Origin of the sequence: Thermosynechococcus sp. HY213 (assembly GCF_031460975.1) — a bacterium.
Taxonomy (GTDB): domain Bacteria; phylum Cyanobacteriota; class Cyanobacteriia; order Thermosynechococcales; family Thermosynechococcaceae; genus Thermosynechococcus.
Genome location: NZ_JAVKVB010000004.1, coordinates 57672 through 113424 on the forward strand (window position 1 = coordinate 57672; position 55753 = coordinate 113424).

The following is a 55753-nucleotide window of genomic DNA, read 5'->3' on the forward strand; positions in this document are numbered from 1 at the left end:
GCCGTGGGCACCGGCACCATGAAGATTAACAAAGATCGCATTCGGGAGTTGCAAGCGGGAATCCGCGCCCGTGCTGCTGCCAAACTGGAAGGGGGGCAAATTATTAAAGTGGAAGCTCACCCCATTCCTGAGCATCCGCGGCCGCGGCGGGTGGTCGGTCGCGTGGCTCTGGTGGGAGATGCAGCCGGTACGGTCACCAAGTCTTCTGGGGAAGGCATTTACTTTGCCGCCAAGTCAGCCCGCATGTGCGCTGAAACCATTGTCGAGACCTCCAACAGCGGTCGCCGTATCCCCACCGAAGCAGATCTCAAGCTCTACCTGAAGCGCTGGGACAAAGCCTACGGCATGACGTACCTAGTGTTAGATCTGCTGCAACGGGTCTTTTATCGCTCCGATGCCACCCGTGAGGCTTTTGTGGAGATGTGTAGCGATATTGATGTACAGAAGCTCACCTTCGATAGCTACCTCTACAAGACGGTGGTGCCGGCTAATCCCTTAGTGCAGTTGAAAATTACGGCAAAAACGATTGGTAGCCTGATGCGGGGCAATGCCCTTGCGCCCTAAGTGAGTTGCGGATCCGCCCTCGCCCTTAGAGGGCTTGGATCCACTCATGAATGCTGTACTCTATCCACACCTGATGCTGCCAGTAGGGGTCGTTTTCAATCAATTGGCGCACGGTCTCTTCGCTATCCGCCGCGTAAATGGCAAAAAAGTAGCGCAGGTCTTTCGTAGGACCAATGGTGATGAGCACCCCTTGGGCTTTTTGAGCCGCAAGGCCGTCGAGGTGTGCTTGGCGATGGGGGGCACGCCGTTCGAGGACATCCTCACAGTAGCGTCCCCAAGCCACAAATTTGGTCATTTGATCCTCCTAGGCTTGTTCGGCAGCCAGTTGTGCCAGTTGTTCCTGCTGATCACGGCTGATGCAGGCTTGAATAATGGGTTCTAGATCTCCTTCTAGGACACTGCTGAGGCTAAAGTTCTGTCCCAAACGGTGGTCGGTGACGCGATCGTCTTTGTAGTTGTAGGTGCGAATTTTTTCGGAGCGATCGCCCGTACCCACTTGGGAGCGACGCATTGAGGTAATGGCTTCCTGCTGTTCCCGCAGCTTCATTTCGTAGAGTTTTGCCCGTAGGATTTGGAACGCGCGCTCCTTGTTTTTCAGTTGGCTACGCTCTTCGGTGCAGAAGATGCGAATACCCGTCGGCTTGTGGAAGAGGTCAACGGCTGTTTCTACTTTGTTGACGTTTTGGCCACCGGCACCTCCGGATCGCGCTGTGGTGAGTTCAATATCCTTGGGATCAATTTCTACTTCCACTTCATCCACTTCGGGCATTACCGCCACGGTGGCCGTAGAGGTGTGAACTCGCCCCCCCGCTTCGGTGACAGGCACCCGCTGCACGCGATGGACACCGGATTCAAACTTCAGCTTGCTATAGACGCGATCGCCCTTGATTTCGAGGATGGCTTCCTTGAAGCCCCCCATTTCTGCAAGGGATTCACTGACTAAGCTCACCTGCCAGCCTTGGCTTTTGGCGTAGCGGGAGTACATTCGCACTAAATCCCCTGCCCAAATTCCCGCTTCATCGCCCCCAGCACCCGCTCGAATTTCGAGCATGATGTTTTTATCATCATTGGGGTCACGGGGCAGCAGCAGAATTTTTAGGCGTTCCTCCAGTTCGGTAATGCGGCGGCTGAGATCCGCGACTTCTTCTTCAGCCATCTGGCGTAGCTCGGGTTCATTGACTGCTTCTTTAAGCAGTTGGCGGGCATCCACCAGTTGCTGATTGAGGGACTGCCATTCGTGATAGGCGTTCACCGTCTCCTCTAGGGCAGCACGGGAGCGAGCCACCTTCTGAAATTCGGTTGGGTTGACCGCCACATCGGGATCCGCCAAGCGACGGGTAAGTTCTGTAAAGGTTTGCTCGACAGTGCGGAGTTTTTCCAGAAGATAGGCTTCTGCCATAGGAAGGGCGGCGATACTCTAGACTTTGCGGGAGTAGTACTCAACCACGAGGAGTTCATTGACTTGGAGAGCAACCCATTGCCGTTCGACAATACCAGTGACTCTGCCGGTGAGGGTGCTTTTATCCAGTTCCAAGTGGCTGGGAAGATTGGCAAGACCGGGATTTTGAAGGTTGGTTTCCACCAAGCGGCGCGATCGCTCATTATCGCGGACGGTAATCACGTCCCCCGGACGGCACTGATAGCTGGGAATAGACACACTGCGGCCATTGACCAGAATATGGCCATGATTCACCAGTTGGCGGGCTGCTGGAATCGTTGGTGCCATCCCAAGGCGGAAAACAGTGTTATCCAGCCGCATTTCCAACAACTGTAGAAGGGTTTGCCCCGTGGAACCACTGACCCGACGGGCTTTGCGCACATAGCGTACAAGTTGCCGCTCCGAGACCCCGTAGTTGAAGCGCAGTTTTTGCTTTTCGTCAAGGCGCAGGGCATATTCCGAACGCTTTTTGCGGGCTTGGCCGTGTTGACCGGGGGGATAGCTCCGCTTGGGGGCTTTGCGGGTGAGACCAGCCAGTTCACCCAGACGACGGACAATTCTCAAACGAGGGCCACGATATCGAGCCATGCAACTATACCCAACCTACAGTGATGATGGTGTCCAACCAAAAATGTGCAAAAAATACACTGATTTGCCGAGGGCAACTTAATCAGCTTGCCTAGTATATCAAGGGGATGGGCGCGATCGCAACCCTAGGACGAGGATTTCTAGGGCAAACGCATAGTAGAAAAGTAAGCCAATCGTTTGTGGGAATGCCACCATGCCAACCCTCTGCCCGTCTGCTCGACCACGTCAAAACCCTAGAAGACCCCCGCGCAGAACACTTGCTAGAGCATCAACTCCTTGACATCATTGGTCTGACCATCTGTGCCGTCCTCTGTGGTGCAGAGGTGTGGGTGGCGATTGAGGATTACATGACTGGACTGTAGTGTACGATAAAGACTTAATCTCGTCCCCATCGTAGCTGGCTTTCGCGTCGCGGTGGCGAATCGATAAGTGCGGGGAGTCCATGTAGCTCACCTTTTAGGTAGAGCGCGGGACTGATAGCTCCCTGAACCCCTCATTAAGTTAGAGCAACAGGTGTAACCCAATCTCTTCGATGGAACTGATCCAAGCTGCCCTGCCGGCCTTTTTGCGGGGAGCACTAAATACACTCATTTACTATTGTCAGTGTGATTGCCGGCGTGGACTTAACCTCAGTGATGCGGGTGTGGGTGATTCGCAACAGTAGCCAGCCATTTCCTCTGTATGCGCTGGCCTTAATTCTCTACCTGCTAATGAGTTTGCCGATCGCGTGGTGGGGACGGCGTTTGGAGCAGCGGCTAAAGGCTAAAATATCTTAAGGTCTGCACATTCTGGAGCCGCTTTCCCTGTGAGCGATCGCCTGCACCTGACCCACTTACCCAGTCTCGCCACAGAACGGGACGGCCAAGATGTTATCCGAGGTCTGACTCAGCAACCCAAGTCTCTTCCCTCCTACTACTTCTACGATGCTGCGGGATCACGCCTCTTTGAGCAAATCTGTGAGCTGCCGGAATACTACCCCACCCGTACAGAATTGGGCATTTTAGAGACCGCCGCCGGGGCGATCGCCCAACTCACGGGCGCCTGTGAACTGGTGGAACTGGGCAGTGGCAGCGATCGCAAGATTCGCCTTCTCCTATCGGCCTATGCCCACATACAACCTCGGCTGTACTATCGTCCCATTGATGTCAGTGGCTCGATCCTCAAAACCAGTGCCATGGCTCTTCTTGCCGACTATCCGCAGCTCAGTATTCATGGTCTTGTCGGTACCTATCAAGTGGGATTAGAGCACCTACCGCCCCCCTTGGCACCTCGGCGCTTGCTCTGCTTTCTCGGTAGCACCATTGGCAACCTCTCCCCCAGCGAATGCCAGACCCTTTTTCAACAGATTCATCGGGTTCTTAGGGACGGGGACTATTTCCTGCTGGGCGTGGATCTGATCAAAGACACGAGTATTTTGCTCCCTGCTTACAACGATGCCCAAGGGGTGACGGCTGCCTTTAACCGCAATCTCCTCCATCACCTCAACTGGCGCTTTCAAGGAAATTTTCAGCCCGCAGCCTTTGCCCATCGCGCCATCTATAACCCGATTGCCCAGCAAATTGAAATGTATCTCGATTCACAGCAGCGGCAAACCGTTACCTTGGCTGCCCTTGATTTTCAGTGCACTTTTACTGTGGGTGAACCGATTCTCACCGAAATTTCCCGCAAGTTTGATCTTGCTGCCCTCAAGGCGGCATTAACGGCTGCTGGATTTCGATGGATCAAGGCCTTTACCGACCCTCAGCAGTGGTTTGCCCTCTGCCTCTGCCAAGTTTAGAGCGAAGGCCTTTGGAATAGGTTAGAATCAGGGAGAAAAGCCGCCTTCATGGCTCAGGTTGCGGCATTGATAGCTCAGCGTGGAAGGATTCTATGCCCATCGGAGTACCCAAAGTCCCCTACCGGATGCCCGGTGAACCCTACACCCAGTGGATTGACATCTACAACCGTCTCTATCGCGAGCGGATTATTTTCCTTGGTAAAGAAGTCGATGATGAGATTGCCAACCAAATTGTGGCGGTGATGCTCTACCTTGACTCCGAAGATCCGGGCAAAGACATCATGCTCTACATCAACTCCCCCGGTGGCTCCGTCACCGCTGGCATGGCAATCTATGACACGATGCAACATATTAAATCCGATGTCGTCACCATTTGTGTGGGTCTGGCTGCCTCGATGGGGTCTTTCCTCCTTGCAGCCGGTACCAAAGGCAAACGGTTGGCATTACCCCACTCCCGCATCATGATTCACCAGCCCTCTGGTGGTACCCGTGGCCAAGCAACGGATATTGAGATCGAAGCTCGCGAAATTTTACGGGTACGGCGACAACTCAATGAGCTATACGCCCACCATACCGGCCAGCCCCTCGAAAAAATTGAGCGGGATATGGATCGTGACTTCTTCATGTCCGCCGAAGAGGCAAAAAACTACGGCTTGATTGATCGGGTGATTGAGGAGCGTCACAGCTAGTTTGCTGGCACATTGGCTGAGAGTTCAAATGAACATGAGGTTGAACATGTTGCAATTGCTCAAGTCGGCTATCGGCATTCCCCTTGTGATAGGTGGCATCCTTGTCCTAGGAGTAGGTCAACCAGCGCGTGCCCAAGGCGCCAGCCCGTTGCCTCCGGAAATGATGAAGACCATGGTTGAGCAGCTGAGTGATTCCTTGGCAAAATATGTGTCACGGGCAAGTTGTACAGATATCGCCCAGTTGCTCAAAATGCTACCCACCAATGGTACTAACCCAGCTCCCGATTCCGGTTCCATCATCGGTGCTGCTATCCTGTCAGTCAGAAATAATCCGGAGCTGCAAGGGATCATTGTCTCGCGAGTGGGGCCACCGCTGGTCAGTAAAGTTGTGGAATGCAACATGATTTCGGCGGATCTACTGCTGAAGGCCATGAGTCAATCCCCCTCCAACCCCTAAAAGGAGCAACCCATGACTTGGCGTGCCACAACCACTGCGTTAGATCGTATCTTTGCCAGCTTAGCGTATCTGCTGCCGCTCTTCTACGTCATGCCCTTTGGTGGCTTTTTGTTTGATTTGTTTCCACCACTGCAAGCACTGGTGTTAGTGGTTTTACCGGTAGCCTTGATCTACTCCATTCCCTTTGCTGGCCTAATCGTTTTTATGCTGTTGTACCTGCTGGTGGTGCGCAACAGTCGTATCAGCCTTTTTATTCGCTATAACACGATGCAGGCACTGTTGATGGGGATTGTGCTGTTTATTGTCCAACTACTGGTACAACTGCTGATCCGCGTTGCTAGTTTTGACCTGCTGATTAAAGTGCTCTTCAACTTTGTCTTTATTGCCACGGTGATTGGCGTCGTCTATGCGGTGGTGCAGTCTGTACGCGGCATCTATGCCGAAATTCCCACGCTGTCGGATGCCACAAAAAGCCAAGTGTTTTAGGGGATGCGAGGGAGTCCCTCATCCCGTATGATCAGAAGGTGACGCTACGAAAAACGACAACATCATGGAAACACTCAAAATTACCGTTTATATCGTTGTGACCTTCTTTGTCCTGCTCTTTGTTTTCGGGTTCCTTTCGGGTGACCCAGCTCGTAACCCCAAGCGTAAGGATCTCGAGTAATCCTCGCCAAAGGGGGTGGGCATCGGGTAACGTAACTAGGCAGTGGTCGTGAGGAAGTTTGGCCGTTGTTGTTTTTACCCCTTTTTGCTAGTCTGCCCCCCCCTGCACAACCCGCAGAAATGACTGAGGTCAGCGGCGCATCACCAGCGGAGCTACTTGGAACAACGGTAGCTCCTGATCTTAGCAGTACAACGCCGATCAGCCCTAGGCCAACACCGAATTTTACAGCCCCCCTCCGTCTTGGGGAGGCCAATGCTGAAACGCCCGTTGTCCGTGATCAACCCTTAGAGGTGACGGCCGATCGCCAAGAGTTCGATCTGATGCGGCGCTTGTTTAATGCCATTGGCAATGTTTTCCTCCGCTTCAAGGAAGCTGAACTCACCGCTGATCGCATTCAAACCGATATTGACGCCCAAATTCTGGTGGCGGAAGGTAATGTGACGATTACGCGCGGCGATCAAGTCTTGCAGGGCGATCGCTTGGAATATAACCTCAGACTCGATCAAGGCTCTCTCACCAATGCTCGCGGCGTCGTCAATACCGCTAGGGTGGATCAAGACCTGAGCCTGACCCGCTCTCCTAGCCCCCCACCCCTTAGCCCTCTCCCCGGTCTTGACGAACAGGGCACAGATCTCCAAGCAGAAGTGACAGAAACCTTTGATCGGTTGCGCTTTGAGGCCGATCGCCTAGAGTTTGATGGCCGCCGCTGGTTGGCGACAAACCTGCGAATCACGAATGATCCCTTTAGTCCGCCAGAGCTGGAGGCACGGGCTCAGGAAGCCACCGCCGAACCCCTCAGTGCCGATGAAACCCTGCTCAAGGTACGACGGGGTCGTGTGGTCTTTGATCAGCGGGTGGCCTTACCCATTGTGCTGCGGCGGTTTGTTGTAGGTCGTCCCTACGAAATTCTCCCCTTTGAGTTTGGCTATGATGAACAAGATCGCGGCGGCGTATTTCTCGCCTATCGGTACAGAGCAATCAATACCCCCAATACCCAAATCACCTTCCTGCCATCCATCTATTTAGAACGGATCATCAACAATGACTTTGATGTTTTTGATGCTAAAAGCTACGGGGCGGCGATCGAGCTAGGCCATCGGTTCACGCCGCAGACTCGTGTGCGCGGTTACGGCTTCTTGAATACGCTCAACCCTAACGACTGGCCGAGTACGTCACGCGCAGGGGTAGACTTGTTCCACAATTTTGATGCCCGCAATCTCCTAACGGTTTCTGCCCTTTATCGCCAACGGGTTTTTAATCGTTCCCTTGGGGAGCAGGAAATTACCAGTAGCTTTGGCGGCACGTTCAGTGGTACAGGTATTCCCTTAACTCAGGGCCTAGCACTCAGTTATCTTCTGGGAGGTCAATACGTCACGGCAGCCAGTGATGATCCCTCCTTACCCCCTAAGCCAAGCCTAGGTCGTCTTCAAGCTGCCGCAAGTCTTAACTGGGTGATGCCCATTTGGCGGGGCACTCCCTTACCGCCGACGCGAACCCAAGGCCTGCGCTATAGCCCCCGTCCTGTACAACCCTTCTTGCAGTTCTATAGTCAGGTAGGCGGTGTAGCGAACTACTATACCAATGGCAGTACCCAACCCGCGTTAGTTGCAGGGGCAGGGTTTCGGGGTCAAGTGGGTCATTTTTCTCGTCATTGGTTTGACTACACCAGTTTTGATGTGGGATTTACACAGACATTGAGTGAGCCATCCTCGCCCTTTCTCTTTGATCGGATTACTGACTTTAGTGTGCTCAACGTGGGATTGTTGCAGCAGATTTACGGTCCGCTGCGAGCGGGTACCCAAATGCAAATTAATGTGGACACAGGGAGAGTTTTTGATACAAACATTATTGTTGAATATAGCCGTCGCACCTATGGGGTGGTGTTTCGCTATAACCTCGATCGCCAGTTGGCGACGATTCTTTTGCGCATTAATGGGTTTAACTGGCGCGGCAATGCTGATCCCTTTTCCAGTCCCGGACTGGGTACGGCGACCGATGGTGTGATTCGCTCCAATTAGGATGATGCTTCTATGCCAACACCCAATGTACGTGTTTTTCCAGATTTGGCTGCCCTGACGGCGGCGGCAAAGCAGTTTGTTCTTGAGCAGGCCACTGGGGCGATCGCCCAACGGGGGCAATTTATGCTTGCCCTTGCCGGCGGCAACACGCCTAAACCGTTGTATGAAAGCCTTGTCTGTGCGGATACTCCTTGGTCACGGTGGCACATTTTCTGGGGTGATGAACGCTATGTTCCCCTCGATCATCCCGACAGCAATGCGGGGATGGCCTTTCAGGCGTGGCTCAATCATGTACCGATTCCCAAAAATCAGATTCACCCAATGCCAACGGCGGATGCGGATCCGCAGACCGCTGCCGATCGCTATGAGCAAATCCTGCGCCAAACCTTTGGTATCCGTGAAGGAGAAGTTCCCAGCTTTGATCTGATTTTGCTCGGTATGGGATCCGATGGCCATACGGCCTCCCTGTTTCCCCACACAGCAGCCCTGACGGTGGGCGATCGCCTGATTACCGTGGGCAACAAGGATGGCCAGCCCCGCCTCACCTTCACGGTGCCCCTGATTAACCATGCCCGTCAAATTCTCTTTCTTGTGACGGGTGCCAATAAACAAACTGCTCTACGTCATATTTTCTCTGGGACGACTGATCCCCATCTCTATCCGGCACGGCTGATTACTGGCAATGCCCTTTGGTTTTTGGATGCGGCGGCGGCTGAGGGTGTCGTTGCAAACACCTAGGCTGTGGGTCTGCCCCGTTCGTGAATGGCCTGAATAATTGCAGTATTGGCTTTCGGAAAGGGAAACTGCTCCAATTCCTCAGGGGTCACCCAACGGATGGCATCGCACCCCAAGGGCTGAGGACTTCCTGAAAGATGCTGGCAGTAATAGACATGGAGCGTCACCCGAAAATGGGTGTAGGCATGATCAATGTCAATCAAATGCTCACCAACACTAATCTCAATGCCCAATTCCTCACGAATTTCCCGCTGAATACACTCCTGAACCGTCTCATTGGGTTCAATTTTGCCCCCCGGAAACTCCCATAGTCCCCCCAATAGACCTGTTGGTGGCCGCCGATCAATGAGAATCTGACCTGCCGCATTCCAAATCACCGCGACACCAATCTTTTTATGGGGTAAGGGGGAACGGTTCATTTTGCGAGGAATCTCATGGGTTAACTGCTGTTGGTAAGCGACGCAATGGTGTTGCCAAGGACAAGCATGACACAGGGGTTGGTGGGGTGTACAGATCGTTGCCCCCAGATCCATCAGGGCTTGATTAAAATCGCGGGGGGCTTGGGGACACAGCAGTTGCGCCGACCACTGCCAGAGTTGGGCTTCCGCTTGCTTGGGGGGGATCGTGAGTCCATAGAGACGGGCAAGCACCCGTTTGACATTGCCATCGAGAATCGGCTGGGGCTGATTAAAGGCAGCACTGAGGATCGCACCTGCGGTACTGCGACCAATTCCCGGTAATGCCACCACGGCCTCGTAGGTGCAGGGAAATTGCCCCCCATGATCGGCCATGATCTGTTGAGCCGCGCGGTGCAAATGGCGTGCCCGTGCATAGTAGCCCAATCCCTGCCACAGTTTCAAGACGGTTTCCAAATCGGCAATCGCTAAGTCGGCGATCGCGGGAAAGGTGGCTAGCCAACGCTGATAGTAGGGAATCACCGCGGCCACTTGGGTTTGCTGGAGCATGATTTCTGAGACCCAGATGGCATAGGGATCGCGCGTGTGCCGCCAAGGTAAATCCCGCCCCTGCTGCTGATACCACTGTAAAAGTGCAAAACGAAGGGCAGGTAGTGTGTACCCGCCCCCACTGTCCTGTACCGTTGGCATGGGTTATTTGCTGTCTTCCGCTTGGGCAGCCGCTTGGAGCGATCGCTCGAATTCAAGACGTTGCTCGGCACCGCGCAAGAAGTAACCGCTCATCATTGCCGAAGCCAAGAGACGCCCAAGGTGCTCCCGATTCGTGGTAATGGAAACCTCAAACCCCTCCGGTGGCAAGTAGCCCAGCAGGTTACCAATGTGGCGTTCCATCACAATGGCCATTTCTGGCGACGCGGGACGGGACAGGCGAGCCACCACTTCTGCATCCAAACTTTGCAGATAGTTCCAGAGGGAATCAGCACTTTCTTGAAGATTGCGAGGGTTCATGGTTGGCTCCATAGAGTGTCCTCCCAAAAAGGTAGTCTGGCCAACAGGTCAGCGTGCCTGTGATGGCCTAGTTTTAATCTAGCAAGGGTGAATTTTAGGTGGGGGGTGGGAGAACCGATCTCCCAAGGTCTCATTTTCCGTCCCCGTTTTTATTATTATTTAGTTAATAAAAATAGGGTTGTTCTGGGTGAATTCCTATGACGGAACGTGATTTGTTTGACCTTGCGCCCTACATTGATCATACCCAGCTTGACCCCTTGGCAACCACAGCAGAGATTGAACGATGCTGTGCTGAAGCAGAACAATGGAAATTTACCGCCGTCTGTGTCATGCCCGTCTGGGTGAAGACGGCAGTTCAGTTGCTCCATCGCACACCCGTGAAAGTGTGTACCGTCATTGGCTTTCCCAGTGGTGCCCACACCAGTGCCACGAAACTCTATGAGGCGCAGGAGGCGGTTGACAGTGGTGCGACAGAGTTGGATGTGGTGCTCAACTTGGGTTGGCTCAAGGAGGGCAACACCGAGGCCGTCTATCGCGATATTGCCCAAATCTGCGCGGAAACGGGGGTGACCGTCAAGGCAATTTTGGAAACCACGGTGCTGACAGAGGAAGAAAAACAACTGGCAGTGGATATTTGCTTGGATGCGGGGGTGGCTTTCCTGAAAACCAGCACGGGCTGGCGCGGTGGTGCCACGATTGCAGATGTGCGTCTGCTCAAGCGCCTGAGTCGCGATCGCGTGGGCATTAAGGCCTCTGGCGGCATTCGTACGCGGGAGCAAGCCCTTGAACTGATTAATGCGGGTGCCACTCGCTTAGGTACATCCCGCAGCCTCGACTTGATGCAGGTTTAGCTATTCCCCTGTAATCGCAAGGGGACTCACCCACACTGGCGGACAACAACCATAGGGGGTGACTTCAACTTCAGTGCCCAGATGGAGAATACCTTTCAGCAGGCTGCGAATATCGCCGGCCACGGTGGCCGCTTCAATGCTGATGGCTTCGCCGTTGCGCAACAGCCAACCGTCAAAGGGGAGGGAAAATGAGCCTTGAAGGGCTTTCACGCCCGCGTGGAGGGCATGGAGTTCGTCAATCCAGACAAGACCATCGGCGCGATCGCCCCCTTCACCCGCTGGGACATCGTAGAAGTGACCACTCACTGTCACCTTTGCCCCTAAGTTGGCATGCCCCGTGGGCTGGGTTTGAAAGCGACGCGCCGTACCGGCACTGTGGTAGAGACCCGTGAGAATGCCCTGCTCAATCAGAGGGGTGCGGCGGGTGGGGGTACCTTCGCCATCAAAGAGGGGCTGACCCACATTCTGGGGATGGCGGGCGTCGTCGTACACGCTCAAAAGGGAGCTGGCGATCGCCTGATGGAGGGATTCTGGCGTCGAAAGGCTCTGGCGATCCAAAATGTTTTGGGCATTAAAGAGATTGCTAAAGGCACTGAGCAGGCTGAGGAATGCCGAGGGTGAAAAAAGAACGGGGTACTGACCCGAAACAATGGGTTCATAGGCCAAGTGGCGAATGGTTTTGTCGGCCACTTCATCAATGCAGCCCGCAATGTCTAAGTGCTCAAGATCGGGACTGATGCGAATGGCACCCGCACTGCGGGGTTTGCGACCCGCCTCATCGGTTTTGCTGTAGAGATAGAGCGTGGTTGTGGTGCTGGTTTGCTGGCGATTGGCACCCTCGCTGTTGAGATAAAACCGTTCTATGCGCCGCTGGCTGAGACCATTGTAGGGCACACTGGCGATCGCTGGATGTCGCCCCAACAGCTCCCGTTCGGCGGCAATCAGTTGATCTAGGAGGGTTTTTGCCGAGGCAAGGGGCAGATCCGCCGTTGTAAGTGTTGTGTCACCAAGGGGGGCGGTGGCCAAGGGACTAAAGTCGGGAATATCCTCTGTAACACCAAAAGCACTGGCTTCTTTGGCCATTTCTAGAGCCGTCTCTAAACCGCGATCGTCCAATTGGGTAGTGCTGGCGACCCCTAGGCGACCCGTTGAGTTCCACACCCGCACGGTAATCCCCGATCGCTGCGAGGCCTTCACCTGTTTGGGTTCCCCCTGCTGCACTTGGACACTCACCTCATCCACATGGGAGCCACCAAGGTCAAATTTCTCAATGCCAAGGCGGCGGGCGATCATCGCGACCTGCTCGTGGAGAGTGGATGCAGGGGTCAAGGTTACCGTCATGGTGTTCGGTTCAATGTAATTAACAAATCTTAAAACCATTCTAGCCCTATCCTCGGCGTGGTGGGCGATCGCCTAGGTAGGTTAAAAATCACATCATTTCTCGCTAAGATTTTTGGAGCAATGTTGATCGCGAGAAGAAAGCCATGGTGCAACCATCCTTGGGGCTTGATGGTAACGGCGAGTGGTTGGGGGGAAAATCACCCCAGTGGTCTGAGCGCCGCGCCCGCCTTGAAGAACTAATTGCGACCCTGCGAATTGCCGATGAACTGGCGGCTGGGAAGTATTTGATTACCAGTGGCGAACTAGCAGAGTTAATGGATGTCCATACCAGTGCAGTTACTAGCCGCGGTGAAGAATGGATATGGCGTAACTGGCAAATTTCCCGCGTGCGCCGCGAAAGCAATCAAATTCTCTGGCAGTTAGAACGCATTGATATCGCCAAAGAGCAGCCCTCAGAATTGCCCTCGAGCTAGATTGTGAGCCAGTCATGGATCTCGATTTTCCTTTGGAGTGTTTTGACCACGATTTAAGTGCGACGGCCTTGGCCCACTTTCTCAATGCGGATCAGTTGGCCGTAGATACCGAAACCATGGGCTTGAATATTCCCCGCGATCGCCTATGTTTGGTGCAGGTGTGCGACCCAGAGGGACAAGTAGCAGTGATCAAGATTGCCCGTGGCCAGAAAGAGGCTCCCCACCTGCAGCAACTCTTGGAGCACCCCCGCATTACCAAAATTTTCCACTATGCCCGCTTTGATTTGGCCACGTTGCGCTACCACTTGGGGATTCGGGTTCACCCTGTCTTCTGCACCAAAATTGCCAGCAAGATTGCCCGTACCTATTCCCCCCGCCACGGCCTCAAGGACTTGGTCTTGGATTTGTTGGGCATAGAAATTGATAAATCCGCCCAAAGTTCCGACTGGGGGAATGCCATGGCCCTGCGGGAAGATCAAATCCGTTATGCCGCTAATGATGTGCGCTATTTGATTCCCCTGCGGCAGCAGCTCACAGCCATGCTGAAACGGGAAGAACGCTTTGAGTTATTCCAAACCGCCCTGAGTTGCCTACCCGCGATTGTGGATCTGGATTTAGCGGGGTACACCCAAGTCTTTGAGCACGGCTAGAAACGGCTCCATGGTCGAGACAGTGCTTGGCTGGCCACGCTGGCACCGTTCACAAAAGGGGCACTCATAGCAGTATTTCCGAATCTGGGCTGGGGGCACTTGGGGCAGCTCCTGTCCTTGCTCATAGGTTTGTAACCATTGGCGCAGTTGGTTAAGGCAGTGCTCTAGGGTGTGGTGGATTTGCTCGTGGATGGCCTCACTGTAGGGAAAGGTGTAGAAATTTGCTCCCTTCTCTCCTTGGGCAAACCAATAGGTCATGGAAATTTGGCTGGGGGGGTAGGGACTAGTGGCTGCCAGGAGATAACAGTAAAGGCGAGTCTGCCAATGACGGGCTAAGGTGTCTGGGGCGGGTGGGTGGGCATAGGTTTTCCAATCGAGAATCTGCGCTTGCCCTTGGCCAAAAATCACGTAGTCATACACGCCCACAAGGGTGAATTCCTGCCAGCCCAGACTGCGGACATGCTCTGCTTCCCCTTGACCCTCAATCATGGGGGGTGGCATGGTTTGAAAGGCCGCAAACCACGGTTGTAATTCGGGCTGCGCCTCAAGAATTGGGCGGATATCGAGTCCTTGAAAGTGCTGTTGCATCAGGCGGTGGAAGTCGCGACCCTGCTTTTGGGCAGTGGTTTCCGTTAATTGTGTGGCCTCTGGCAGCATCAAGCTGTCAAGATAGCGGTACTGATATTGCCGTGCACAGGTTTGCAGGGTGCGCAGATGGGCTTGGGAAAGTTGCATCGTCTAGATCCAACCCAATAGTGTCATGATGCCGTAGAGAATCCACAGCGTGGCAATGGCGATCGCCCAATAGGGGGCAGCCCAAGATTGCTTTTGCTGTAAATCTGGGGAGTGCCACTCACTCACCTCAACAAAGGGAACTGTCCCACGTCGAAACCAGCAACCTACCACTAGCGATCGCCCCGCCAAGGTTTTCAGATAGGCTGGCTCAAGGATTGGCCAAATCGGCCCCCAAGCTCGATGGCAGCGCAGGGGAAACAAGCCCTGATCCGTCTGCAGCCACAGGTGCTGTCCTAGACCATTGCGCAAGCCTGTCACTGCCCGTAAATGCCCCTTTAGTTCGACAACGGGACTATCAAGGGGCAAAAGACGATGAAGAAGCTGACCCAAGGTGTAGGTTTGGGGTGGCCGAGGCGGGTAGTAGGCATTCAGGCGTAAAAAGAGACCTAACCCAAGGCCAATGGGAATGAAACCCCGTGCCAAGGTAGACCAATCCGCCAACCACCACAGAGGAAAGGCGATCGTCCCCGCCCGCAGTGCAAATTGACCAACGCCCGTGAGGATAATCGTCGTGATGACTCCTGCGATCGCCCCCCAGAAGGGAGCCAGTTGTTGCCCAGCCCGTTGACAGCGAAGGGAGGAAGTCGAGGGCAGGGAAAGCAGGGATTCCAGTCGCCATTGCCGCGCATAGGTCATCAGGGCTTGCAGGCGTAGTCCAAGGGGACGATGGGAGGAGGTCAAGCGAAACCAATACCGCAGGGGATGGGCGGTATCCCAGCGGAGCAGCATTGGCCAATCGAGGGGTTGATTGCCCCACAGGGCAGCTTGGGTTGGATTTAGGGGTAGAAGCAGGCGCAAGGATTCTAGGGGGATACCAATTTCCCCTTGGGCACACACCGTCGTTGCTGTGGCTGCCATGAGGCGAAACCAAGCCATCACAAGGGTATTGGGATTACCGATCAAGGCTGCCCCTTGGCGATCGCTATAATACTGCCGCAACTGATTGCTCCAGAAGCAGAGCATCTCCAGCCCACGAAAGAGAAGATAATTCCCCTGACCCACCATGGCACAGAGGAGATAGAGGGTACCCCTGATGATCCGCCGTTTCCAGTGCTTGCCATAGGGAGGGGCAAAGCGATCGCCCCAACGGCTGCACCAACAGTACAGGTCATAGGGCAGTTGCAATAGCAGTACAAGGGGGGTCACTAGGGTATTTAGCCCCAGCCGTAGTTGGGCAATTTCACTGGCCATTAAAGCCAGCAGTTCCTCGCCAGAGAGCGATCGCAATAGACCTTCGCTGACAATAATGCGGCGCTGCCAGCGCCCATAGCTAAAAATGATCGGTGCTGCCGTCATCAAGCAGCCTATTTGGGGACGGGGTTGCCACCACGACCACGACAAACGCCCCAAGAGCATCACCGTTTCGGGACTATACTCCTCAAGTTCGCCAAGACTCAGAGGACGCAAACCATAGCCAGCTCGCAATCGCCATGACCACAGCCAACTGCCACCACTGAGTAACCCCAATCCCAAGCAGCCCAGCAAAAACCACGCCATCACCCCTTCCCAGCCCCGCAGGAGTGTCAGTGGATCATTGGCGTAGTTAAGGAGGCCTGCAATCAAAACCTGTAGCGGTTTTTGGAGTAGCCACGCGATCAGCAGCAGTGTTGCCCCCTGACTTAGCCAGAGATAAATGCGAGGCACCGGTCGCAGTTGCATAGGCGGCCTTGAACTCGGCGCTGAAACACACTCAAGGTAGGAGGAAGTGGGTTCCTCATCCAAATAGCGTTCCAATTCTGGCAGATGTTTTTGCGCCCAAGCCCGAATGGAGGGGAGGGGCGATCGCGCTAGAAGTTGACAGAGATCAATGGCCTCTTGCCACTGGCGGGTGTGGGCATAGGCTTTAATCAGGTGCAGATGAGCCTTGAGACCTTCGCGGCGTTGACCGTGGCTGGCAATGACGGCTTTGAAGGCGGCGATCGCCAGTTGATAATCTCCGCGATTAAAGGCCGCTAAACCCGCAATATAGCGAGGATCTAAGCGAAAATCGGATTCTGGATCGGGCATACTTGAGTATTCCCCAGATCACGGTTGCTGGTTACCACCAAGGGCGTGGGCTTTCAAATCCTCTAGGGAGACATACTCAAGGGCACTGACATGGGTTGCTTCCAGAATTACTGGGGGAGCTACGTCAGCCTCTAGGGCTTCCCGCCAACGGGAGGCACACAGACACCAGCGATCGCCCGGTTTCAGCCCCGGAAATTGATAGGCGGGCACTGGCGTCGAAAGATCATTGCCCCGCGAACGGGTAAAGGTGAGAAATTCAGCGGTCATTTCCGCACAGACCACATGGGCACCGACATCTCCTGCCCCCGTCCGACAAAAACCATCGCGATAGAATCCTGTGAGTGGATTTTGACAGCAGCACACCAAGGGTGTTCCCAACACATTCATTGCCGTCATTATTGATGCCCCCAAGTTTTTCACCCTAAGTCTAGCTATAGCATAAGCCTGTGCCCAAGAGGCCTATTGCAGCCAGTCCTTGGCCAATGCGCTAAACTAAAACTCAGAAATAGTATTGTTGTTGTTTTGTTTGGCCTATGCCTAGCGTTGTTCCCCAAGAGCGGCAACAGGTTATTCGCAAGCACTACCCCAACTACAAAGTCATTGTCCTCAACGATGACTTCAATACCTTTCAGCACGTTGCTAACTGTTTAATGAAATATATTCCCAACATGACCAGCGATCGCGCGTGGGAATTAACGAATCAAGTTCATTACGAAGGCCAAGCCATTGTTTGGGTGGGGCCCCAAGAACAGGCGGAACTGTACCATGAGCAACTTTTGCGGGCGGGGCTGACAATGGCACCCCTTGAACCCGCATAGGCATTGCCCTTTGTAAAGCCTGTTATCACCGCTATTAAAAACTTTGAATCCTGTTACCTTTCTTCATGTGTCACTATAAAAGGTAGTTTCATAAGGTTGAGGAACTGCCAATGGCCGTCACGACTGCCAAGCGTCCGCCGCGCTTAACCCTGCAGGTGTTGGAGATCGCCGCTGATACGACGGCAATTCGCTGCCTAGATTGGGATCGCGATCGCTTTGATATTGAGTTTGCCCTTGAAAATGGCACCACCTACAATTCCTTTCTGATCAAAGGGGAACAGATTGCCCTCGTAGATACGTCCCATGCCAAGTTTGGCGATCGCTACCTCGAGCAACTTTGGCAACGGGTGAACCCCAGTGACTTGAACTATCTCATCGTCAGCCATACCGAACCTGACCACAGTGGCCTCGTCAAGGACGTATTGGCAAAAGCCCCCCATGTAACCGTGGTGGCCTCAAAGGTGGCGTTACAGTTTCTGGCGGATCTGATCCATCAGCCCTTTAGTCAGCGACAGGTGAAAAATGGCGATCGCCTTGACTTGGGGAAAGGGCATGTCCTTGAGTTTGTGATGGCTCCCAATCTCCACTGGCCCGACACCATCCTCACCTATGATCACGGCACCCAGACCCTCTTTACCTGTGATGTTTTTGGTGCCCACTTCTGCAATGATGATCCCTTTGACACAGAACCTGAACTGCTAGCGCCAGATTTCAAGTTTTACTACGACTGCCTCATGGGACCCAATGCCCGCTCCGTCCTCTCCGCCTTCAAGCGCTTGGAACCCCTGCCTCCCGTGCAACTAGTTGCCACAGGTCATGGCCCACTGCTGCGCCATCATCTCCCGCAGTGGCTAGATTCCTACCGCAACTGGAGTCAAGAGCAGGCCAAAGCAGCAACAACGGTGGCCATTTTCTATGCTGCTAACTATGGTTATGCCAATGCTCTGGCAGAGGCGATCGAACGGGGAGCCGCCAAAACTGGGGTTGTTGTTGAAAAAATGGATCTGCTCACCGCTGAACCCCAAGATATTCGCGAACTCACCGAGATTGCCGCTGGGATCATTATCGGTACACCGCCCACCACTGCCGTTGCTAAAACTGCCCTGAGTACGATTCGTGCGGCTGCCCATGCCAAACAGGCCATTGGGGTCTTTGAAAGTGGTGTGGCCGATGCTGAACCCGCCTATCCGCTGCTGAATCAGTTTCGGGATGCGGGACTGACGCCCTCGTTTCCTGTGATTCGGGTCACAGCAGCGCCCACTGAGGCACTGTTCCAAGAGGCGGAAGAAGCGGGTACTGACATGGGTCAATGGCTGTTGCGCGATCGCACCGTCAAGCAGATGAAAGCCTTGGATACTGACCTCGATAAAGCCTTGGGTCGCCTGAGCGGTGGGCTATACATTATCACCGCCCAAAAAGGTGCCATTAACAGTGCCATGTTGGCCTCTTGGGTGGCCCAGGCCAGTACCGAACCTCTTGGGGTTTCCATTGCGGTGGCCAAGGATCGGGCCATTGAGTCCTTTCTACACGTGGGGGATACCTTTGTCCTCAATGTTCTTGAAGAAGGGAACTACCAGCCCCTGATGCGCCATTTCCTGAAGCGATTCCCACCGGGCGCCGATCGCTTTGCCCATGTGAAAACCTATCCAGCCAGTAATGGCAGTCCCATTTTGGCCGATGCCCTTGCCTATATGGAATGTACCGTTGTCAGCCGTCTGGATGCCCACGATCACTGGATTGTCTATAGTACTGTGGATAATGGTCGCGTCTCAAAGCCCGATGGCATGACTGCTGTGCACCATCGCAAAGTGGGGAACCATTACTAAACTTGGGCACTCCCTACCCAAAGTGCGCTAAACTAAGTTTGCTGCGGACGTGGCGGAATTGGCAGACGCGCTAGATTTAGGTTCTAGTACCGCAAGGTGTGTGGGTTCAAGTCCCTCCGTCCGCATTCAAAAGCTTAGCAATTGAGGGCACAGTTTGCAGTTCGCAGCCAAGAAAGCATTGGCAAAAACCTTTCCCTAGATCTTTTTGGGGACTTGACTGGGATGTTTTTCTTTGAAGTGAAGATTTTAGGAGGATGGACACAACTGGACTCGAACCAGTGACCCCCACGATGTCAACGTGGTGCTCTAACCAACTGAGCTATGCGTCCTCGGAATTCCTAATATAGCATACACAAGGCTAACCTTTAAGTAGTTTGACCGTCACATTTGTATCGGTGCGATCGCTCAACGAACGAGTGGCCACCCCTAAAACGACTGGCTCAGTCACCCCCGGTTCAGGATGTTCGATGGTTCGTGCAATCACGGTCAGGCGATCGCTCCCTCGGCCGAGCCGTCCCAAGGAAAATAAATCATTCGCTGCCTGTACCAGCGTTGCCTCAAGGGTACTGCTCTCAATGTCCGGGGGCACTGTGATCACAACTTGCGTTGCCCCGTTGTCATAGACGAGGGTGTATTTGCCAGCACCGGGCACTGGGGAGTGCACAATCGGTACAATACTCAGGGCAAAGAGTCCCACTGTCACAACACCGAGAAACCCCGTAATACCAACAAAGCGAAAGCGCACACCCCAGCGAAAAACAAATGTGAGTGCGGTTAGGCCAGCCATGACAAGGGTGGCAATGCCAGCCCAGCGGCTATAGGTGGCAAAATCGGCGGGGGTCAGCACTACTCTTCCTCCTCATTACTGACAAAACCATTCACAGGGGTTTGATCCTGCTGCAACGCTGCCCGGAGGGTATGCCATGTCAATGTCGCACACTTAATCCGCACCGGGAACTGAGCCACCCCCTGCATGACATTGAGCTTGCGAAACTCCCGAGGGAACTCAAACTGCCCCTTCATCATCGCTTGGAACTGCTCCACCATTTGTAGGGCATGACTCACGGGTTGCCCCCGCAGGGCATCGGCCATCAAATCCGCTGAGGCCATGGCGATCGCGCAGCCTTCCCCCTCAAACTGAATATCCTGAATGATTGTCTCCCCCTGCTCATTGGTGCCTAGGGCAACGGTTAAATCAATGGTGTCGCCACAGGAGGGGTTATGTCCCCGCTGCTGACGATCCACAGGCTGCGTGCGGCCACGGTGGCGAGGTTTCTTGTAGTGCTCTAGGATGACTTGCTGGTAAAGCGTGCGGAGATGATCAAGAGACATTTAGAATACTCTATGCTCAGTGCATTTCCTCAAGGATTTTATAAACTATATTAACGGCTAAGGGCGGTGAGACTTTGCCAAAAAAGCGTCAAGGTGGCTGCTGTGCCGACACCAAACATGAGGGAGCGACCAAGGGGAAAGTTGGCAATATAGCAGATGCTGTACAAAAAGCGAGCCGCGACAAAACTCAGGCTGGCGATCGCCACCGTTGCATTATCCACCCCGGCAAAAAGGGTCAGCAACACTGCTGCTGCAAAGGGCATAAAGGTTTCAAAGCTATTTTCGTGTGCCCACACTGCCCGCTGCGCAAAGGGGGGCAGTTTCTCAAAGAGGGCACGGGGAGCCGCCATATCAAAGCCCGCCTGCCAGCGCCCCACCACAACAAAAATGTAGGGGAAATAGATCAGCAGCGTTGCTGTCAGTAAACTGGCGGCTAGTAGCCAAGGGATATTGCTCAACATCACCTAGACTCGCTCCAACACTGGCAGCGCACCACTGAGCACCCCATCGCGAGGGGGCAATTCCTCACAGAGAATTTCGCAAGAGTTATTGGGACTTTCAATCAACTTCACCTTATGCAGCGTCGCCCCCAACTGGCGAATCGGTTCCTGTAACAACTGGGCAATGTAAATGGCGATGTTCTCTGCTGTGGGCACCACCGTCGCAAAATAGGGAATATCTTTATTCAAAAACGTGTGATCCAAAGGTTCAATCACCTGTTCCTTGAGCACCTCCTCGAGCTTGACCAAATCAACAATCATGCCCGTCCGCGGATGGATTGCCCCCTTGACCGTAATCTCCACGTGGTAGTTGTGGCCATGGCCGTGGGGGCGAGCACACTTGCCATAGATGCGGCAGTTTTCTTCGTAGCTGAGATCCTCAAGGGCTAGACGATGCGCCGCACTAAAGTGAGCACCAACAGAAAGATAGGCTTCCATAGGGTCTCCCGTGTAGTCCGCCCAAAGGCGGGGGTGTTCAAACAGTTGAATGCGCACAAGGGGTAAATGGGGAGAGAGTCGATCCCAAATCACCCGTGCAATATGTTCAGTCGTGGGTAATGTGGCTTGAAACTCTGGCCACACCTCATTGAGATAGGAAAAATTCAGGGGTTCAATGACTTCACGGCGAATGATGTGCTTGACATCCGATAGGTTCAACACCATGCCAAAGTCATCAACAACGCCGCCCATTGAAACAAACAACTCATAGTTATGACCGTGGCCGGGAAAGCGACTATTGGCACCAAACCGAGCCAAATTCTCTGCTTCAGACCATTCTGGCAACCAGTAGCGATGACTGGCGGCAAACTCAGCACGGCGGTGAATAATACAATTCATGTCAAGTTATGAAGATTTGCAACAATTCAGCAATCTCCCCCTATCCTAACGAATTCTGGTTCCCCCAACCATTGGCTTTTTTGGCACATTTCCCTAAAGTCCGCCAAGGATGAAAGGCTTTTGCCGTACTTGGCCAATCAGCCAGCGCAGACTGTGGTTACTGAGAATCGATAAAGGCCCCATGACCATCAGGGATTTCACCTCTGCACGGCTAATTTTAACTACCCCTCCCGGTTGCAGCATCGCCGTCGAGTGAGTGAGTTCCCGCAGGGTGGCATAGGCAAAGAGCAGCGGCAGCACGCAAAAGAGGCGAATCGGAATTGCCGCCTTGGGCACGGATAGCAAGTAGGCTTGAGCTTCATCGAGATCATGCCAAGCAAGGGCAATCAATTCCTTAATGGCGGCATGATTTTGCTCAAGATGTTCAGCACTGAGGATGGACTGGTGGCTACTGCCTTGGAGCAGCAGAGATTCATTGGGGATATAGATCGAGTTTTCGTGCTCCGCATCCCAAGCAATATCCTTGAGAATGTTCACCGTTTGCAGCGCTTCACCAAAGGCAGCGCAGCGCTTGAGGAGTACTTGGTATTCATCGGCACCAATGCTGGGGGAATGCTCGTACCACAAATCCGTCAGGAGATAGCCAACGGTACCCGCGACGTAATAACAGTACTCTTTATATTCATCGAGGGTTTGAATGCGAATGCCATTGGGATAGAGGTTAATAAACTTTTTCATCCCATGCACCATTTCGCTCACCCAGCGTTGGACGTGCTGTTGGGACGTGAGGGGCAAAGAACGGTAGAGGGCAAAGACGAGTCCCGTATTTTTCACCAGTTGCACATGGGCTGGCTCCCCCTGAACCCCCCGTGCGGTTTCACCATAGCTATTGGCTAGATCGGCACTGTCAAAACACTCCAGCAGATGATCCAAGAGAGCGGTTTTTGCGGGGATACTGGCAACCGGATCATCCTCAACGGTATCGGCAATGCGACAGATGAGATAGGCCACCAGAACCGCCCGACCCAAATTTCCGGGGAGGAAGCGAATACTGAGGGCAAATGTGCGCGAGACTTGGGGGAGTATCTCTTGGCAAAAGCGCTCAGCATCCTTGACGGAAACTGGGTTCTCCAGCACCATTTGAATCATATGGGGGTTCACTCCTACACGCATTGATCGATAGTTGAGTCAATCCTCGACCGTTCCTCAGGCCAACACTCTAGGGCAGTCAATTCACGATTCTCCAAAAGGGTCTCGCGATCGCAACCCAGCAGGGGACGACTTCCACAAACAAGGATTGAGCAAAATCTATAGCTATCATACTCATTTTTGTTTGTCTAGGTGGCCTGTGACAGTTGCCGAGATTGCCTGAGGTACAATGGTGGATAGCTCACAATTTGCCAGAACAATAACATAGCTTCAACAATTAACAACAATTAACAACGGTATCAGATTTGGCGGAAAATGCCTCTCGTCCACCATAGCGGACGCTTGAGTGTGACACTCTTTCCATTGGTCAGTTTCTAAATTGCCCGCGATCGGTCTATCCAAAAGTTAAGACGGTAATCAGCTCGAAAATGTGTACTCCCAGCGTAGCGGTTGTGTCAACAGGCCAGCACAGCAAAGTTCATTAACAATGACTCCATGCCTCGTCCTTGTGCCCCAAGGGGCAGAATATCAAGCGGTACAACGAGGGCTACAGGCGTCCAATGTGGTGATTATTCCGATCCGAGCAGGGGCAGCCACAGTGACCACACCGGCATTGATCAGTGCCCTTGAGGAATCGCCTGCCATGGTTCTCATTTTGGGGGTTTGTGGGGGCTTGCATCCCGATGATCGGGTGGGTGAAGTGGTTGTCTATACTACTTGTCAGGATGAAGCAGGGCAAATGTATTCTTTAGACCAGACGTTATCGGCAAAATTGGCGCCTGCGTGGCGACGGGTGAAAGGCATCACAACGGCGAAAACCGTTTCTAAGGCCCAAGAAAAACAAACCCTTGCGGCTCGCGGGGGGGTGGAGGTGGTGGATATGGAAGGGGTGCCACTCCTCAAGGCTTTAGCGGGAATGCCGGTGGTGATGGTGCGGGTGATCAGTGATGGTGGCGATCGCGACCTCCCCGATTTGAGTCAAGCCTTTGATGCTCAAGGCAATTTGCGGCCGGGGCCACTGGCTATCGCAATGCTGCGCAACCCCCGTGCGGCGGCACACTTGATTCAAGGTAGCCTCAAAGCCCTCAAGGTGCTCACAAGAATTGCCCCAGAGATTGTGCAGCAACTCAATGGCTAAGATAGGGGTAGCCAGCTTGGAGAACGCTGTGGCGCAGCTTATTGGTCAAATTTTGGGCGATCGCTATGAACTCCTGCGCGAACTGGGGTCTCATCCGGGGCGGCGCACCTATCTGGCGTTGGATCGGCGGCGCTATGAACAGGTGGTGCTGAAGCTGCTGCTTTTTGGTGGCGGCATGACATGGGACGACTTTAAGCTCTTTGAACGGGAAGCGGCTGTGCTGCAACCCTTGGATCATCCGGCCATTCCCCGCTATCTCGACTACTTTGAAATCAATACCCCTGATCTCAAGGGCTTTGCTTTGGTGCAAACCTACATTGAGGCAAAATCCCTCGCCACATGGCAAGCAGAAGGGAGAGTGTTTAGTGAAGAGGATTTGCGGTTACTGGCCGATCGCCTGCTGGATATTTTGATCTATCTCCATGGCCGTCAACCGCCGGTGATTCACCGCGATATTAAGCCGACAAATATTCTTTTGGGCGATCGCTCCGGTCATGATCTTGGCAAGGTCTATCTTGTGGACTTTGGGGCGGTACAAACGGCGATCGCAGGCAGCACCCGAACCGTGGTGGGTACCTATGGCTATATGCCCCCGGAACAATTCGGCGGTAAAACCCTACCCGCCAGTGATCTCTACGCCTTGGGCATGACCCTCATCTACTTAGCAACCGGCACTCCCCCTGATGAGCTGCCGCAAAAGGAACTGCGGGTTCAATTTCAACCCTTGGTCTCCTTGAGTCCCCCTTTTATCCGCTGGCTCGAAAAAATGGTCGCGCCCGCCCTTGAGGAGCGATTTGACTCTGCGACTGCGGCTCGCCAAGCCCTAAAGCAACTGGACACATCACCCCACGAGGCCTCACTCATAACAAAAACGCCGCCCTACGGTTCCCGCCTACAGGTGAGAGAAACACCCCAAGGGCTACTGGTGCAAATTCCCCCCGTTGGATTTAATGTCAGTCTCTTCTTCCTGATTCCCTTTGCAGTGGCTTGGAATGGGTTCTTGGTCGTCTGGTACAGTCTAGCGATTAGTTCTGGCTTTTGGCTGATGGCTGTTTTTGCTACTGGTCATCTTGCTGTCGGTTTAGGCCTCATTGGCGGCATTCTTTACATGCTATTGGGATGGCAGGTGTTGATGGTCACCCGTAAGGATCTGCGCTTCTATGAACATATCCTTGGTTTCCGCTGGCGTCGTCCTAAAGTCCTGCCGCTTGAAGTGATTGAACAGATTGAATTTCAGCCCCACAGCACGTACCGCGATCGCGAGGGCGATCGCCAAGAGCTATCGAGCAAACTGGTGATTCGTGCCGGTAGCCAAGCGATCGAACTGACTGAAAATGCCCTTAGCGTGACCTCAAGGGATCTGGAATGGTTGGCCTACACCCTTGGCCGCTATCTGGGGCGACGGGTCACACAGGCTTGTCAGGATGTCCGAAGTGCTTGAGAACATCACCACTGAGGCGGCAGATACGCCAGTCAGGTAGCACAGTCGCACCCATGCGCTCATAGAATTGAATCGCAGGAGTATTCCAGTCCAAGACGCTCCACTCGATACGGCCATAGTCGCGATCGCTGGCTAGCCGGGCTAATGCCTTCAGCAGAGCAGTGCCCACCCCTTGACGCCGATAGGCAGGAAGGACAAACAAATCCTCTAGCCAAAGGCCGGGGCGGGTGAGGAATGTGGAGTAGGTGGTGAAAAACAGGGCGTAGCCAATAACGTCTGTGGGGGTATGGGCAAGAAGTACCTCGGCGTAGGGGCGATCGCCAAACAAATGCTGCCGTAGCGCCTCCTCTGTGCCCGTTACTGCGTGGCTGAGCTTTTCATAGGCCGCAAGCGCTTGGATCAGTTGGAAGATGATTGGAACATCCGCCGGGGTCGCTGCACGAATCGCAAAGGAGAAAGACACGCTAACCCAAACTAAATTGAGCGCAGCCAACCGGCACTCAGAGCAACGGTAAGCGCCATAAACAACACTGTCAAAGTCCACGTGGCACGGTTTAAGGTCGCTTCTGCACTTTTGGTGCTGGTAAAGAGCTGGGCTTGACCGCCAATACCACCGAGGCCATCCCCCTTGGGACTGTGGAGCAAGACCAATACAATCAGGCCAACTGCTGAAAATGCCCACAGACCAATGGCAATTTTTTCAATCATCCTCAACCTCGCTGGCGATGCGAATCTATACAACTTGACCTCTCCCTCATCTTACCGCAAGCCTAGGAGCCAATGGCACAATACAAGATAGGCGTTTTGAACGTGCCCCATGAACCAGCAAAATCTGCTTCAGCAATTGCTTTTAATTGGTGTTGGCACCACCTCCCTTGTGGCCGAGAAGTTGCGTCAAGTGAGCGACCAATGGGTGAAAGAGGGACGCCTCAATGCCGATCAGGCCAAGGCAATGGTGGATGAAGTCCTTGCTCACCTCAAAGAAGATGCCGCCTCCCTCGATGAAGCGGTGCAACGACAAACGCGCCAGTTTCTAGAGAGCTTGGGTGTGCCACAACAGTCAGAAATTGATGAACTGCGGGGACGCATTGATCGCCTAGAACGGGATGTTAGGGAGTTAAAAAATCGCTCATGGTAAGACAACGGGTGCATCGAGCCTACGGCTGGCTCCTCTGTGGTATTGTCCTAGTAGTGGTATGGTTGGTGGCCGCTCCGATTGCGATCGCCAGTGTGCCGCTAGAGGCGTCAACGGAGGCTGCGGGACTTATGGGGAATCCAAAGGTGGTGACCACTCCTTCAGGTTTGCAATACGAAGATATGGTTGTTGGCTCAGGGGCGCAGCCTCAAGTGGGCGATCGCGTGACGGTACACTATACGGGCATGCTCACCGATGGCCGCATTTTTGATAGCTCCCGCGATCGCGGTCAGCCCTTCCAATTTCAAATTGGTGTCGGTCAAGTCATCAAAGGCTGGGATGAAGGGGTTGGCTCAATGCACGTCGGGGGGCAGCGGCGGCTGATTATTCCGCCGAACCTAGGCTATGGTGCACGCGGTGCGGGTGGGGTCATTCCCCCCAATGCGACGCTGATTTTTGACGTTGAACTTTTGGGTGTGCAATAGGATTGAACTCGGCAAGGGATGCCCAAGGCCAAGGTACTGTACATCTGCCGCGAGTGTGGTGCCGAGTCTGTGCAATACTTTGGTCGCTGTCCCAACTGTGGTCAGTGGAATACCCTTGATGAGCAGGTGGTTAGCCCTGTAGAGACCGCTGCTCGACGCACAACCCCCCGAAAATCGACCACTCCCCACCCCCGCAGTGCCAAGGCCCTAGGAGAGATTAGCGAACAGACACAGAGCCGTTCTGCCTCCGGATTTGCCGAGTTGGATCGGGTTTTGGGAGGGGGGATTGTGGTTGGCTCCCTCGTGTTGGTGGCTGGCGAACCGGGAATTGGCAAGTCCACGCTTTTGTTGCAGATGGCAGCCACCTTAGGGCAACAGCAGCGGGTGCTCTATGTCTGTGCTGAGGAATCGGCGCAGCAGGTGAAATTGCGATCGCAACGACTGGGCATTGCCGCCTCTCCCTCGCTCTATCTTTTGGCGGAGACGAATTTGGAGGTGATCCTGCAGGAGCTGACCCATCTGCAACCCCATCTGGCGATTATTGATAGCATCCAAGCGGTGTATCTGCCCCAATTGACGGCTGCCCCCGGCTCGGTGTCTCAGGTTCGTGAGGGCACAGCCGCCTTGATGCGCTTAGCCAAGCGGGAGCAGATGAGTCTCTTTATTGTGGGGCATGTTACAAAGGAGGGGGCGATCGCCGGTCCGAAGGTGCTGGAACATTTGGTGGATACCGTGCTCTACTTTGAGGGCGATCGCTTTGCCAGTCACCGCCTCGTACGCGCTGTCAAAAACCGCTTTGGTGCTAGTCAAGAAATTGGCGTTTTTGAAATGGGCGCGCAGGGCTTAGCCGAGGTCACAAATCCTTCGGCGCTGTTTTTGGGCGATCGCGAGCCAACCCCCGGTACCGCCACCATTGTGGCCTGTGAAGGCACCCGTCCGCTTGTGGTTGAGTTGCAAAGTTTAGTTAGCCCCACCAGTTATCCCTCTCCACGCCGCACGGCCACGGGCATTGAGTACAATCGCTTTTTGCAAATTCTGGCCGTCCTAGAAAAACGCCTAGGGGTGCCCCTCTCGAAGCTAGATGCCTATGTGGCGTCCGCTGCCGGGCTGAATGTGGCGGAACCCGCTGCTGATCTGGGGGTGGCAGTGGCTGTTGTGGCTAGTTTTCGCGATCGCTGGGTGCACCCCCAAACGGTGATCATTGGCGAAGTGGGCTTAGGGGGGCAAGTGCGAGCCGTCTCCCAGTTAGAATTACGGCTGCGGGAGGCGCTGAAGTTGGGATTTCGCCGTGCCATTATTCCCGAAAACCAAGCCTGTGCGATCGCGGGGCTAGAGATTTATCCTGTACGTCGTGTCACCGATGCCATTGTGGCTGCCCTTGCCCCCATGACCACTGAGGAATCCCCCTGAGGGCTATCCTTGCGAGTCCAATTTATCCCTAAGATGTCTGAGACAGATACCCCATTGGTGGAGCGGCAGTGCAAAGCCAGTTGTGACAAGATACACTTCCGCCATCAACGGACTCAATTGCTGACACAGTTCGCCAAGGCGATCGCGAAAACAGCGACCACTGGCATAGGCAGGAACAACTCCCCAGCCCACCTCTTCAGCAACAAAAATGAGTTGAGCGCCACAGGCTTGCACACTGGCTAGGAATTCAGTAACGGTTGCTTGCCATTGATCTTGAGATTGATTTAGGCAGTTGGCCACCCATGTTCCCAAGGAATCCACAAGGGCGCAATGATCAGGCGGCAGGTCACGCAGCAGGGCAGCTAGTTCGAGGGGGCACTCCCGCAATTGCCACTCAGCGGGGCGGCGAGCACGGTGCTGTGCAATCCGCTGCAACCATTCTGTATCCTCTGGGGGGGCGATCGCCGTCGCAACATAAATCACTGGTTGTCCGCTGTGGGTAGCAACGGCTTCTGCCCATTCACTCTTGCCACTGCGACTCGGACCGGTCACCAAGACATGATCAGGCATGATTAGGCACTGTTGGTTAACTCAACTGTCGGGGATCAAGACGTTCTCCCAAGCCCTCACCAAGGAGCGACAGACCCACGACCAGCAATGTCATGGCTAGACCCGGAAAGAGCGTCGTCCACCAGATGCCCACCGACAACCCATCCAAGGCCTGTCGTAGATCCTGCCCCCATTCGGGTACCTGCGGCGGCAACCCTAAGCCCAAGAACCCCAGCCCTGCCAAGGTCAGGATGGCATCGGCGGCATTGAGGGTAAAGAGCACGGGGATACTGGGAAGCACATTCACCAAAAGATACCGCTGTAGAATGCGGGGGGTCGAGGCGCCAAGGGCGCGGGCAGCTTCGATAAAGACCTCATTTTTTAGGCTCACCGTGTGGTTGCGCACAACGCGATAGTACTGGGGAATATAGGCGACGCTAAGGGCGATCGCGGCATTGAGCACCCCCTTGCCGACCACAAAGGCCACCGTCACCGCTAGGAGTAGCCCCGGCAACGTGTAAATCGTATCCATCAAAAAGAGCAACCCGCGATCGAGCCAGCCCCCGCGGTAGCCACTCAATAATCCCAAGGGCACCCCCACCACCAAGCTCAACAGCGTTGCCACCAAGACCACCTGCAAGGCTGCTTGGGCACCAAAAATCGTGCGGGAAAAGACATCATAGCCCAAGCGATTCGTGCCAAACCAGTGCTGCGGCGAAGGCGGCGCGTGAATCGGAAAGTCAAGAAATTCTTGGGGATTGGCAATCCAACCGAGGGCCTGAGCAAGGGGAGCAAGAACCGCCAGCAGCAGAAACCCCCCACAAATAATTGCCCCCACCAGCAACAGCCGATCCGAGAGGCTATTCATGCATGCCCTATCCCAACAAACTGGCTAGCAAAGCTTTCTGCGCATGGAGACGATTTTCCGCCTGCTCCCAAACGCGAGACTGCGGCCCTTCAAGGACACTGGCGGTAATTTCCTCCCCACGGTGAGCCGGCAGGCAGTGGAGAACGATCGCCCGTGGATCCGCAAGGGCTAGCAGTTGATCATTAATTTGGTAGGGCTGAAAAATGGGCTGGCGATCGCCCGCTTCTGCTTCCTGTCCCATACTCGCCCAGACATCCGTGTAAAGCGCATGGGCACCCTTAGCCGCGGCCTGCGGATCCGTGAGAACAGTCACTTCACTCTTACCGCCACTCAATGCCTTGGCTTGCGTCACAATATCGGGCAAAGGCGCAAACGGCGGTGGCGAAGCCACCCGAATATTCACCCCCAAGAGGGCACAGCCCAGTAGTAAGGAATGCGCCACATTATTGCCATCGCCAATGTAGCAGAGGGTCAGTCCCGCCAATGTGCCAAAGGATTCCCGTAGCGTCAGCAGATCCGCCAAAATCTGACAAGGATGCTCGCGATCAGTGAGGGCATTAATCACGGGTATGCGGGCATAGTCAGCAAACAGTTGCAGTTCTGCCTGACCATAGGTGCGAATCGCCACCGCATCCAAATAGCGATCCAATACCCGTGCTGTATCGGGCAACGGTTCACCACGCCCCACCTGCATGGATTGGGGGTTCAGGTCAATGACTTGGCCGCCCAGTTGGTACATCGCCACCGTAAAGCTGACACGGGTACGGGTCGAAGCCTTCTGAAACAGCAGCCCCAAGACCTTAGGACACTGGGGAGCCACCTTGCCGATTTTCATCTGTGCTGCTAAATCCAGCAGATATTCTGCCTCTGCCCGTGAGAGGTCGGCGATGCTCAGCAAATCACGCCCCCGCAGTGTTTCCATCACAAATCTCCCCACCAAAACTGGTATCCACTCATGGTAGCAACCTCAGAGGCCTTCCAAATGTACAAATACAACCCTTTTCTCAAATCTGGGGGGCATTAAGGAACGCCGAACCCGTCCAAAAGTCACCTTCTAAGAGGTCTATCCTTCCGAGGCGCCCAACCGTGGCTCTGTCCCTGCAAGGAGGCGTTGGATATTACTCTGGTGTCGCCAAATCACAAAAGCACCTGCAATCACACTAAAACCGACAAACGGCCACGACTGCGTAAAGAACCAAAACCAGAAGGGCAAGGAGATAGCAGCAGTGATTGAACTCAGGGAGACAATGCGGCTGACTGCCAAGACCACGAGAAACACCGCAAAGGTGGCCAAAGCCGTGGGGGCATTGAGGGCAAGGAGCACCCCTAAACCAGTGGCAACGGATTTGCCGCCGCGCCAGCCCAACCAAATCGGCTTACTGTGAGCCAAAACCGCAATGAAGGCGATCGCCAGCAGGACAAATTCCAACCAAGTGGTCGGTACTGTACTCCAAGATTGCCCCAGAACCCAACGCGCCAAAAGAACTGCCCCTAGTCCCTTGCCCACATCGACTAAAAACGTCACTAGGCCGGGGCCTTTGCCCACTACCCGCAGCACATTGGTCGCCCCCGTTGAGCCAGAGCCATGCTCACGAATATCAATCCCGCGCAGCGCTTTGGCCAAGAGGTAGCCCGTGGGAATTGAGCCGAGCAGGTAGCTAATGAGCGCCAGCAGTCCAAGGATGAGTGCAGTGGTCACAGGAGCCTCCCTACTCAAAGAAATCAGAACTACGGCTAGGACGCAACTGGGGTTCAGGGGCAAAGCCCAAGAGCAAGGGATATTGCAGTAGTGAAAGGCTGACTTGGGGTTGGGAATCATCAATAAGAATCAGAGGGATGTAGTCCTCCTGCTCGAGGCGATCGGCACGAAAGGCCAAGGCATCCGCAGATTCAAAGAGCGCCACCCCCTGATCAGGGCCAAAATCTTGACGACTAATGCCCAAGCAATCCTGCAATCCCCGTCGCCAGTCCCCCAGCCGCTCAGGGGAATCGGCCAAGACCAACACCCGCAACATATCGCCATAGAAGTCCCGCAGGATTGAAATGATTGCCGAGGCAACAAGGATATTTTGCAACCGACTGGGGAGCGATCGCAGGGCACCCCGTCCCCCGAGATCAAAGAACCAACTTTCTACCCGCTCAGCATGAACTTGCTCAAACGTACGTCGCAACTGCCAAGGAGGGCCATAGTAGTTGGGGCTACTCCGATATTGCTCTAGCAAACGGCGAATCCGATCCGCTTCCTCCTGAAATCCCTCATCAAGAACTAACTTGGGCGGCGTTGTCGCTGTTGCTGCTGGGGCAGAGGCAGTTTCCACGACAGCGGGCGTCGGGGGCAGCAATTCCATTTCCTCAACGGTGGCCGCCAACTCCTGCATGCTCTTGACGAGAAATTCCTTGAACCCCTGCACTCGAATCGCGAGTTCTTGGGAGGCACCCACAAAGTTGCGGCGGAGCTCCTGTTCGATGCGTTCCTTGCGCCGTTCTAGTTGCTCAATGGTGAGTTGCAGACTTTGTTGCCGCTCTTCAAGGGACTTGAGGCGATCGTGCACAAGACGATGAAACTCAGCATCAAGGGCTTGAATTTCAGCTTTGAGGGCATCCCGTTGAGCTTTGAGGGCAGTTAGTTCCTCTGGGGTAGGTTCAGAGGCATCAGTCACCGTAGGGTCATCCGTCATTGCGAACCGTGGAAATAAAGGCTGTGCGTGGGCAGCGTTCTTGGAGGCATTGTACTAAAGTTTTGGCGTCAAACAGAATCGGCAGAAAGTGGATATTCTTGACCTCCCGAAAATAAAAGAGCACGGGAAAGGCTGGCCAAAAGACCTCCCAATGCTGCCATTGCTGATAGGGAAAGTGGCGAATTTGTCGGCTGCCGCGATAGACATCTAGTGCTGTTGCCGTAAATTCTAGTCGCAGGGTAGCCGCCTGCACAGCCAAGAATAGCGCAAACAGGGAGATGGGCAAGCCCAGCCACCAGCGCAGCCACCACAGGGGCAGACTTAACAGCAGAACCCCCAGCGGAACAGCAAATGAGGGTTGAAGACGTACTGTGGCCAGTGAGGTTCCTTGCATGGTTTTACTCTACTCCTGAGGGGGCGTCGGTTCTTCTAATTGTGGCAAATCCTCTGGAGTGGGAGGAGTTTCCTGTTCAGTGACCTCAGGTGCAGTGGTCTCTAGAGTCGGTTGCTCCAAAGGTGGGGACGGCTTGGATGGCACTCGCGGGCTAACGAGAACAGAACGAGTCGGGCTTTCTGCTTTCTTGAAGGGATTCAGGCGCTGCCAGAAGGGCTGTTGCGGCGTGGGGGGCGGTGTCTCTTCGGCTGCTTTGACGGTGGGTTCTGGGGTTGGCTCTGGTGCAACGGGCGTTTCCTCTACAGGTTCAACGGTGGGTGTTGGTGCCTCTACTGCCGACGTTGGTGTAGGTTCCTCAGCAACGGGGGTCTGAGTGGCAGATTCTTCAACAACAGCTGTTGGCTCTGGGGTCGGCTCGGAGGGAGCGGCGGATTCCTCAACAATAGGTGTTGGCTCTGGTGTCGGTTCAGGAGGGAGGTTGCTGGGGAGATCCGGACTGAGGCTACTTTGAAGATTTTTGGCGGCCAGTTCTCCCCGCAGCAGGCGCGAGAGGACATCCTTGCCATTGGGTTGATAGGTCACAAGGCGGGTAATGGGATTGTAGGGAGAGGGGATACGCTGACCATTGCCATCCAGAAGTTCGAGCCGTACCCAGTTATCCCCCGCCTGGAGTCCAGTGAGATAGTAGGCCTGCCAGCGATCGACCGTGAAGGATTGACCATTGATCGTGCAGCGCACCTGCCAGACTTTCTCATTGTTTAATTGTTGATCCAACGGCAGGTTGCTGAGATAAAAATCAAGGAGCACTGGTTCAGCACCATAGGTGCCGCTGGGCTGATTGTAGGTGAGCAGGGGAAGACTAGCAGATCGAGTGTCCTCATCTGCAGTGTAAAGATGAAAGGCCGTTTGAGCATAGGCAAGGGGATGTTTCAGACTTTCACCCCACGGATACACAACAAAAGCACGCAGAAGGTGCGTTCCCGGCTCAAGGTTCGTAAATTCAATGGGGGTGTTCAGGTCATAGACACTGCGGCTGGGCAGATCATCGAGCACCACCTCCACATGGGGGCCTAATCCTGTGCGCTGATCTTGAAACAGGCGTAGCCCTTGGACACTCAGCTTGACGGTGACGTTGCGGCTTTGGAGGGTTTGGTTGGCTTCGGGGGTGAGAATTTTCAGCCGCGGTTCATAGCGATCGAACCAATCCTTCATATCCTCAATGGCCACAGGAGCCGCCACCTCTGCCAGCGAGCCACTGGCTTTTGCCGCGGCGATGTCCCCCACTGACCACAGAAGAACGATACTGAGAACCAAAGCGATCGCCCGTTGCCAACAGACCTGCCAACCCTTCATGCACACCTCAGATGGTTGTAGTACCAAGGACAATTTTCGCAGATGGGCTACCCACTTCAGCAATCCCGATCTAGGGAGCACGATCGCTGCTGTAGAGGACATGACCACTGCTAAATTCTCGCAACTCCCCAGTGTTCAGACGTACTTGCAACGTCCCGCGATCGCTAATGCCCACACCGATGCCCTGCCACCTTTGTTCTCCTTGGACAAGAGTGAGCGATCGCCCCCGCAAAAAATCCCGCTGCGCCGTGATCTGAACCCCCTGGGACTGTTGCCAACACCACAGAAGCTCAGCGCGAATCGCCGCTAGCAGTTCCAGATCCGTAGGCACCGCTTGGGGAGAATGAAGCAGCGTGTGGAGGCTAATGGCCTGGGGAAGACCCATTGCTTCAACGTCAACACAGCGGTTCAGTCCCACCCCCACCACCAGCCAAGGGGAACGGCGTTCACAGAGAATTCCCGCCAGTTTCTTGCCCTGAGCCATCACATCATTCGGCCACTTCAATTGCAGATGGCGTTCCACCGTTGGTCGCAGCCCACTCAACGCCCGCATCACGGCTATCCCGGCTTGGACACTGGGCGCAACGATCGCCGCCGACTGCGGCAGGATAAAGGAGGCCGTCAACACTCCCTTCGGGGACTGCCAAGCGCGGTTGTACTGACCTCGCCCCCGTGTTTGTGCCTGAGTGTAGATGACTTGACCGCCATAGAGTTGATCGGCATGGTGCAATGCCCAAGTATTCGTGCTCTCACAGGTCTCTAGCCACACTAACCAAGGAAACTCCATGGCGATCGCTTACTTGGGTACAGAAACAGATGGCTCAATGAGTGCCCGCAACAGTTCTGGTTTCGGATGCGCCCCTACCCGTTCAAAAAACACCTGAAGGGTCTGATCTAGCCACTGCGCCAGTGCTGCATAGCTTGCGGGAAGGGTTGTGATTTTCGCAGCAACGAAATAGCGATCGCCACTGTGGGGAGCTGGCACAAGAATATTGGCCGCTTGGCAGTTATTCAAGGCACTTTCAATTTGACTGCGACCAATCTCCGCTGGGGCGGTTTGCTCAATCATGGCGGCCAGTTCTTCTAGGGTGGCAGCGCAATCGCGATGGTCAAGGAGCCACGCTAAAACATAGGCTAAGGCTGGGGGTTGGGCGATCGCCACCCGTTCGTGACTGAGCAAAGCGCGATAGGTTGCCAGACTATGGAGGGGACGCTTTTCAAAATTGGCCATCACCACAGCATTGGGGGGAAGATGCTCCCGTAGGCCAAGACGCAGTTGATTGGCACTGCCCTGCCGATGAAAGACGCAGAAGATCGTGTTTTTACAGACGTAGCGCAAGTATTCCGAGAACTTGACCATCCCCAACTGCAAAATGTCAAAGTTGGGCAGCAGGGCTTGTACCGCCCCTTGGACTTTACTAATGGGTAGCCCTTCCTCCCGCAGGAGCTTGCCACACTCCGAATCACGGCGGTACCAATCGAGAATCTGCCGCGTTTTGGCGATCGCCCCCTCGGCATGGCGAGCCAAACTGACACTCAAGTCCGCACACAAACGACGATTATCAGGATCTAAGGGAATGGCGGAGGGTGGGATGCTGGGCGGCGGCGCTTCAATGGGGGGAGCGGGACTGGCGACAGGTGGGCGGGGTTTTACGGTTGGATCAGGGATGTGGACAAAGGCATCACAAATGGCCTGAAAACTCTTGCCAGCCGCATCTTCGTAGGCGCAGCCAATGACTGTTTTGCCGTACTGCCGTAACTTCTTGGCAAGGGAGCCAAAGCCACCATCGCCGGAGACAATCACAAACGTATCAAAGCGGTCATCTTGAAAAATCAAATCCACCACATCAATCGCCAATTGAATATCAGCAGCATTTTTGCGATTTTCGTAGGAAAAACCAAAGACCTGTACAGGCTCAATGCCCAATTGGTGCATTTCCCGGCGCAGTGACCCAAGGCGAGCATCACTCCAGTTGGCATAGGCACGTTGCAGCAGCACCCGCTCGATGGGGTAGGCTTGGCGAATATGGGCTTGGATGGCAGCGAGGGAAATTTTGGCCACATCTGCGGCTTTGATGTTGTAGCCTTTGATCAGGTTTTCAATGTCGTAGAAAATAGCGGTACGACGCGAGCCATTCCCAGAAGTGCGGGTTTCAAGGTGTTGCAGTCTTTCCTCTAAACGTTGGAGGAGGTCTTCGATCTGGGGGGTTAGGGAATGACGTTGACGATCTTGCACCCAAGTGCCCACCAATGCCCCCGCAGAACTGACCGCCACCACAGGAAGCGGTTCGCGGGTAAGGGCGACGGCGAGGGAACCCGCCACAATCGCTCCTAAAGGAGGTATGCACCAGTTCTGCCATGCCATAACTTATTTTACGAATTCTTGGAAAACTCCCTCTCAAACGCTGGTTTCTTGCAACAGTGCCATCCCGCGATCGCAAATCGTTTTTGCATAGTCTGTCCAGCGGCCACTGCCCCAGTAGCGAAAACAACTGGTTTGCGATGTCAGCACATAGAGGAGCGCTTCGCGGTAGGCAGGGCTTTGGGTCACTTGCGGGTCAGCCGCCACCAAAGGATCATAGATGCGGTGAAACTCGGCACTCAGGCGTTCCATCGGTTGCAGAACGGTCTCATAGCCCTTGACCCAACTGAGGTGATTCGTCCAAGAGGCACCCTCCATGGAGAAGTGGGGATTGGTTTGTTCAAGGTGGGCGATCGCTGCCGCAACCCTTTCTGGCGTTATCGGGCTATCCCCTAAGGTCTGCCAGAGTAGATGTTGGTGTACCGCTTGACAGCGAGGAAAGCGATCGCTAGTCACTCCCTGAGCCGCCAAGAGGGCAAGGTACTCACTGCCATTGAGACCCACCACCCCCGCCTGCGGATTCGCTTTTATCTCATGCCACACCGGCATAAAATCGCGGGGATATTCATTCATCATCACACCACCGTTTTCACCATCGGCAATTTGACTCACACAGGGGGGACCGAGGGGAGCCTGCCAGTGAGTGGCCAGATGCTTAGCTTCGTGATAAGGCTGCATTTGCGCCACAAGTTTCGTATCCGAGCCTTGGGTTTTAATCAGCACCGTTATTTCCGCCACCTCTCCTTGGGAGTTGCGCGCCACAAGGACATTCGGTACATACTTGGCAGCGTAGGGTAGCGGCGACCCATCCAACTGTTCAACACTGTGCTCCTGTACCAGCAACCAACTATATCCACAGCGTTTGAGGCAGGTCACCAAGGTAAAGAGCGTATCCGGATGGTTGGGCAAATGCATTTCTGGCAGTGAAAAGCCCTGTACCCTTTGCAGCGCTTCAACGCCAAAGAGGGCTACAAATTGATGCTGCCAAGCCCGAATATGCAACTCAATGTCAGCGATTGGAGTGGAGGGAATCACCGCATGTCCCCAGCAGGTGCCCAGCCATTCCACGTAGGGAGCATAGGCATCCACAGTAATCCGCCGCAGGGCGTCCAGTACCTCCTCCTGTCCCATCTGCTCCAGCCCCCAGAGGAGGTTGCCGGAGTAATCGAGCATAATCCGCGGTTGACAGCCCTCAGCCACCAACTGGGGAATCCAGTCCCCCATGCGCCGATAACACCAGAGAAATTGGGTTGCGTTGTGATTGTCCCCCTCGTGGGGATGCATCAGCATATACTGCAAGTGACTGATGAGGCTGCCGCCCTCCCCCGCTGGAATGGTCGGCTGGTGCATATGGAGGGCACAGGCAAAGGCGGCGCGAATAGAGGGGAGCATTTGGGGGGGCAAGGGGGGGCAACGGGGCACTTCACTCAACGCCTGTTCCCAACCACTGAGGACAGGTTCTCCTTGAGGCGGACAGGTTGACCAAGGGAGGGTAGGGCGGGGCATGATTCAAGCTCGAAAAACTTGGGCGGGATCAAGGCGCATCACTTTTTGAATCGCCAATAGGGAAGCACTGACACACATGGCGACGGTGGCACTAAAAACGGCGAGGGCAAGTTGGGGAGTCATGATAATTTGGATGGCACGGGCTTGCATGGTCCACATCCCCAGTCCCCAGCACAGGCCTAAACCGGGCAGATAACCCAGTACGGCCATCCACAGGGCTTGCTCAATAATAATGCGATACAAGTACCCGTCAGAAGCCCCCATTGCTTTGAGGGTGCCATACTCCTGTAGGCGATCGCTCACCGAAGAATAGAGAATTTGACTGACAATGACCACCCCTACAACCACGCCAACCCCTGCCCCCAGTCCTAAGATAAACCCCACACTGGTACTGGCTAGCCAATAGCGCCGCGTCATTTCAGTCAGGGCAGCACGACTGAGCACTTGATAGTTGGGAAAGGCTGCCCGTAAGCGTTCCTGCACCTTTGCTAAATCCTCCCCCGACTTGGCTTTCACCATGACATAGGTGATGCGGGTACTGGGGGACACCAACGGCAGAAATTCGGGTACCGGCTCACTGGTATCAAACCGAGGGAAGTTTAAGTAAAGGTTCGCAGTTTCCAGCGAAGTCAAGACATAGGGGCTAGAGACAATGGATTTGACACCGCGCGTCCAGCCAATGACCGTCGCTGGGTAGTTATTCACGCGACCTTGCTCCCCTAGAGCCGTAAGGGAAAGGGCATTGAGGTCAATGCGATCCACGATGACACTGTAGGGTTCTTCTAGCTCCGTCAGGGTTGCACCAGCAACTGTCGTCAAGGGCAGCAAGGTGCCTGTCGGTTCAATACCCACCACCTGCACTGGATCGATCGCCTCTGTCTCTGAACGGCGCCACATCGCTGACTGGATCAACAGAGGTTCTGCGGCTGCAACCCCTGCAACTGCCTGGGCATCGAGGACAACTTGATACTCAATAGGCAACGTTAAGCCAAAATAGCGCAACTCACTGGAGGCAATCCAGAAATCCGCTTGACTTTTGTTCACCAAGAGTGTAGCCGATCGCCCAAAGCCCTCAAGGAGTCCAGTTTGAACTGTGACCAGACTGACGGCAAACGTGATGCCTAGTTGAGCCACGAGAAAGCGGCTAAAGTCTTCTAAGAGATTTTTGCGGGCAAGGGAAACCATTTTTCTATCTTAAGTTTGCGATGGGGGCATGTCTAGACCGTGCTAGGCAGTTGGGGAAAAAACGGCCACCTTAGGCGGCTAGTAAAAAATCCCTAGTTAAAAACTCTGCTGGTACCTCTTGTTCTTGGGGCAAGTAAATAGCCACTTGAATCTGTATTTGTGAAAGATAACGACACATCAGTGGTCCTATTTCCCGCCAGTCTAGACCCCCCAAGCCACAGCCAAGGGCGGGAACAGCAAGAGATTGAATGCCTTCTGCTTGATAGCTATCCACTAACCATTGCAAACCTCGCTCAATTCCTGTAATGTCAGACGATTGTTTCCAGTGAGTTTTAGTCGGAAAGAGTAAAAACCATTTATTGGCATTCAAGTTGGGTAAGCTCAAAGGTTCATCCGCTAGATCGCTGTCTAGAGAAGCTTCACGTTTATACAAATATGGTTTCCCCATTGTAAGTTGCTTTTTCTTGCAGACATCTTGATAGACGACGTACATATCCGGAAATTGATATTTTGCCCGTGAGGCTAATCCCTTACCCATTACACCGACGGTATTGACACTGATTGTTAAGGTTTGCATTTGGGAGAAGAACATATCTCCATCCACCCAAGATAGATGACTCGTAATTGCAGCACGTCGTCGGGGTTGGAAAAACATGTGGGGTTCAACTATGACTTCAACAGAACTGAACTGTTGTCGAAGGCGCTCTGCCATCTCCTGACTTGCAACATAGATAGAATGAATCTCAGTGGGGGGAACCACTTTTGGAACCAAGCATTCCGCCATAATTTTTCGCTTTGTACCATCTTCAGTTTTCCACCAGTCATTATTGAGAATGCTCCAATAATCGCGATGGATGATTTGTAGTCCAGTTTTAGCATCGCGGATTTCAGTAACGGAGTGGGCTGCATTCCCTAAAGCAATGAAGGTTCCTTTGATATCTAGGACACGGGGTTTAATTCCTAAAATGACAACATTGTTTTTATTGATTTCACTTAATACTTTATAAAGCATGGGATTTCGGGGTTGAAAATAGAGGTTGGCATATTGCCATAGACTCTGACCATTTGGTGCGAGGCGGTGTTGCCGACGCACAACGATGTCTGCGTTATAGATAGGTGTCGGGGAAAGACCGCGTTCTACGACTTGCTCATGTGCAAGAATTCTGTGTTGGAATATAGAGGAGAGGTTGTTCACATGGGTAATGTAATATAAGCTTTTGATCTTGGGTTCAGGCATTCTTAACCTCTAGAGATTTTTTGAGTTTGTTCTTTGACCCAACTCAAGTAAGCAGGAGAACCGGCAATAATGGGTAGGGCAATGATTTCTGGAACTTCATAACTGTGTAATGCCAGCAGGCGATCGCGCACTTGCTCAAACAGGGCAGTGCGGGTTTTAATGAGCAGTTGCCATTCGGGATCGCGATGTACGGTTCCTTGCCAGCGGTATATTGATTGAATAGGCAGAATTTGCACACAGGCAGCGAGGTGCTCAGCCACGAGTTGATCGGCTAAAGAGAGTGCTTCAGTTTCCGTAGCAGTGGTAACCATCACCACACAGTACTCTGTTGCCGTTTCCAAGCCCGCTGTCCTCACGTCACGCTTGATGATGTCGATCATATCCTGAACAAATCTTGAATAAAATCGTGCAGTGAATGTTGTTATTACCGGTATTGGGCTGTGGACAGCTCTGGGGGAGAGCGCGATCGCCACGTGGCAGCGCTACTGTCAGGGGAAAACGGCACTCATCGCCACGCCTGACGGACTGGTGGGAGCAACGACCTTGCCAGTCGAGAAAATTATTGCAACGACAACGACTCAAGCGCTCAACGATGCAAAATTAACCCCTCCTCTAGACAGTGCTGGGGTAGTGGTCGGGTCAAGCCGTGGCTTTCAAGCACAGTGGGAAACATGGTTACGGCAGCCTTCTCTTTCGCGACAAACATGGTTACAAACCTTACCCGCCACTGTATCCCAGCAAGTGGCACAAATTGCCGGCACCCAAGGGATAGTTCTCAACCCCACAGCGGCCTGCGCGACGGGACTGTGGGCGATCGCCCAAGGGGCACTGTTGATTGAGCAGGGTTATTGTGATCTGGTGTTGGCGGGAGGGGTCGAGTCCGCCGTCTCGCCCTTAACCTTGGCCGGGTTCCGCCAGTTAGGGGTGTTGGCTCAGGCGCGGGCGGCTCCCTTTGATCGCCAGCGGCAGGGATTTGGCTTAGCGGCCGGTGGTGCCATTGTCGTCCTAGAATCCGAGGCACGGGCGCGATCGCGGGCTGTTACACCCTATGCGCGAATTGCTGGGGTAGGTCTCAGTGCCGATGCCGAGCATATGGCTGCCCCCAGTGTCCAGCAAACCGGTGCTCTCCTAGCCATTCAAAAGGCCTTGGCTCAGGCGGGGCTAACACCGCACCAGATCGACTGTATCCATAGTCACGGTACGGGCACACGGCGTAACGATGCCGCTGAAGCCACTTGGATTCAAACCCTTTTTGGTCAAGGGGTTGCGGTCACCAGTCACAAAGGTGCCCTTGGGCATACCCTAGGTGCTGCTGGCGCGATCGCGATCGCTCTTTCCTGTCTGTCATTACGGGCACAGGAGATTCCCCCCTGTGTTGGCTGTGAGACTCCCGACTTTGACCTCGACATTGTCCAACACAGCCGCACTGCCCCTTTAGGCCACATTCTCTGCTGTAGCTACGGCTTTGGTGGTCAGAATGCCGTGATTGTTCTAGCGCATCCCTAGGAGGCAGTGACCACCCTTGGTTGAGCAACCCCAAACTTTTGCATGATCGTTTTAGCCATTTGTGGGGGTGTGAGTCCTAAGTCAGCTTTTGATTCCTCAGGACTAGCGTGCTCAACCAAGATATCCGGTACCCCCAAACGCAACACAGGCAGCAGAATATCCGCCTCTTGGAGTGCCTCGAGTACCGCCGAGCCAAAGCCCCCCATCAGGCAGCCTTCTTCTAAGGTGACCACGCGGCCAATTTGTTTCGCCAAAGGCAGAATCAACTCAGTATCTAGCGGTTTGGCAAAGCGGGCATTGATCACTGCGGCACTCATGCCGTGTTCCTTGAGGATTTCTGCCACTTGCATCGCCGGATAGACCATTGAGCCGTAGGCCACCAAGAGAATATCTTCACCGGGGCGCAGGAGTTCCCCTTTGCCGATTTCGAGGGGTTCCCAGCCTTCCTCCATGAGGGCGACACCATAGCCATTGCCCCGGGGATAGCGTAGGGCGATCGGGCCATCGGTGTAGTTGATGCCCGTTACAATCATGCGTTGCAATTCCGCTTCATCCTTGGGTGCCATCAGCACCATATTGGGTAGGCAGCGCAAATAGGCAATGTCGTACATCCCTTGGTGGGTCGGGCCATCAGCACCGACAATCCCCGCCCGATCCATGCAGAAGAAGACGGGTAGCTTTTGGATGCAGACATCGTGAACAATTTGGTCGTAGGCGCGCTGCAAGAAGGTGGAGTAAATCGCCGCTACGGGGCGCATGCCTTGGGTGGCCATGCCGGCGGCCATTGTTACGGCGTGCTGCTCGGCAATCCCGACATCAATGTATTGGTTGGGCACCCGTTTTTGGAGGATATCTAGCCCTGTACCCGTGGCCATCGCCGCTGTAATGCCAACAATGCGCGGATCGTTTTCTGCGAGTTTAGTCAGGGTTTCGCCAAAGACTTTGGAGTAGCTGGGGGGCTTGGGTTTGCTGGAGGGTTTGGCCTTACCAGTGACGAGATCAAAGGGGTTTTGCGCATGGTAGCCCACTTGGTCTTTCTCGGCGATCGCGTAGCCTTTGCCCTTAACCGTTGCCACATGAACCAAGACAGGACCGGGAATCGTATGGGCATGTTGGAATGTGGTAATGAGTTCTTCCAAATTGTGGCCATCCACCGGACCAACGTAAGTAAAGCCCAGTTCCTCAAAGACGGCGCCCACCTTAGGAACCGCAAGGCGTTTCATGCCCTCCTTGATGCGCTGCATCTCCGGGGTTAGGTTTTCACCAAAGAAGGGGATATGTTTGAACTGCTCTTCGAGGTTATCAGTAATAAATTGCACCTGCGGTGAGAGGCGGATTTTATTCAGATAGCGGGGAATCGCGCCCACATTGGGGGAAATGGACATCTCATTGTCGTTCAGCACCACCATCAGGTTGGTGTGGGGCAAGTGGCCGGCGTGGTTAATCGCTTCTAGCGCCATCCCCCCAGTTAGGGCACCATCACCAATAATGGCCACGACTTTGAACTTCTCTCCCTTGAGATCGCGGGCGATCGCCATCCCCAAAGCTGCCGAAATACTCGTGGAGGCATGACCAGCGCCAAAGTGATCAAAGGGACTTTCGCGGAGGTTGAGATAGCCAGCAATTCCTCCCTTTTGCCGTAGGGTATGGAAGTTGTTGTAGCGACCCGTCAACATTTTGTGGGGGTAGGCTTGGTGCCCCACATCCCAAATCACGCGATCTTTATCTAAGTCAAGGGTTTGGTAGAGTGCGAGGGTGAGTTCGACAACCCCCAAGCCTGGCCCAAGGTGTCCTCCCGTGGCCGCCACCGTTTCCAAATGTTTGTCGCGGATTTGGGCGGCAATTTGACTCAATTGGGCAATGGACAACCCATGCAACTGGTTGGGATGGGTGAGTTCACTTAAGTGCATAGAAACCCGACCTCGCAAGATACCTAGGAGCGATAGCCTACCGCTGACCACAGAAAAACTATCTGTTGACTGATTCTAGCAAAGTCCCCGACCGAAGTTGGGCATTATTTCGCCCCTAGACGCGGTGAAAAGCCGCAATAATCCCGAAACAGTTGATCATAAATTTCTAACGCTGTTTCATAGAGTTCGCTCAATTCACGAATTTCTTCCGTGGATTCATTGGTGTAATTTTCCACCAACCAAATCACCCATTGGTAAAATCGCTCCCGACCCCACTGTTGCCAATAGTTGGCGAGAATTCCCCGCGCAAGGTCAGTTCCCAACCGTTTGGGGTAACCGTGGCTTGTGGCCAAGTCCTGGAGATCCCCTAGGAAGCGTTCGGTCATCGCACTGAGGTGACTCAGGGACATCTGAGCACATTGACAAGCCCGCTCAAAGGCGGCGTTGGTCTCTAGGGAACTGGGCTTGACCGTTTCAGCCATCAAGCGACCATGACTATCTACCTGACGCTCGACAGCGCAGTGGGGAACTTTAGTGAGGGGGTAGCCTTCACAGGCGAGATACACCCGAAAGTTTTTCTCTAAACAATCCACTTCCTTGGGACTGAGGTGGATGTCGAGTTCAAGCAGGAGTTGACCAAAGGTACGCTCATCAGTGGTGGTGGTGGTTTGCGAGTAGGTCATCGCGAAGTCCCTCACAGGTCGTCAAAAGATTATCCTGTGATCTTTTTTTCGTTATGCACCTCAGCCAAGAAGGCAGCCTACAAAGCTCCCAACACCGTGTCCTCGAAAGTCATTAGTTCATCGCGGTGTCCCTCTAGGGTGACTTGGGTACCGATCGCATGGGGTTGCAAAGAGAGTTTGACGGTTTCGAGCCGCTGGGCACCTCGCCAATAGAACCAAGGGGCAATGGGGGTTAGACCAATGAGACCAAAGGCCAAAATACCGCGATCGGGAAAGAGGACGGTCAACACAAGGGCGATCGCTGTGGCACCGGAGACGGCAAGGCCAAAAAGCAATGCGGCCAAAAAGGGACTAGCGGCAACATTTCCCTGAAACGTCACTTCACTGCCATCAGCACTGACACTGTGCAGGCGGTAGCCCCGCTGCTGGAAATACTGCTTGAGGCGGGGAGCCAGTTCGGCAATGGGCTGGGCAATGAGCCATTCTTTGGTTTCAATGCGTTCTTTGGTGGAGGCACGAATAAAAAACACAAAGCCGACGGCCAAGAGACTCGTGAGTAAGAGAGTGGAAGGATAAATTAAATCGCTGGACATGTTGAGGGGGTCTGAACGGATGGGCTTGCTACCCTCATTGTCGAGGATTTGTTGTGGTCTGCAAAGAGATATTGCACCGCGATCGCCCCCTACAGTTCTGCGGAATACTAAACCCTAGCCATTGTTGTTGTGTTGCGCCATGATGCGGTCTCACACGTCTCCCCGCGATATTCGGGCACCCCGCTGCCGTCGGATGTGGTTGCGCTCAGAAACGGTCTTTGCCCTGCTGCTATTGACCAGTGACCTCGTGGGGTTGGTGTTGGCTTGGAAGTTGGGCTTACAACTCAATCGCTTCTATGCGCCGTTGCCCCCTGATTTAGCAGCGTGGTACTGGCTGGGATTGCCCAGTGTCTTTTGGCTCTTTGCCACTGGTCTATTGTTTTTGATTGCTGTGAGTGGGCTGTATCACCCGCGCGGCCATTGGAAAAATTATCTGCGCCTTGCCAAGGTGCTGAGCTTGGGCTATTTGTTGGCGCTGGCGATCGCCTACTTCTATGACCCCACCGTAGATTTACCCCGCTCGCTGTTTTTTAGTGCTTGGGGTCTCAGTGTGGTTTTCGCGGTGATCTTGCGCTTAGCCGTGAGTCTGGCGTTCAAAATTTGCACCCTACGGCAACCGATTCGCGCTTTTCTGGTGGCGCCCCCGGAGCGACAGGAGCATCTCAGCCGCCTACTAGAGCAACGCTCGAACTATAAGATTGTCGGCAGGGCGATCGCCACCATGGCCAATGAACCGGAAACCGTGACCGAGATTCTCAACTGTCAAGCCCAAGAGGTGATTGTAGAAGGCCTCCCCCCAGCCCATCTCGCTTCAGCCCTCTATTGGCAACTACGCCAACATGGCATTGCCCTACGCTTGATCCCCTCCAGCTTGGAAATGCTCTACCGCCGCGGCACCCCGGAAATTGTGGCGGCTTTGCCCACCCTGCGGGTAGATATGACGTATCTCAATGGTTGGGAATATCGGCTGAAGCGCTATTTGGACGTGATTTTGGCACTCTTTGGCATCGTGGTGCTGGCACCCCTCTTTATTGTGGTGGCGATCGCCATCAAACTCACCTCCCCAGGGCCTGTCTTTTTCCGCCAAGAGCGGGTAGGACTCCACGGCCAAGTCTTTCAGATGTGGAAATTTCGCACCATGCGTGCCGATGCCCCGCAACTCCAAGCGCAGTTGGAAGCGCAAAATGAATCCGCCGATGGCATTCTCTTCAAGCTAAAAAACGACCCTCGCCGCACGCGCCTCGGCAGTTTCCTGCGCAAGACCAGCATTGATGAACTGCCGCAACTGTTTAATGTCCTTTGGGGAGATATGAGCTTAGTGGGGCCGCGTCCGCTACCCCTGCGGGATGTTGCCCGTTTTCATTCTTGGCACCATATTCGCCATCAGGTGATGCCGGGGATTACCGGGCTGTGGCAAATTTCTGGCCGCTCTCAAATTGGCAATTTTGATGAAGCCGCCCGCCTTGACCTTTACTACATCGATAACTGGTCTTTGAATCTGGATTTGGAAATTCTAGTGGAGACCGTGCACATTGTGCTCTTTGGTAGTGGGGCGTATTAGGTGCGGCAACAATTGGCTGGCAAATAACTGTTCCACCTGTTGAGCTGAGAGGGGGCGGGCAAAGAAATAACCTTGGCCATAGTTACAGCCGAGGGCTTGGAGCACACGATATTGTTGACGGGTTTCGATGCCCTCCGCCACCACCTTTAGTCGCAAAGAATGCGCCAGCATGAGAATCGTGTGCACAATTGTCGCCGAAGATTCCTCACTATTGAGGGCGGAAATAAACGTGCGATCAATTTTTAGTGTATCAATGGGAAAACGGTGCAAATAACTCAGGGAAGAATAGCCCGTGCCAAAATCATCCATATACAGGCCAATGCCCATGGCGCGAATTTCCTCAAGGGTGGCGATCGCCACCTCCTTGTTGTCAATCAAGATGCCCTCGGTCACCTCAAGGCGCAATCGCTCAGCGGGAAATTCTGTTTCTGACAAAATTGATCTTAAGTTGAGCAGCAGATCCGCTTGCTGGAAATGACGACCGCTGAGGTTGACACTAATGCTTAAACTGCGACTGCGGGGAAACACCTTTGACCAGCGTTGCATTTGCCGACAGGCTTCTGCCATCACCCACCAACTAATGGGTAGGATCAGACCCGTTTCTTCGGCGACAGTCATGAATTCACCGGGGGAGACGATTCCCCGTTCGGGATGTTGCCAGCGCAGCAGCGTTTCAAAGCCGACAATATTGAGCGTTGATAGATCAACAATCGGTTGATAGTACACCAAAAATTCATCGCGCTCTGCCGCCCGTCGCAGATCAGTTTCCATTTGCATCAGGGCAATGCTCTGGGCACGCATCGTCATGCTAAAGACTTCATAGCGAGCTTTGCCCAAGGATTTCGCGCGGTACATGGCGGTATCCGCATCCCGCAACAAGTCCTCAGCCGTTTTGCTTTCCTCGCTGGGGAAGGCAATGCCAATACTGGCACTGGTAAAGACTTCATGCCCCTCAAGGAGAAAAGGACGGCTCAGAGCCACTAGCACTCGTTCTGCCACTTCGATCGCTTGGGCGGGAGTCGTTAACTCCTCCAAGAGAATGGCAAATTCATCACCCCCAAGGCGGGCGATCGTGTCCTCAGCGCGGGTACAGGCCGTCAGTCGCTGGCCAATGCCAATCAGGAGTTGATCCCCAGCTAAGTGCCCCAAGCTATCGTTGATCACCTTAAAGCGATCCACATCTAAAAACAGCACCGCAAAGAGGGAGTTGGGGCGCCGCACGCGACGGGTAATGGCTTGCGTCAGCCGATCCATAAAGAGCACCCGGTTGGGTAGCCCCGTCATGGCATCGTGGAGGGCATCGTGGAGAATTTGCTCCTGAATCAAGTGGTACTCTGTGACATCGGTCATCGAACCGGCCATGCGATAGGGCTGTCCCTCTTCATTGCGCAGGGCTTTGCCCCGCGATCGCATCCAACGGTAACTGCCATCGGCGTGTTTAATCCGAAACTCACACTCAAAATGGGGACGGGTACCGAGAAGATGCTCCTTCATGCTCTGGCGTAGCCGCTCTAGGTCATCGGGGTGGACACGCCGCCACCATTCCTCGATGGTGGGTTGTAGGGTACCGGGGGTTTCGCCAACCAGCAGTTCCCAGCGGGGAGAATAATACATCGAGCGATCGCTAATCTGCCAATCCCAAAGGCCATCATTGGCGCCCTCAGCCGCCAGAGCATAGCGTTCTTCACTAATGCGCAGGGCGAGTTCAGAACGTTTGCGTTCAGTAATATCGGTAATGTAGCAGCGAATTAATTGGCTCTCCCGCAGCAGATGGATTGTCACTTCGTAGGTGCGATCGCCAACGTTGATTTCTTCAACAGAAAATCGCTTTTCCTGCAACGACCAGCTTTTGAGGCGCGATAGCAGCGGATGCTGCACATCTGGTTCCCCAAGATCGGGAAATTCCTGAATGGCCGCTGGGTTGAGATAGGTAATTTGGCCATTGGGAGCCAGTTCAATGATCGGATAGGGACTTAACTCTGGAAAGGAGGACAACCGCAGCAGTTGGATTTCGGTCACCTCAGACATTTCACTGCTGACGAAGGCACCCCCCCAAGAGGCCACGTCTTGATCTGAGATACTTGATGCTTCGAGGGCGCGGGTGTAGCGATTGAACCCGGAGTCAGAAATATTGGCGATCGCGTGGTAGCGGGCGCGCACATCACCGCCAAAGACGATCAAATCCTTATGCTGAAGAATGTGGGATTGACAGGGCTTGCCATTGACCGTCAGACCATTGACACTGCGCTTCCCTTGTAAATCGCCATCAATGAGGCGAAAGAAAAAATTACCACTGCTGGGATCCAAAACCCGTAGCAAAACAGCGTGCTGACGGGAAACCATTGGCGACTTAAGAACAATCGTATTGCTAGGATGTCGCCCAATTGTATAGGTACTGGCTTCCAAGGGAATGGTACGCCGACCCTCCTGATCCTCAATAACGAGGAGATGGCGCCACTTCTTCGGCGGATCAGACTTCACATCAATGGCCTCGGCAAATTGTCATGAGGAAACGGTTTTCACTAGAAACTCCTCAATCAAACCGGTATTGATGAAGAGACTCACTTGCTATTCTAGGACGTGAGATTTTATCCTGTTTACAGAAAATTTACTGGGTTGCAGTGCAGTCTTTATCCTGACAATACTTAGAATAAGTTAAGCATTTCTTAACAGTGTAATGTGATTTTCATGGGTGGCAGTCTTTTTCACATCGATGGAACACACTTAAAACTGTGAAAGCTGCTCTGGGAGAGGATGATATCCCCCTCACATATCCCATAATTTGGAAAACCGTTATATGTTGGCTTCATCCTATCGGATTATTTTTATTCTTTTTCTCTCGATGGCTGTCTGGCTCCAAAGACGCCGTCCAGTGGGGCGATCGCTTTGCCTTGGACTCGTAGCGGCTCTCCTGCTATGGTTGATCCCACCCTCTTTGGCAGCAGCCATGACCCCCAAGCACTACACTGAGCTGACATTTCCCCCCTTACCGGAAATTCAAGTGCCGGCCTATGAACGCCGTCAGTTGGCCAATGGGATGGTGGTCTATCTCCTAGAGGATCACGAGTGGCCCTTGGTGCGAGGCACCTTAATCTTTCGGGCAGGTAGTCGTTGGGATCCGCCGGCTCAGGTGGGTTTGGCAGAAGTCAGTGGCGACCTGATTCGCACGGGTGGCACCCAAGTTCATCGTGCCGCTGAAATTGACCAATGGCTTGAGGATCGAGCAGCAGCCATTGAATCGGGTGTCGGCAAAAGTTTAGGGCGGATTAATTTCAACAGCCTCAAGGAACACAGTGAAGCGGTTCTAAGCCAACTAGCGGAGATGCTCCAAGCGCCAGCAGTAGAACCAGAGCGATTTGAACTGGCGATTCGGCGCCGACAGGGGATCATTCAACGCCGCGATGATCAACCCAATGCCCAAGCAGAACGGGAATTTTACAAGCTGATCTACGGTGCGGAGAGTCCCTATGCCCGCACCCAAGAGTTAGAAACCCTTGCCAAGATCACACCGGCGGATGTGCAGCAGTTTTACCGCAGGTACCTCGCTCCCTCCCGCTGTATTTTGGGCTTGGTGGGCGACTTTGATGCCTCGCAAATGGGCGATCGCCTTGAAGCAATTTTTGGCTCATGGCAAGATCCACCGAACTTACCTCCTTTGCCCCCCTTACCTAGGGTAACAGTTGATACGTCGCCAACAACGGTGGTGATTAATCGCCCCCATCTCTCCCAAAGCTACATCTACACGGGACAATTGGGGGGGACGCTCAAAGATCCGGACGTGTTTAACCTCTATGTTCTCAATGGGGTTCTCAATGGCTTTGGCGGGCGTCTTTTCAATGAAGTGCGATCGCGCCAAGGCTTGGCCTATAGTGTCTATGCCGCTTGGAGTCCCGAATTTGACTATCCAGGGGTCTTCTATGGGGTGGGACAAACCCAAACCCAGACTACAGCCAAGTTTCTCAGCGCCCTACGGCAGGAAATCCAGCGACTGCAACAGGAACCCGTTAGTGCCGCAGAACTGAACTACGCCAAAGACAGTATTCTCAACTCCTTTGTCTTTAATTTTCGCGATCGCCTGCAAATTCTCAATCGTCTCCTGCGCTACGAATACTACGATTTGCCCAAGGATTTTATCTTCCGCTATCAGCGAGCCGTTAAAGCCGCAACGGCAGCAGATCTGCAACGGGTGGCACAAACCCGCCTAAAACCAGAACAGTGGCGTACCCTGATTGTGGGCGATCGCATCCCCTGCCCTACGACAAATTGCCAGCAACGACAATCTCAATCCTAAGAGCAAGATGAGCTTTCGCATTCAGAATATTGCGCGGCTGCGCCAAATCAAGCAATCATCGTTAGACTAGCGATACAGACCTTTTCCAAAATCAAGTAACAAGTTGTGAGGAAACCCTATGTCAGCTTTGCGTCTCGCTCTTTTAGTCAGCCCTACCTTTTTGGCATCCGTCCTGAGCTTGGTCCCATTGATTGCACCTGCCCATGCCCAACTCAGTACCCCCATTCCCGTGCCACCTCCAGAAAGCAGTGAGTGTGTCACTAATCCCCACCAGAAGTTTCAACTGGTCTGTACTCGCCTAGGCGCTCAGGAAACGAAACTGCAAGCTAGCCGTGATAATGGTTCGCTGCCCCCTCCTGTACTAGAGTTTACTGAGGAAGAAAGTAATACCGCGATCGCGCTATTTGGCTGTGATTGTCCCCTGTGTCTAAATGCCCTACGGCAAATGCGTGGCCAGCCTCCCCTCAATCAACTGGGTTAATACTGGATACAAGGGAGTAGGATCCAAGTATGAGCCGCTGGATTAACCTGCTTGCCCTACTCCCTAATACCATCCTCACAATTTTATTTAGTCATCCCTCGCCCCACAATCGAGAAGTGAGGTTGAGAACCGTAGGGTCAGCGTCGGGAGGATGTCACACAATCCCAATTTGGGTCTGTTGATCATTCCATATTTTCCATTTTTCGTAGATGCGGCGTAATGTGCCGTCCTTCTTGAGGATGTCGATGGCTTGATCAACTTCTGTTTTGAGGGTTTCTCCTTTGGGGTTGTTCTTATTAAAGGCAATCACATAGTTATCCAAAAAGATCGGGACACCAATTGGGCGCAGGCTATTGTTCACTGTGCCCCCCGGACCGGCACCAAGAACGTAGTAGGCCACTATCGGGAAGTCGACGAGCAGAGCATCAACATGCCCGATGGCTAGAGCATTCATAAACCCCGTTGCATCATCATAGAGACGGGTTTTGATGCGGGGGTCTTTCTCTAGAATTTCCTGCGCCTTGTAGCTCATACCAGTGCCAACGGTCATGCCAGCCAGATTGGCTAGGGTAACTTCACTGGTGGCAGTGTATTTTTCGAAGCGGGGGTCATCTGCTCGCACTACAATCTGTTGGCCGTAGCGGTAGTAGGGCTGGGAAAACCATTGGATGCGCTTGCGATCAGTGGTGATTTCCCAACCGTTAAGAATCATGTCAAAGCGATTGGCGGCAAGGGCAGCGAACAGTTGATCATAGGACACCTCAAAAAAAAATGCCCTGACTCCCATCAGGCGTGCGATTGCTTCAGCAATTTCCACCTCAAAGCCAATCAACCTGCGGCGATCCGCTGGATCGTAAAAAACGTAGGGGGCACCCTCAATCGGATCCGCCCCCCAAGTCAATGTACCGGGGCTGAGCAGGCCATTGCTTGAGATGATCCCTGTCGCCGTAGATCCAGACAAGGAATCCCCCTTCCCGCCACAGGCCGTCAGCAGGCTCTTGCTGGCTGTGGCAATTATAGATATCGCGATTCCTTGAGAGACATGGCGCAAAAAGGTACGACGCTGCCATCCCATACCGACTTTCATCTTTGCAGTTGATCGGGCTTGAGGCTACCCATTGCTCAAACCCAACTCAGTTTAGCACATCGGCAGGCAGCACCCCCCGCCAGAGAATCCATGGAGGCTAAGGGGTGCTACTTTTTATCGCTACTGCCGCCAAGACTACGCCGTTTTGTTACTGTTTGGAAGGCGTAAATAATATCTCCTTCCTGCCATTGTTGAAAATCATCCAAGCGCACACCACATTCGTAGCCCGCCGCAACTTCGCGGACATCGTCCTTCATGCGTTTTAGCGAACTCAAGATGCCTGTGTGAATGACGCTTTGCTGGCGCAGCACCCGTACTTTGCAGTTGCGCACGAGCTTGCCATTGAGGACATAACAACCGGCCACAGCTCCTTTACTGAGGGGGAAGATAGCCCGCACTTCGGCTTGACCCAGTTCTTCCTCGACCAGTTCGGGTTCCAGCATCCCCTCCATTGCCCCTTGAATATCATCGAGGAGCTTATAGATGATGTTGTATTCGCGGACATCAACGTTGTGCTGCTCAGCCGCTTGGCGTGCCCCTGAGGCAAGGGTGGTATTAAAGCCAATGATGACGGCACTACTGGCGGCGGCAAGGTCAACATCGGTTTCAGTAATTTCGCCGGGGGCAGCCAACAAGACTCGTAACTGTACTTGATCTTGGGGCAGTTGGTTGAGAGCCGCCAAAATCGCCTCGACGGAACCTTGAACGTCGGCTTTGAGAATGAGATTGAGTTCCTTGAGTTCCCCTTCGCGGGCTTGACTGGACAACGAGGTAAGGGAGACCCGCCGGGCGGCTGCGGCTTGGGCAAGGCGGGATTGGCGTTGAGCGGCGGCTCGCTCCTCCGCAAGGGCACGGGCGGCTTTTTCATCGCTGAGGACTTCAAATTCATCTCCGGCAGCAGGGACATCCGCCAGACCCAAGACTTCGACAGCAAAGGAGGGGGTTGCTGCCTCGACACGCTGCCCGCGATCGTCAATCATGGCGCGAACCCGACCAAAACAGGCACCTGCCACCAGAATATCGCCGACCCGCAGGGTACCGTTTTGTACCAGCAATGTGGCCACAGGTCCTCGTGCCCGATCCAAGTGGGCTTCAATGACGGTGCCTTTGGCGGGGCGATCGGGATTGGCGTAGAGATCCTCCACCTCAGCCACCAGCAGGATCATTTCTAGGAGCGTATCGAGATTTTGCTGTTGCAGGGCACTGACAGGTACCATAATCGTGTCGCCGCCCCACTCTTCGGGCACCAAGCCGTATTCAGTGAGTTCCTGCTTGACCCGCTCCGGTTGGGCAGACTCTTTGTCAATTTTGTTAATGGCGACAATGATCGGCACTTTAGCTGCTTTGGCGTGGCTAATGGCTTCAATGGTTTGAGGTTGCACCCCATCATCGGCAGCAACCACGAGAACAGCAATATCGGTGACCCGTGCCCCCCGTGCCCGCATGGCGGTAAAGGCTTCGTGACCGGGGGTATCGAGAAAGACTACCTGATGTTTTTCGCCGTTGTGTTCGACATCCACGTGGTAGGCGCCAATGTGTTGCGTGATGCCGCCTGCTTCCCCTTGAGCCACTTTGGCATTGCGAATGGCATCGAGAAGGCTGGTTTTGCCATGATCCACGTGACCCATAATCGTGACCACGGGTGGACGCCGTTGCAGGTGATCGAGGTCGCTTGACTCCAGCATTTCGGTGACTTTTGTGGCCTCGGCTTTCTGCTGTGCCGTTTCCACCGTAATCCCCAATTCCTTGGCCACGAGTTCAATTGTTTCCACCTCAAGGGTTTGGTTGATGGTGGCGGCAATTCCCTTAAAGAAGAGAATTTTAATGATTTCCGCTTCGGGGCGACGCACTAAACTGGCCAACTCCTGCACTGACATCGGGCCTTCAATCGTAATGTGATCGGGCGGTGGTGCTTCGGCTGGCTCTTCGTGACGGCGATCGCGATGGCGGGGTTGTTTTTTCTCGCTGCTTTTTTCGGTTTTCGCCGCTGGTGTAACGGGACGGGCGGGACGAGGCGCCTTGGGCTTGGGTGGCCGTTGCAGCGATTGGCTGACATCAACGGTTACTTGGTGTACCCCGACCAAACGGCTGGTGAGTTCTAGTTCTTCCTCTTCGTCAATGACTTCTTCACGCAACTTGACGACGCGGGAGGATTTCCGTTTGTTCTCCTCATCATCAAAGTCTTTGTGACGGTGGCGGTCTTTGATGACTTTGCTAACGGACTTGTCATCGAGTACCTCAACGGTTTCGGTGACGGGCTTGGGTGGATTGGGTGCCCGCAGGACTGGCGCAACGGGTTTGGGTGGCGGTTGTAGCTCTGGTAAAGCTGGCTTGGGCGCCATTTCCGGGGGGTTGACGGGTGCCGGGGGAACTGCCCGCTGGACAATTTCAATGCGATCTTGACTGCTGGGTTTCGCAGGAGCGATCGCCACCTTTTCTTTTTTGGGGGGTTCCTTTAGCTCTTTGCGGGGCGGGGGAGCCGCAGCGACTTTTTCCACTTTCTTGGTGGGGCGGGCGGGCGGGGGGACTAAAGTAGGCGCTGGACGCGGTGGTGTCGGTTCGGGTTTTGCGGGAGGTGTAGGGGGTTTGGGCGCCACAGGTTCCACTGCCTTGGTGGCAACTGGTGCAGGGGGTGTGGGTCGCGCAGGGGGCTGCGGTGCTTGGGGACGAGCGGGAGGTTGTTGTAATTGAGGCTTGGGCGCTTCCGGCGTCCCAGAGCGGGGTTGAGTGTGGACAGCAACAATTTGCTGCGTTTTTGGAGGGGCTGGGGCTTTCTTCACAGGAGGAGGTGTTTTTGAAACTTTACGGGGTGAGGCACTATGGGGTTGATAGGTTTTGGCCGCTTCGCGAATGCGATCGGCATCGGCATCGGAAATTGTGCTGCTGTGACTTTTATAGGCAATTCCCAACTGTTCACAGATGGCCAATAAATCTCGATTATCCAGGTTGAGTTCTTTTGATAGG

At 54.0% G+C, this 55753-nt stretch carries 59 protein-coding genes and 2 tRNA genes (2 of these 61 only partly in view); 25 read left to right on the plus strand and 36 right to left on the minus strand.

Annotated features, from left to right (window positions below; translation table 11 throughout):
* Positions 1-564 carry the end of a geranylgeranyl reductase gene (chlP, locus tag RHK62_RS01495; protein WP_310453165.1) on the plus strand. 645 nt of this gene lie to the left of the window's left edge, so only the last 564 of its 1209 coding nucleotides appear in the window; its start codon lies beyond the left edge, outside the window; the stop codon is at positions 562-564.
* Positions 565-589: 25 nt separating this feature from the next.
* Here chlP and RHK62_RS01500 read toward each other — a convergent pair whose 3' ends face one another.
* Genes RHK62_RS01500 through rpsD form a run of 3 tightly spaced genes read right to left on the minus strand, consistent with a single transcriptional unit; the run spans position 590 to position 2590 of the window.
* Positions 590-859: a YciI family protein gene (locus tag RHK62_RS01500; protein WP_302677106.1), complete on the minus strand. Its 270-nt coding sequence runs from the start codon at positions 857-859 to the stop codon at positions 590-592.
* A 9-nt stretch (positions 860-868) separates the two neighbouring features.
* Positions 869-1963: a peptide chain release factor 1 gene (prfA, locus tag RHK62_RS01505; protein ID WP_206200770.1), complete on the minus strand. Its 1095-nt coding sequence runs from the start codon at positions 1961-1963 to the stop codon at positions 869-871.
* 18 nt (positions 1964-1981) lie between these two features.
* Positions 1982-2590 (minus strand): 30S ribosomal protein S4, encoded by a 609-nt coding sequence (gene rpsD / locus RHK62_RS01510; protein ID WP_181495092.1) that lies wholly within the window; start codon positions 2588-2590, stop codon positions 1982-1984.
* 185 nt (positions 2591-2775) lie between these two features.
* Here rpsD and RHK62_RS01515 point away from each other — a divergent pair, with 185 nt between their 5' ends.
* The 9 genes from RHK62_RS01515 (at position 2776) to pgl (ending at position 8936) form a co-directional block, all read left to right on the plus strand.
* Positions 2776-2952, plus strand: a complete 177-nt coding sequence (locus RHK62_RS01515) for a transposase family protein (RefSeq protein ID WP_225901682.1) — start codon at positions 2776-2778, stop codon at positions 2950-2952.
* A 255-nt stretch (positions 2953-3207) separates the two neighbouring features.
* Positions 3208-3366, plus strand: coding sequence for a hypothetical protein (locus RHK62_RS01520; RefSeq protein ID WP_302677107.1), 159 nt, complete (start codon positions 3208-3210; stop codon positions 3364-3366).
* A 29-nt stretch (positions 3367-3395) separates the two neighbouring features.
* Entirely contained in the window at positions 3396-4367 is a 972-nt protein-coding gene (gene egtD / locus RHK62_RS01525; RefSeq protein WP_206200773.1) for an L-histidine N(alpha)-methyltransferase, read from the plus strand.
* A 92-nt stretch (positions 4368-4459) separates the two neighbouring features.
* The gene (locus tag RHK62_RS01530) at positions 4460-5056 is read left to right on the plus strand and encodes an ATP-dependent Clp protease proteolytic subunit (protein ID WP_225901614.1); all 597 of its coding nucleotides are present in this window, start codon (positions 4460-4462) and stop codon (positions 5054-5056) included.
* 34 nt (positions 5057-5090) lie between these two features.
* Positions 5091-5513, plus strand: coding sequence for a hypothetical protein (locus RHK62_RS01535; protein ID WP_206200774.1), 423 nt, complete (start codon positions 5091-5093; stop codon positions 5511-5513).
* Between the two features lie 12 nt (positions 5514-5525).
* The gene (locus RHK62_RS01540) at positions 5526-5999 is read left to right on the plus strand and encodes a Tic20 family protein (protein WP_206200775.1); all 474 of its coding nucleotides are present in this window, start codon (positions 5526-5528) and stop codon (positions 5997-5999) included.
* 64 nt (positions 6000-6063) lie between these two features.
* A complete protein-coding gene (locus RHK62_RS01545) occupies positions 6064-6180 on the plus strand; it encodes a photosystem II reaction center protein I (RefSeq protein ID WP_011056917.1) in 117 nt (38 codons plus the stop codon).
* 68 nt (positions 6181-6248) lie between these two features.
* Complete coding sequence (locus RHK62_RS01550; RefSeq protein WP_310453166.1) at positions 6249-8198, plus strand: DUF3769 domain-containing protein; 1950 nt, start codon at positions 6249-6251, stop codon at positions 8196-8198.
* A 12-nt stretch (positions 8199-8210) separates the two neighbouring features.
* Positions 8211-8936 (plus strand): 6-phosphogluconolactonase, encoded by a 726-nt coding sequence (gene pgl / locus RHK62_RS01555; RefSeq protein WP_302678674.1) that lies wholly within the window; start codon positions 8211-8213, stop codon positions 8934-8936.
* Here pgl and mutY read toward each other — a convergent pair.
* Positions 8933-10039, minus strand: coding sequence for an A/G-specific adenine glycosylase (mutY, locus tag RHK62_RS01560; protein ID WP_310453167.1), 1107 nt, complete (start codon positions 10037-10039; stop codon positions 8933-8935). The genes pgl and mutY overlap by 4 nt on opposite strands.
* Positions 10040-10042: 3 nt before the next feature.
* Positions 10043-10369 (minus strand): DUF760 domain-containing protein, encoded by a 327-nt coding sequence (locus RHK62_RS01565; protein ID WP_024124133.1) that lies wholly within the window; start codon positions 10367-10369, stop codon positions 10043-10045.
* Between the two features lie 185 nt (positions 10370-10554).
* Between RHK62_RS01565 and deoC the strand changes: the two genes are divergently transcribed.
* On the plus strand, positions 10555-11208 hold the full coding sequence (deoC, locus tag RHK62_RS01570) for a deoxyribose-phosphate aldolase (RefSeq protein ID WP_310453168.1): 654 nt from the start codon (positions 10555-10557) through the stop codon (positions 11206-11208).
* Here deoC and RHK62_RS01575 read toward each other — a convergent pair whose 3' ends face one another.
* Positions 11209-12501 carry a TldD/PmbA family protein gene (locus tag RHK62_RS01575; protein WP_310453222.1) on the minus strand — a complete coding sequence of 431 codons (1293 nt, stop codon included), beginning with the start codon at positions 12499-12501 and terminating at the stop codon, positions 11209-11211. It lies immediately after the preceding gene.
* A 191-nt stretch (positions 12502-12692) separates the two neighbouring features.
* Between RHK62_RS01575 and RHK62_RS01580 the strand changes: the two genes are divergently transcribed.
* Both RHK62_RS01580 and RHK62_RS01585 read left to right on the plus strand, forming a co-directional pair.
* Complete coding sequence (locus tag RHK62_RS01580; RefSeq protein WP_206200779.1) at positions 12693-13022, plus strand: hypothetical protein; 330 nt, start codon at positions 12693-12695, stop codon at positions 13020-13022.
* 14 nt (positions 13023-13036) lie between these two features.
* Complete coding sequence (locus RHK62_RS01585; RefSeq protein WP_310453169.1) at positions 13037-13672, plus strand: ribonuclease H-like domain-containing protein; 636 nt, start codon at positions 13037-13039, stop codon at positions 13670-13672.
* Here the strand turns inward: RHK62_RS01585 and RHK62_RS01590 are convergent.
* From RHK62_RS01590 to RHK62_RS01600, 3 genes are read right to left on the minus strand one after another with little or no spacing between them, the layout of a single operon-like run.
* Entirely contained in the window at positions 13637-14407 is a 771-nt protein-coding gene (locus RHK62_RS01590; RefSeq protein WP_310453170.1) for a PD-(D/E)XK nuclease family protein, read from the minus strand. The two genes, RHK62_RS01585 and RHK62_RS01590, sit on opposite strands and share 36 nt — an antisense overlap.
* Positions 14408-14410: 3 nt before the next feature.
* Positions 14411-16474 (minus strand): zinc metalloprotease HtpX, encoded by a 2064-nt coding sequence (locus RHK62_RS01595; protein ID WP_310453171.1) that lies wholly within the window; start codon positions 16472-16474, stop codon positions 14411-14413.
* A gap of 18 nt (positions 16475-16492) precedes the next feature.
* Positions 16493-16873, minus strand: a complete 381-nt coding sequence (locus RHK62_RS01600) for a DUF2237 family protein (RefSeq protein WP_149821117.1) — start codon at positions 16871-16873, stop codon at positions 16493-16495.
* A gap of 134 nt (positions 16874-17007) precedes the next feature.
* On the opposite strand from RHK62_RS01600, the gene clpS reads away from it, so the two are divergent.
* The 3 genes from clpS (at position 17008) to RHK62_RS01615 (ending at position 19243) form a co-directional block, all read left to right on the plus strand.
* Positions 17008-17292 carry an ATP-dependent Clp protease adapter ClpS gene (clpS, locus tag RHK62_RS01605; protein ID WP_206200784.1) on the plus strand — a complete coding sequence of 95 codons (285 nt, stop codon included), beginning with the start codon at positions 17008-17010 and terminating at the stop codon, positions 17290-17292.
* A gap of 110 nt (positions 17293-17402) precedes the next feature.
* Positions 17403-19118 (plus strand): diflavin flavoprotein, encoded by a 1716-nt coding sequence (locus tag RHK62_RS01610; protein WP_310453172.1) that lies wholly within the window; start codon positions 17403-17405, stop codon positions 19116-19118.
* 43 nt (positions 19119-19161) lie between these two features.
* A tRNA-Leu gene (locus RHK62_RS01615) sits at positions 19162-19243 on the plus strand.
* A 130-nt stretch (positions 19244-19373) separates the two neighbouring features.
* On the opposite strand, the gene RHK62_RS01620 is transcribed toward RHK62_RS01615, so the two are convergent.
* From RHK62_RS01620 to RHK62_RS01645, 6 genes are all read right to left on the minus strand, one after another.
* Positions 19374-19447, minus strand: a tRNA-Val gene (locus RHK62_RS01620).
* A 29-nt stretch (positions 19448-19476) separates the two neighbouring features.
* Positions 19477-19965: a Ycf51 family protein gene (locus RHK62_RS01625; protein WP_206200786.1), complete on the minus strand. Its 489-nt coding sequence runs from the start codon at positions 19963-19965 to the stop codon at positions 19477-19479.
* Positions 19965-20450, minus strand: a complete 486-nt coding sequence (gene sufU, locus RHK62_RS01630; protein ID WP_310453173.1) for a Fe-S cluster assembly sulfur transfer protein SufU — start codon at positions 20448-20450, stop codon at positions 19965-19967. Before sufU ends, RHK62_RS01625 begins: the two co-directional genes overlap by 1 nt.
* Before the next feature lie 50 nt (positions 20451-20500).
* The gene (locus RHK62_RS01635; protein WP_302677119.1) at positions 20501-20911 is read right to left on the minus strand and encodes an MAPEG family protein; all 411 of its coding nucleotides are present in this window, start codon (positions 20909-20911) and stop codon (positions 20501-20503) included.
* Between the two features lie 3 nt (positions 20912-20914).
* Positions 20915-21787: a 6-carboxytetrahydropterin synthase gene (locus RHK62_RS01640; RefSeq protein ID WP_206200789.1), complete on the minus strand. Its 873-nt coding sequence runs from the start codon at positions 21785-21787 to the stop codon at positions 20915-20917.
* Between the two features lie 93 nt (positions 21788-21880).
* Positions 21881-22936: a phytoene/squalene synthase family protein gene (locus RHK62_RS01645; protein ID WP_181496817.1), complete on the minus strand. Its 1056-nt coding sequence runs from the start codon at positions 22934-22936 to the stop codon at positions 21881-21883.
* Positions 22937-23423: 487 nt separating this feature from the next.
* Between RHK62_RS01645 and RHK62_RS01650 the strand changes: the two genes are divergently transcribed.
* Together RHK62_RS01650 and RHK62_RS01655 are read left to right on the plus strand one after the other, a co-directional pair.
* Positions 23424-24074, plus strand: coding sequence for a phosphorylase (locus RHK62_RS01650; RefSeq protein WP_206200791.1), 651 nt, complete (start codon positions 23424-23426; stop codon positions 24072-24074).
* Between the two features lie 28 nt (positions 24075-24102).
* Positions 24103-25515 carry a serine/threonine-protein kinase gene (locus RHK62_RS01655; RefSeq protein ID WP_225901616.1) on the plus strand — a complete coding sequence of 471 codons (1413 nt, stop codon included), beginning with the start codon at positions 24103-24105 and terminating at the stop codon, positions 25513-25515.
* Here the strand turns inward: RHK62_RS01655 and RHK62_RS01660 are convergent.
* Together RHK62_RS01660 and secG are read right to left on the minus strand one after the other, a co-directional pair.
* Entirely contained in the window at positions 25481-25978 is a 498-nt protein-coding gene (locus RHK62_RS01660) for a GNAT family N-acetyltransferase (RefSeq protein ID WP_206200793.1), read from the minus strand. The two genes, RHK62_RS01655 and RHK62_RS01660, sit on opposite strands and share 35 nt — an antisense overlap.
* A gap of 11 nt (positions 25979-25989) precedes the next feature.
* Positions 25990-26223 (minus strand): preprotein translocase subunit SecG, encoded by a 234-nt coding sequence (secG, locus tag RHK62_RS01665; RefSeq protein WP_149821094.1) that lies wholly within the window; start codon positions 26221-26223, stop codon positions 25990-25992.
* Positions 26224-26332: 109 nt separating this feature from the next.
* Between secG and RHK62_RS01670 the strand changes: the two genes are divergently transcribed.
* From RHK62_RS01670 to radA, 3 genes are read left to right on the plus strand one after another with little or no spacing between them, the layout of a single operon-like run.
* The gene (locus tag RHK62_RS01670) at positions 26333-26653 is read left to right on the plus strand and encodes a phasin family protein (RefSeq protein WP_149821092.1); all 321 of its coding nucleotides are present in this window, start codon (positions 26333-26335) and stop codon (positions 26651-26653) included.
* Entirely contained in the window at positions 26647-27135 is a 489-nt protein-coding gene (locus tag RHK62_RS01675; RefSeq protein ID WP_149821090.1) for an FKBP-type peptidyl-prolyl cis-trans isomerase, read from the plus strand. The genes RHK62_RS01670 and RHK62_RS01675 overlap by 7 nt, the downstream gene beginning before the upstream one ends.
* Before the next feature lie 18 nt (positions 27136-27153).
* Positions 27154-28545, plus strand: coding sequence for a DNA repair protein RadA (gene radA / locus RHK62_RS01680; RefSeq protein ID WP_302678684.1), 1392 nt, complete (start codon positions 27154-27156; stop codon positions 28543-28545).
* Between the two features lie 3 nt (positions 28546-28548).
* Here the strand turns inward: radA and cobU are convergent, their stop codons facing one another.
* The 13 genes from cobU to cutA all read right to left on the minus strand — a co-directional run bounded on the left by cobU (position 28549) and on the right by cutA (position 41057).
* Positions 28549-29115 (minus strand): bifunctional adenosylcobinamide kinase/adenosylcobinamide-phosphate guanylyltransferase, encoded by a 567-nt coding sequence (gene cobU / locus RHK62_RS01685; protein WP_310453174.1) that lies wholly within the window; start codon positions 29113-29115, stop codon positions 28549-28551.
* 16 nt (positions 29116-29131) lie between these two features.
* A complete protein-coding gene (locus tag RHK62_RS01690) occupies positions 29132-29962 on the minus strand; it encodes an ABC transporter permease (protein ID WP_302678686.1) in 831 nt (276 codons plus the stop codon).
* 7 nt (positions 29963-29969) lie between these two features.
* Positions 29970-30884 (minus strand): ornithine carbamoyltransferase, encoded by a 915-nt coding sequence (argF, locus tag RHK62_RS01695; RefSeq protein ID WP_302678687.1) that lies wholly within the window; start codon positions 30882-30884, stop codon positions 29970-29972.
* Between the two features lie 141 nt (positions 30885-31025).
* Positions 31026-31661 (minus strand): glycerol-3-phosphate 1-O-acyltransferase PlsY, encoded by a 636-nt coding sequence (plsY, locus tag RHK62_RS01700; protein ID WP_302678688.1) that lies wholly within the window; start codon positions 31659-31661, stop codon positions 31026-31028.
* A gap of 10 nt (positions 31662-31671) precedes the next feature.
* Positions 31672-32640 (minus strand): DUF3086 domain-containing protein, encoded by a 969-nt coding sequence (locus RHK62_RS01705; protein WP_206200799.1) that lies wholly within the window; start codon positions 32638-32640, stop codon positions 31672-31674.
* The gene (locus RHK62_RS01710) at positions 32630-33034 is read right to left on the minus strand and encodes a DUF3119 family protein (RefSeq protein ID WP_206200800.1); all 405 of its coding nucleotides are present in this window, start codon (positions 33032-33034) and stop codon (positions 32630-32632) included. Before RHK62_RS01710 ends, RHK62_RS01705 begins: the two co-directional genes overlap by 11 nt.
* Before the next feature lie 9 nt (positions 33035-33043).
* On the minus strand, positions 33044-34489 hold the full coding sequence (locus RHK62_RS01715; RefSeq protein WP_310453175.1) for a hypothetical protein: 1446 nt from the start codon (positions 34487-34489) through the stop codon (positions 33044-33046).
* Positions 34458-35174 carry a biotin--[acetyl-CoA-carboxylase] ligase gene (locus RHK62_RS01720; protein WP_310453176.1) on the minus strand — a complete coding sequence of 239 codons (717 nt, stop codon included), beginning with the start codon at positions 35172-35174 and terminating at the stop codon, positions 34458-34460. Before RHK62_RS01720 ends, RHK62_RS01715 begins: the two co-directional genes overlap by 32 nt.
* Before the next feature lie 9 nt (positions 35175-35183).
* Positions 35184-36710, minus strand: coding sequence for an NYN domain-containing protein (locus RHK62_RS01725; RefSeq protein WP_310437929.1), 1527 nt, complete (start codon positions 36708-36710; stop codon positions 35184-35186).
* 75 nt (positions 36711-36785) lie between these two features.
* On the minus strand, positions 36786-38255 hold the full coding sequence (locus RHK62_RS01730) for a glycosyl hydrolase family 57 (RefSeq protein ID WP_310453177.1): 1470 nt from the start codon (positions 38253-38255) through the stop codon (positions 36786-36788).
* A gap of 3 nt (positions 38256-38258) precedes the next feature.
* Positions 38259-39440 carry an ABC transporter permease gene (locus RHK62_RS01735; protein ID WP_310453178.1) on the minus strand — a complete coding sequence of 394 codons (1182 nt, stop codon included), beginning with the start codon at positions 39438-39440 and terminating at the stop codon, positions 38259-38261.
* 70 nt (positions 39441-39510) lie between these two features.
* The gene (locus RHK62_RS01740) at positions 39511-40677 is read right to left on the minus strand and encodes a DarT ssDNA thymidine ADP-ribosyltransferase family protein (RefSeq protein WP_310437931.1); all 1167 of its coding nucleotides are present in this window, start codon (positions 40675-40677) and stop codon (positions 39511-39513) included.
* Positions 40678-40679: 2 nt separating this feature from the next.
* Positions 40680-41057, minus strand: a complete 378-nt coding sequence (gene cutA / locus RHK62_RS01745) for a divalent-cation tolerance protein CutA (RefSeq protein ID WP_206200807.1) — start codon at positions 41055-41057, stop codon at positions 40680-40682.
* 31 nt (positions 41058-41088) lie between these two features.
* Here cutA and RHK62_RS01750 point away from each other — a divergent pair, with 31 nt between their 5' ends.
* Positions 41089-42183, plus strand: coding sequence for a beta-ketoacyl-ACP synthase (locus tag RHK62_RS01750; protein WP_206200808.1), 1095 nt, complete (start codon positions 41089-41091; stop codon positions 42181-42183).
* Here RHK62_RS01750 and dxs read toward each other — a convergent pair.
* The 3 genes from dxs to RHK62_RS01765 all read right to left on the minus strand — a co-directional run bounded on the left by dxs (position 42180) and on the right by RHK62_RS01765 (position 45369).
* Positions 42180-44093, minus strand: a complete 1914-nt coding sequence (gene dxs, locus RHK62_RS01755) for a 1-deoxy-D-xylulose-5-phosphate synthase (protein ID WP_206200809.1) — start codon at positions 44091-44093, stop codon at positions 42180-42182. The two genes, RHK62_RS01750 and dxs, sit on opposite strands and share 4 nt — an antisense overlap.
* A gap of 104 nt (positions 44094-44197) precedes the next feature.
* On the minus strand, positions 44198-44776 hold the full coding sequence (locus tag RHK62_RS01760; RefSeq protein WP_206200810.1) for a hypothetical protein: 579 nt from the start codon (positions 44774-44776) through the stop codon (positions 44198-44200).
* A gap of 77 nt (positions 44777-44853) precedes the next feature.
* A complete protein-coding gene (locus RHK62_RS01765; protein ID WP_310453179.1) occupies positions 44854-45369 on the minus strand; it encodes a cofactor assembly of complex C subunit B in 516 nt (171 codons plus the stop codon).
* A gap of 142 nt (positions 45370-45511) precedes the next feature.
* Between RHK62_RS01765 and RHK62_RS01770 the strand changes: the two genes are divergently transcribed.
* Entirely contained in the window at positions 45512-46930 is a 1419-nt protein-coding gene (locus RHK62_RS01770; RefSeq protein WP_399377912.1) for a sugar transferase, read from the plus strand.
* Here the strand turns inward: RHK62_RS01770 and RHK62_RS01775 are convergent.
* Positions 46883-49411 (minus strand): EAL domain-containing protein, encoded by a 2529-nt coding sequence (locus RHK62_RS01775; RefSeq protein WP_302678694.1) that lies wholly within the window; start codon positions 49409-49411, stop codon positions 46883-46885. The two genes, RHK62_RS01770 and RHK62_RS01775, sit on opposite strands and share 48 nt — an antisense overlap.
* A gap of 316 nt (positions 49412-49727) precedes the next feature.
* Here RHK62_RS01775 and RHK62_RS01780 point away from each other — a divergent pair, with 316 nt between their 5' ends.
* Positions 49728-51221, plus strand: coding sequence for a pitrilysin family protein (locus RHK62_RS01780; protein ID WP_225901617.1), 1494 nt, complete (start codon positions 49728-49730; stop codon positions 51219-51221).
* A gap of 118 nt (positions 51222-51339) precedes the next feature.
* Positions 51340-51702, plus strand: coding sequence for a hypothetical protein (locus RHK62_RS01785; protein WP_302677141.1), 363 nt, complete (start codon positions 51340-51342; stop codon positions 51700-51702).
* 154 nt (positions 51703-51856) lie between these two features.
* Here the strand turns inward: RHK62_RS01785 and RHK62_RS01790 are convergent, their stop codons facing one another.
* Positions 51857-52777 carry an ABC transporter substrate-binding protein gene (locus tag RHK62_RS01790; protein WP_310453181.1) on the minus strand — a complete coding sequence of 307 codons (921 nt, stop codon included), beginning with the start codon at positions 52775-52777 and terminating at the stop codon, positions 51857-51859.
* Positions 52778-52896: 119 nt separating this feature from the next.
* Positions 52897-55753, minus strand: the 3' portion of a protein-coding gene (infB, locus tag RHK62_RS01795; RefSeq protein WP_302677143.1) for a translation initiation factor IF-2. The gene runs 29 nt beyond the window's last position; the window shows 2857 of its 2886 coding nt (coding positions 30-2886); its start codon lies beyond the right edge, outside the window; the stop codon is at positions 52897-52899.

Excerpts from the sequence above, each read along its gene's own strand:
- RHK62_RS01575 (WP_310453222.1), bottom strand. The coding sequence starts at position 12,501 with ATGATCGCCCGCCGCCTTGGCATTGAGAAATTTGACCTTGGTGGCTCC.
- RHK62_RS01675 (WP_149821090.1), top strand. The coding sequence starts at position 26,647 with ATGGTAAGACAACGGGTGCATCGAGCCTACGGCTGGCTCCTCTGTGGT.
- mutY (WP_310453167.1), bottom strand. The coding sequence starts at position 10,039 with ATGCCAACGGTACAGGACAGTGGGGGCGGGTACACACTACCTGCCCTT.
- RHK62_RS01640 (WP_206200789.1), bottom strand. The coding sequence starts at position 21,787 with ATGAATTGTATTATTCACCGCCGTGCTGAGTTTGCCGCCAGTCATCGC.
- RHK62_RS01535 (WP_206200774.1), top strand. The coding sequence starts at position 5,091 with ATGAGGTTGAACATGTTGCAATTGCTCAAGTCGGCTATCGGCATTCCC.
- RHK62_RS01635 (WP_302677119.1), bottom strand. The coding sequence starts at position 20,911 with ATGTTGAGCAATATCCCTTGGCTACTAGCCGCCAGTTTACTGACAGCA.
- radA (WP_302678684.1), top strand. The coding sequence starts at position 27,154 with ATGCCCAAGGCCAAGGTACTGTACATCTGCCGCGAGTGTGGTGCCGAG.
- RHK62_RS01735 (WP_310453178.1), bottom strand. The coding sequence starts at position 39,440 with ATGGTTTCCCTTGCCCGCAAAAATCTCTTAGAAGACTTTAGCCGCTTT.
- pgl (WP_302678674.1), top strand. The coding sequence starts at position 8,211 with ATGCCAACACCCAATGTACGTGTTTTTCCAGATTTGGCTGCCCTGACG.
- rpsD (WP_181495092.1), bottom strand. The coding sequence starts at position 2,590 with ATGGCTCGATATCGTGGCCCTCGTTTGAGAATTGTCCGTCGTCTGGGT.
- RHK62_RS01585 (WP_310453169.1), top strand. The coding sequence starts at position 13,037 with ATGGATCTCGATTTTCCTTTGGAGTGTTTTGACCACGATTTAAGTGCG.
- sufU (WP_310453173.1), bottom strand. The coding sequence starts at position 20,450 with ATGTCTCTTGATCATCTCCGCACGCTTTACCAGCAAGTCATCCTAGAG.
- RHK62_RS01730 (WP_310453177.1), bottom strand. The coding sequence starts at position 38,255 with ATGCCCCGCCCTACCCTCCCTTGGTCAACCTGTCCGCCTCAAGGAGAA.
- cutA (WP_206200807.1), bottom strand. The coding sequence starts at position 41,057 with ATGATCGACATCATCAAGCGTGACGTGAGGACAGCGGGCTTGGAAACG.
- RHK62_RS01530 (WP_225901614.1), top strand. The coding sequence starts at position 4,460 with ATGCCCATCGGAGTACCCAAAGTCCCCTACCGGATGCCCGGTGAACCC.
- RHK62_RS01500 (WP_302677106.1), bottom strand. The coding sequence starts at position 859 with ATGACCAAATTTGTGGCTTGGGGACGCTACTGTGAGGATGTCCTCGAA.
- RHK62_RS01765 (WP_310453179.1), bottom strand. The coding sequence starts at position 45,369 with ATGTCCAGCGATTTAATTTATCCTTCCACTCTCTTACTCACGAGTCTC.
- RHK62_RS01540 (WP_206200775.1), top strand. The coding sequence starts at position 5,526 with ATGACTTGGCGTGCCACAACCACTGCGTTAGATCGTATCTTTGCCAGC.
- deoC (WP_310453168.1), top strand. The coding sequence starts at position 10,555 with ATGACGGAACGTGATTTGTTTGACCTTGCGCCCTACATTGATCATACC.
- RHK62_RS01770 (WP_399377912.1), top strand. The coding sequence starts at position 45,512 with ATGCGGTCTCACACGTCTCCCCGCGATATTCGGGCACCCCGCTGCCGT.
- RHK62_RS01670 (WP_149821092.1), top strand. The coding sequence starts at position 26,333 with ATGAACCAGCAAAATCTGCTTCAGCAATTGCTTTTAATTGGTGTTGGC.
- argF (WP_302678687.1), bottom strand. The coding sequence starts at position 30,884 with ATGGAAACACTGCGGGGGCGTGATTTGCTGAGCATCGCCGACCTCTCA.
- RHK62_RS01565 (WP_024124133.1), bottom strand. The coding sequence starts at position 10,369 with ATGGAGCCAACCATGAACCCTCGCAATCTTCAAGAAAGTGCTGATTCC.
- RHK62_RS01780 (WP_225901617.1), top strand. The coding sequence starts at position 49,728 with ATGTTGGCTTCATCCTATCGGATTATTTTTATTCTTTTTCTCTCGATG.
- RHK62_RS01760 (WP_206200810.1), bottom strand. The coding sequence starts at position 44,776 with ATGACCTACTCGCAAACCACCACCACCACTGATGAGCGTACCTTTGGT.
- RHK62_RS01545 (WP_011056917.1), top strand. The coding sequence starts at position 6,064 with ATGGAAACACTCAAAATTACCGTTTATATCGTTGTGACCTTCTTTGTC.
- RHK62_RS01785 (WP_302677141.1), top strand. The coding sequence starts at position 51,340 with ATGTCAGCTTTGCGTCTCGCTCTTTTAGTCAGCCCTACCTTTTTGGCA.
- RHK62_RS01740 (WP_310437931.1), bottom strand. The coding sequence starts at position 40,677 with ATGCCTGAACCCAAGATCAAAAGCTTATATTACATTACCCATGTGAAC.
- RHK62_RS01715 (WP_310453175.1), bottom strand. The coding sequence starts at position 34,489 with ATGTCCTCTACAGCAGCGATCGTGCTCCCTAGATCGGGATTGCTGAAG.
- RHK62_RS01610 (WP_310453172.1), top strand. The coding sequence starts at position 17,403 with ATGGCCGTCACGACTGCCAAGCGTCCGCCGCGCTTAACCCTGCAGGTG.
- RHK62_RS01790 (WP_310453181.1), bottom strand. The coding sequence starts at position 52,777 with ATGGGATGGCAGCGTCGTACCTTTTTGCGCCATGTCTCTCAAGGAATC.
- RHK62_RS01595 (WP_310453171.1), bottom strand. The coding sequence starts at position 16,474 with ATGCCCGATCCAGAATCCGATTTTCGCTTAGATCCTCGCTATATTGCG.
- RHK62_RS01710 (WP_206200800.1), bottom strand. The coding sequence starts at position 33,034 with ATGCAAGGAACCTCACTGGCCACAGTACGTCTTCAACCCTCATTTGCT.
- secG (WP_149821094.1), bottom strand. The coding sequence starts at position 26,223 with ATGATTGAAAAAATTGCCATTGGTCTGTGGGCATTTTCAGCAGTTGGC.
- RHK62_RS01590 (WP_310453170.1), bottom strand. The coding sequence starts at position 14,407 with ATGCAACTTTCCCAAGCCCATCTGCGCACCCTGCAAACCTGTGCACGG.
- RHK62_RS01720 (WP_310453176.1), bottom strand. The coding sequence starts at position 35,174 with ATGGAGTTTCCTTGGTTAGTGTGGCTAGAGACCTGTGAGAGCACGAAT.
- RHK62_RS01515 (WP_225901682.1), top strand. The coding sequence starts at position 2,776 with ATGCCACCATGCCAACCCTCTGCCCGTCTGCTCGACCACGTCAAAACC.
- prfA (WP_206200770.1), bottom strand. The coding sequence starts at position 1,963 with ATGGCAGAAGCCTATCTTCTGGAAAAACTCCGCACTGTCGAGCAAACC.
- cobU (WP_310453174.1), bottom strand. The coding sequence starts at position 29,115 with ATGCCTGATCATGTCTTGGTGACCGGTCCGAGTCGCAGTGGCAAGAGT.
- clpS (WP_206200784.1), top strand. The coding sequence starts at position 17,008 with ATGCCTAGCGTTGTTCCCCAAGAGCGGCAACAGGTTATTCGCAAGCAC.
- RHK62_RS01650 (WP_206200791.1), top strand. The coding sequence starts at position 23,424 with ATGACTCCATGCCTCGTCCTTGTGCCCCAAGGGGCAGAATATCAAGCG.
- dxs (WP_206200809.1), bottom strand. The coding sequence starts at position 44,093 with ATGCACTTAAGTGAACTCACCCATCCCAACCAGTTGCATGGGTTGTCC.
- RHK62_RS01690 (WP_302678686.1), bottom strand. The coding sequence starts at position 29,962 with ATGAATAGCCTCTCGGATCGGCTGTTGCTGGTGGGGGCAATTATTTGT.
- RHK62_RS01645 (WP_181496817.1), bottom strand. The coding sequence starts at position 22,936 with ATGATTCAAATGGTGCTGGAGAACCCAGTTTCCGTCAAGGATGCTGAG.
- RHK62_RS01580 (WP_206200779.1), top strand. The coding sequence starts at position 12,693 with ATGGTGCAACCATCCTTGGGGCTTGATGGTAACGGCGAGTGGTTGGGG.
- RHK62_RS01705 (WP_206200799.1), bottom strand. The coding sequence starts at position 32,640 with ATGACGGATGACCCTACGGTGACTGATGCCTCTGAACCTACCCCAGAG.